Below are 53,915 nucleotides of genomic sequence, written 5' to 3'. Positions count from 1 at the left end.
CCCCCATCATCACCCTCGACGCCCGCCGCCGCGACAGCGCCAAAAGCGCCCTCATCACCCTCGTCGAACACGCCCTCCTCGCCCGACTGCGATGATGAACGCAACTGTGGCCCACGGGAGTTGCTCAACTCCCGTGGGCCACAGACGCTTTGGTGGCTCCTACTCCGCGGGCTCCAGGCCCGCGCGGATCAGGCCGTAGGTGTACGCGTCCTCGAGTGCCAGCCAGGAGGCGGCGATCACGTTCTCCGCCACCCCCACGGTGGACCAGGTGGAGGTGCCGTCGGTGGACTCGATCAGCACCCGGGTCTTCGAGCCGGTGCCGTGCTGGCCCTCCAGGATGCGGACCTTGTAGTCCACCAGCTCGAAGCCGGCCAGCGGCGGGTAGATGCCCTCCAGGGCCGTGCGCAGGGCCTGGTCCAGCGCGTTGACCGGGCCGTTGCCCTCGCCGGTGGCGATCCGGCGCTCGCCCTTGGCCCAGAGCTTCACCGTCGCCTCGTTGCCCGAAACCCCGTGCGGGCCCTGCTCGCTGATGGTCCGCCAGGACTCGAGGGTGTAGAAGCGCTCCCGGCTGCCGCGCACCTCGTCGCGCAGCAGCAGCTCGAAGGAGGCGTCGGCGGACTCGTAGGTGTAGCCGAGGTTCTCCTGCTCCTTGACCCTGGCGACCACCCGCCCGGCGAGGTCCCGGTCGGTGGAGAGGTCGTAGCCCAGCTCCTTGCCCTTGAGCTCGACGGAGGCGCGGCCGGCCATGTCCGAGACCAGCATCCGCATGGTGTTGCCGACCAGTTCGGGGTCCGTGTGCTGGTACAGGTCCGGGTCGACCTTGATCGCGGAGGCGTGCAGGCCCGCCTTGTGGGCGAAGGCCGAGAAGCCGACGTACGGCTGGTGGGTGGAGGGGGTGAGGTTGACCAGCTCGGCGATGGCGTGCGAGATCCGGGTCATCTCGGGCAGCCGGCCCTCAGGCAGCACCCGGCGGTCGTACTTGAGCTCCAGCGCGCCGACCACCGGGAACAGGTTGGCGTTGCCGACCCGCTCGCCGTAGCCGTTCGCCGTGCACTGCACGTGGGTCGCGCCGGCGTCCACCGCGGCCAGGGTGTTGGCCACGGCGCAGCCGGTGTCGTCCTGGGCGTGGATGCCGAGCCGGGCGCCGGTGGCCGCCAGCACCTCGGCGACGATCTCCCGCACCCCGGCCGGGAGCATCCCGCCGTTGGTGTCGCAGAGCACCACGACGTCCGCGCCCGCCTGGTGGGCGGTGCGGACCACGGCGAGGGCGTACTCGCGGTTGGCCTTGAAGCCGTCGAAGAAGTGCTCGCAGTCGATGAACACCCGCCGGTCCCGGGAGCGCAGGAACTCGACGCTGTCGCGGATCATCTCCAGGTTCTCGTCCAGCGTGGTGCGCAGCGCCAGTTCGACGTGGCGGTCGTGCGCCTTGGCGACCAGGGTGACCACGGGCGCGCCGGAGGCGACCAGCGCGGCGAGCTGCGGGTCCTCGGCCGCCTTGCCGCCGGCGCGGCGGGTGGCGCCGAAGGCGACCAGCTCGGCGTTCCTCAGCTCCAGTTCGGCGGCGGCCCGGGCGAAGAACTCGGTGTCGCGGGGGTTGGCTCCGGGCCAGCCGCCCTCGATGAAGCCGACCCCGAACTCGTCCAGGTGCCGGGCGATGGCCAGCTTGTCCGCCACCGTCAGGTTGATGCCCTCGCGCTGGGCGCCGTCGCGCAGCGTGGTGTCGAACAGGTGGAAACTGTCGTCGGTGCGGCTGGCCTCGGTCATGACCCCTGGTTCTCCGTTTCGGGGAGGTTCGTACTGCTCTACGGGACTTCGTCCCGGCTCCACTGTCCAGCATCCCGCGCGCGGCCCCGGTGTCCCCGAGCCCTTCGTGGGGGCTCTCGGCCGGTCCGGAGAAACAAAAAAACCCCTCGCGGGTGCGAGAGGTCTGCGCGCGGGTCTGGACGCTGGTGGTCGCTCCGCATCGGGTCCTGCGGAGCGGTCACTGCGGACCGGCGCGCCTGCTGCTAATAATCAGCGAAAGCGAGGACACGCTGGCAGTCTGGCACACCGCCCGGGATCCGGCCCGCGCGTCTCGCGATGCGAAACGCTGCAGGCCGGAGCCGGTTTGGGCATTCCTCGGATCAGACGATCTTGTGCAGCCAGCCGTGGGTGTCGGCCTTCTGGCCGCCCTGGATCGCCAGCAGCGCCTCGCGCAGCTGCATGGTGATCGGGCCGGGCTCGCCGGTGCCCACCGTCCAGTCGGCGGCGGCGGACTTCACCGAGCCGACCGGGGTGATGACGGCGGCGGTGCCGCAGGCGAAGACCTCGGTGAGGGTGCCGTCGGCGTCGGCCTGCTGCCACTCGTCGGTGGAGATCTTCCGCTCCTCGACGGCGTAGCCGAGGTCCGAGGCCAGGCGCAGCAGCGAGTCACGGGTGATGCCGGGCAGCAGCGCGCCGGACAGCTCCGGGGTGACGATCTTCGCGTCCTTGCCCTCGCCGAAGACGAAGTACAGGTTCATCCCGCCCATCTCCTCGACCCACTTGTGCTCGGCGGAGTCGAGCCAGACCACCTGGTCGCAGCCCTTCTCGGCGGCCTGGGCCTGGGCGATCAGCGAGGCGGCGTAGTTGCCCGCGCACTTCGCGGCGCCGGTGCCGCCGGGCGCGGCCCGGACGTACTCCTTGGACAGCCACACCGAGACCGGCTTGACGCCGCCCTGGAAGTAGGCGCCGGCCGGGGAGGCGATGATCATGAACAGGTAGGAGTTGGACGGGCGCACACCCAGGCCCACCTCTGTGGCGAACATGAACGGGCGCAGGTACAGGCTCTGCTCCGGCTCGTTCGGCACCCACGCCTGGTCCTGCTGGACGAGCAGCTCCACGGCCTCGACGAAGGTCTCCACGGGCAGCTCCGGCATCGCCAGGCGGCGGGCCGAGTTCTGGAGACGGGCGGCGTTGGCCTCCGGGCGGAAGGTGGCGATGGAGCCGTCGGCCTGGCGGTACGCCTTGAGGCCCTCGAAGATCGCCTGGCCGTAGTGGAGGGTCATGTTCGCCGGGTCCATCTCGACCGGCGCGTACGGGACGAGCTGGGCGTCGTGCCAGCCGCGGCCCTCGGTCCAGCGGATGGTGACCATGTGGTCGGTGAAGACCCGGCCGAAACCAGGGTTGATCATCCGGGCCTCGCGCTCCACGGCGGGAAGCGGGTGGGCGGAGGGCTTGAGATCGAACGCGATGGGCGCCGGGGTGGGCGTGCTCATGACTGCTTCCTTCACCGTGGGGTTGGTTCGGGCCGCCACCACCGCCGGAACGTTACGGCGAGAGAAAGCCGGAACGAACGCACAGCGGCACGGCCCACTGTCGATACTCGCATCCAGAGGGCCGTGCCGAACAGTTGCCCGCTCCTTGGAGCGCTGCAAGCTGCGGTTATACGGTCCGGCCCGGGGGCCGGAACCTTTGTCCTTGGTTCCGGCCCGCTAGCCGGATACTCGGCCGGCGAGCGCGTCGCCGACCTCGGAGGTGCTACGGGTGCCCGACCGCTCGGCGAGGTCCGCCGCGACGGCCGCCTCCACCTTCGCGGCCTCGGCGGTGAGGCCGAGGTGCTCCAGCAGCATGGCGACGGACAGCACGGTGGCGGTCGGGTCGGCCTTGCCCTGGCCGGCGATGTCCGGGGCCGAGCCGTGCACCGGCTCGAACATGGACGGGAACTCGCCGCTCGGGTTGATGTTGCCGCTCGCGGCCAGGCCGATCCCACCGGTCACGGCGGCGGCCAGGTCGGTCAGGATGTCGCCGAACAGGTTGTCGGTGACGATGACGTCGAAGCGCTCGGGCTGGGTGACGAAGAAGATCGTCGCCGCGTCGACGTGCAGGTAGTCGGTGGTGACCTCGGGGAACTCCCGGCCGACCTCGGCGAAGATCCGCGACCACAGGTGTCCGGCGTGCACCAGCACGTTGTTCTTGTGCACCAGGGTCAGCTTCTTGCGCGGCCGCGCCTGCGCCCGCCGGTACGCGTCGCGCACCACGCGCTCGATGCCGAACGCCGTGTTCAGGCTGACCTCGGTCGCCACCTCCTGCGGCGTCCCGGTGCGCAGCGTGCCGCCGTTGCCGACGTACGGGCCCTCGGTGCCCTCGCGGACGACGACGAAGTCGATCTCCGGCTGCCCGGCCAGCGGGGACTTCACCCCGGGGAACAGCCGCCCCGGCCGCAGGTTGATGTGGTGGTCGAACGCGAACCGCAGCTTCAGCAGCAGCCCCCGCTCCAGCACCCCCGACGGCACGCTCGGGTCACCGATGGCACCCAGCAGGATCGCGTCGTGGGTCTTCAGCTCCGCCAGCACGTCGTCCGGCAGGGTCTCCCCACTGCGGTGGTAGCGCCGGGCCCCGAGGTCGTACTCGGTGGTCTCCAGCTTCACATCGGCGGGAAGCACGGCACCCAGGACCTTGAGCCCCTCGGCCACCACTTCCTGGCCGATACCGTCACCCGGGACAACTGCGAGACGAATCGTGCGAGACATGTCCCGGACCCTACTCCGGTGTCCCAGGTGATGACATCAGTCGTCCACCATCCGGACGGTCAGGTCAAGTCAATCTCCACCGGGAAGGGCCGGTCGACCTTCAACTCCTTGTGGTAGATGCCGGTCAGGCCGTAGGACCGGGTGGCCGGGTCCAGCTCGTAGGTGTAGACGACAGGACGGCCCTCCTCATCGCTCTCCACTCGCCAGAAGTGCTTGATCCCGGCCGCCGCGTACTTGCGCGGCTTGGTGTCACGGTCCCGCTCCTGCGATTCATCGGACACCACCTCGACCGCCAACAGCACGTCCTCCGCCTCGCAGAAGGTCTGTCGAGGCCCGGTGTCGCCGCGTTCGTCGACGACAAGGAGATCGGGCTCGGGCCTGTTTCGGCGATCCAGCTTGACGTTCATCTCACGCCACAGCTCCCAGCCCGGCGGCACGGCGCCTTCCAGAGCCCGTTCCAACCTGCGCAGTGTCCGCATGTGGAACTTCGTCTGTGCGCTCATGAAGATCAGGCTCCCGTCAAGCAGCTCCGTGTGCGGCGGGAGATCCGGCAGCCGATCCAGGTCTTCGGCGACGTATCCACCGACCGGCGGACGAAGCCAGTCGGGGTACTGCTCGATGCTCATGGTTCCTCCCATACGGGCATCCTGGCGGCCTTCTCAGGCTACTCGGCAAAACCCCCGAGGGCGTCACCCCTTCGAGGGAGCGTGCGTGACCGCTGGGGCGCCGGGGGCGCGTTTAGGGTGGCGGGATGGTGCGCAACGGGGTCGGGTGGCGGCGGGAGGTGCTGGTCTGCGGGGGTGCGGGTGGGTTGGCGGTCGGGGGGTACGCGGGGGCGGCGGGGTTGCGGGGGAGGTGGCCGGCGGGGGCCGGGGAGGTCGCCGTGCCGTACCACGCGCACCTGTGGGACCTGGTGCACGGGCAGTCCTCCGGGGACCTGCTGTTCAACTGGAACAGCGGCTACGGCGTGCCGTTCCTGGCGGACTTCTTCGCCTATCTGATGAACCCGTTCTCGTGGCTGACGACCTTGCTCCCCCGGGACCAGGGGCACCTCGCCGTCTTCCTCGTCGCCCTGGCCACCATCGGCCTCGGCACCGCCCTGATGGCCCACCTCCTGGGCCGGGTGCACCCCGGCCCGGCCCGGCTGCGCGTCGCCGCCGCCCTCGGGTACGGGCTCTGCGCCTGGGTGCTGGACATCGGCGGCGCCGCCCCGATGTGGCTCTGGGGCCTGGTCTCGCTGCCGCTGCTCGGCCTCGCCGGGGACTGGTGCCTGCGCGAGCGCCACTGGGTGGCCGGCGCGCTGTGCGTGGCGCTCGCCTGGGCGGGCAACCTGTACACCGCCGCGCTGGTCACCCTCGTCGCCGGACTCCTGTTCGCCGTACGGCTGTTCGCGACCCCGCTGCCCTTCCGGCACCGCGTCCGGGCGACCGGCAGGGCCGTCACCATGACCGCCACCGGGGTGCTCCTCGCCGCGCCCGTCCTGTTCGTCGCCGTCCGGGCCGCACGCGGCGCCCAGCCCGAGTCCCCGGTGCAGCCGCTCGGCCCCTCCGGCTTCGGCGGGCACCTGGCCCGGCTGCTGCCCGCCGCCAACGACGGGCGGCCGCTGCCGGACGTCGCGATCGGGGTGCTGGGCCTGCTGCTGGTCTGCGGGCTGCCCTTCAACCGCCGGGTGCGGGTGCGCGAGCGCGCCGTCTGGTGCACGGCACTGGTGCTGGTGGTGCTCACCTTCGTCTGGACGCCGACCTACCTGGTCTGGCACGGCCTGGCGATCCCGGCCGGCGGCCCGTACCGGGTCGCGTTCGCGCTCAGCGGGCTGCTGGTGCTGGCCGGCTGGATCTCGCTCTCCCACCGGCCGGACGCGTTCACCCTGCTGGGCGGCGCCGCGCTCGTCGCGGTGATCGCCGGCCTGGCGGCCTCGCGGCACGCGGTGGGCGCCGCGACCTGGACGCTGCTGGGTGTCGGCTGCGCCGTCCTGCTGACCGCGCTGTGGACCCTGGACCGCCGCCACGCCGACCGGCGGGCCGAGGCCCTCGCGACCTTGGTCATCGGCGGCGCGGTGCTCGGCAACGCCGTCTGGTCCGGGTACTCCGCCCTCGGCGCGGCCCCCGACCCCGGCCCCTCCCCCGCCGCCGTGCGGGCCGGACACGCGGCCGTCCGGGGCGCCGACGACTGGCCGCAGGGGCGCAGCGACCCCGGTCCGCACGCCTTCGGCACCAACGACCCGCTGCTCCTGGGCGGCCAGGGCGGCGGCTACTTCAGCGGCTACCTGCCGACCGTCGCCGCCCACCTCCTGCACGACCTCGGCGCCGGCTGGACGGCCGGCGGGCGGCAGACCGGCAGCGTCACCGACCCCGTCGGGCAGGCCCTGTTCGGTGTCCGCGCCCACCTGGACGACGGGCCGCCGCCACAGGGCTTCACCCCGGCGCGGGCGCCAGCCCCGCCCCTGGTCACCGTGCTGGCGCCGGGCACCCGGCCGGACGGCACCTCGGTGTGGTCCCGGCAGGAGTCGCTGCTGGGCGCCCAGGTGTACGACGCCCCGCTGCCCGTCCCCGCCGGCGGCCCCGCGCCCACCCTGCACGGCACCAGCGGCTGGTCGGTGCCGGGCGGGGGCGTGGCCACCGGCGGAGCCACCGGCGGGGCCGCCGGCGGGGGCACGGTGTTCACGGTCGCCTGCACGCCCGGCTCGACGGCGTACTTCCACGGCGTCTGGTTCCGGGGCGAGGTCAGCGGCCTCGGCACCACCTACCGCAGCGAGGGCGAGCAGCCCACCACGGCGGAGCCGATCCGCCGGCTGGGGCCCGTACCGGCGGACGGGACGGTACGGGTGACGCTGCGCCCGGACGGCGGGGTCAGCCAGGTGCCCGCGCGCCCGGTCGGCTGCCTGCGGGCGGGGGCGCTGGAGGCGGCGGTGGCCCGGCAGGCGGCCACCGGCGCCACGCGCGTGGAGGCGGGCGGGCACACGATCGGCGCCACGCTCCCGGCGGGCTCGACGGGCACGGCGCTGCTGTCCGTCCCGGCCACGGAAGGCTGGTCCTGCGCGGCCGGCGACGGCCCGTACGCGGCGCCGACCCCGGTGCTCGGCATGATCGGCGTCCCCCTCGGCCGGGGCGCCGACCACGTCCGCTGCACGTTCCGCCCGCCCGGCCTCACCGAGGGCCTCACGGTGTCCTCCGCCGCCGCGGCCGTCCTGGCCCTCGTCGCCGCCTTCTCCCGCTTCTCCCGGCGCCCCACCCGCACCTCGCGCCGGGAGCGCCGGGAGCGCCGAGAGCGCAGCGACCACGGCGAACGCGGCCCGGCGTCGGAGGAACCGGAGGAGTCGGAGGAGGGGTAGGGCCCGGGAGAGGCCGAAGCGGTCGGCCCGTCAGGGCAGGGTGACCACCTCCGCCCGGCGGGCGGCCGGGTTGAGGTGGTGGAGCAGCAGCAGCTTCGAGGTGTCCCCCGGCGCCCGGTGGACCTCGAGGACGTCGCCGGGGGCCTCCGGGACGGCCACCGCGGTGGGGCCGCCGAGGCCGGACTGCACGGTGACGGCCGGGTGCAGGACGTCCAGCGGCAGGACCGGCCGGACGCCGCGCAGGCCGATGGAGGAGTAGGACTGCGCCGGGTCCGGCTTGCCGGGGGCCGCGGTGCCGGTCCAGACGCCGTAGCGGACGGTGCTGTGCCCGGGGCCGACGCCCGGCAGGGCGCTCAGCCGGACGGGCAGGACGAGCACGTCGCCGTCCAGCAGCCCGGTGTCCACGTCCCCCCAGCGCGTGTTGAGCGGCTGCACGTCCAGCTCCGCGCCCGTACGGGCGTCGAGCGCGCGGGAGACGAGCACGTCGCTGCCCCGCAGCCGGTCGGCCTTGAGGATCACGTCCGTGACGCCGTCCCCGTCGGTGTCCAGCGAGACCCTGGCGCCGTACAGCCCGACCGGGGTCGGGGCGGCGGCCCAGAGCCGGACGCCGACGGACAGCTGGTCGGCGGAGGCCGCGGCGCCGACGGCCCGCAGGTTGGCGGCCCGGTCGCCGGGGTGCTCGACGCAGATGTCCTTCGGCTGGTCGGGGGTGTCGGTCGCGTCCTCGGGGCGGATGCCCGCGCCGGGGCCGACGGCGGCGCCGCTGTCGGGCGGGCAGTCGGGCCAGCGGGCGCCCTCGCCGCCGAGGGCGAAGGCGCTCAGCAGGCCGGGCCGGTTTCCGGGGGCGGAGCTGCCGCCGAGGGTGAGGAGGGTGCCGTCCCGGGTGGTGCGGGCGGCGGGGCCCGCGCCGAGGTCGGTCACCGGGCGGGGCGCGGCGAAGACGGGCACCCGCAGCTGGGGCAGGGCGGAGTCGTCCGGGCTGAACAGCACCCGCCCGGAGAGTTCGCCCCGGTAGCTGCGGGCCCGGCCGCCCTGCTCGGTGTCGATGGTGGGGTCGGGCGCGCGCCCCAACTCCCCCGGCACGGACAGCGTGACGCGCACCCGGGCCGTCCCGCCCGCCGGTACGTCGACCCGCTCGGGCGTCACCTGGTAGGAGGCGCCGGGCAGTTCGGTGGCGGCCGCGTACCCGGTGCGGTAACCCACGGCCGCTCCGCCGAAGTTGCGCAGCTCGACCTCCCGCCCGAGCTCGGTCGGCCCGCCGACCTCGACGGGCCCGAAGGAGACCCCGACCGCGCCCTCGGCGGCCCCCTCCCCCGCCGCGTAGGCGACCACGGGCGTCCGGACGGCCCGGTCGACCCGGGCCCGCCCGGCGCCGGTGCGCTCCGGCCCGTAGACCGGCCCGGTGCGGCCGTCGCCGACGTAGGTGTCGGTGGCGGTGTTCATCAGCGCGGCCTTGAGCTGCTCCACCGGCCAGTCCGGGTGCGCGGCGCGGACGAGGGCGGCGAGCCCGGTGACGTGCGGGGCGGCCATGGAGGTACCGGCCTCGCGCTGGCCGCCGCTGCCGCTGCCGACCAGGGCGGACCAGATGGTCTCGCCGGGCGCGGCGAGGTCGGGCTTGACGATCCCGGGCAGGCCCACGCCGCGCGAGGTGAAGTCGGTGAGGGTGTCGACCCGGCCGGGCTGGAGCTGGGAGACGGAGCCGTGCAGCGTGTTGCCGGGGGCGGCGAGCCGGACCTCGACGGGCCCGGCGGCGGCCGCCTCGCGCAGCCGGTCGCCGTCGGCGCGGCCGAGCAGGGCGACGGGGATGCGGTCGTTGCCGGAGATCTCGGCGAGGTGGTCGCTGTCGGCGGCGTAGAGGGCTCCGACGGCGCCCGCGTCGGCGGCGTGGTCGGCGCGCGGGCCCGAGTTGCAGGGCCGCTCGGACTCGCGGGTGCGCCAGGCGAGCACCGCGATCCTCCCGGTGAGCCGCGCCCGGTCGGCCTCGCTGAACGCGGTGCAGCCGTCCGACTGGTCGGCGGGCAGGGCGAGTCGGCCGCTCACCTCGGCGGTGGCCCAGCCCTGGTAGCGCTGGCTCCAGTGGCCGGGGACGACGCCGGCGAGGGCGTCGGGGGCGAGCACGGTGATGCCGTCCACGTCGGCGTGCCCGTGGACGGAGGCGGCGACGGTGACGGCCCGGGCGGCGGTGCCGGGGCTGCCGCCGATGCCGTACACGTCGCCGTCGTTGCCGGCGGCCGCGACGACGACGGTGCCGAGCGCGGAGAGCTTGTCGACGGCGAGGGCGTCGGCATCGTCGGGGCTGCCGAACCGGCTGCCGAGGGAGAGGTTGACGACGTCGAGCCGGTCGGAGAGGTCCCCCTTGCCGCCGGGGTCGGCGGCGAGGTCGAGGGCCTGGGCGAGGCGGTCGGTGGAGCCGTCGCAGCCGAAGACCCGGATCGCGTACAGCCGGGCGCCGGGCGCGGCGCCGGGGCCGACCTTGAAGCCGGACGGGTCGAGCCCGCTCCGGTAGGGGCCGGTGTACGGGTGCCCGTCCGCGGTGACGCCGTACCCGGCGGCGGTGCCGGCGACGTGGGTGCCGTGGCCGTTCTGCGCGCAGTCGAGCGGGTTGTCGCTGGGGTGCGGGACGGGCTGGTGGTGCGGGGAGGCCGGGTCGGGGTCGTAGTCGTCGCCGACGAGGTCCTTGCCGCCGGTCACCTTGGCGTTGGGGAAGAGCGAGGCGGGCGCGGGCTTTCCGCGCTCGACGGAGCGGAACGCCTCCTCGGTGCCGGGGCCGCCGAAGTCGGCGTGGGTGTAGTCGATGCCGCTGTCGATGATGCCGATCCGCACGCCCTGGCCGGTGTTCCCCTCGGCGCCCTCCCAGACCTGCGGGGCGCCGGTGAGCGGCACGGAGTACGCGTTGTCGCGCTGCTTGCGGACGATCGGGTGGACGGCCCGGACGCCGGGCAGCGCCCGCAGCGCGTCGAGCCGGTCGGCGGGGGCGTCGACGGCGAGGGCGGTGAGCAGGGTGCGGGTGCGGTAGAGCTCACGGGCGGTGGGCGCGGCGCGGTGGACGGCGGCGGAGAGCCGGTCGAGCGCCTCGCCGGCCCGGGCCCGCTGGGCGGCCCCGGCGTCGGCGGCCTCCCGGCGGACGGCCTCCGGGGAGCGCCGGGCCCCGCGGGCACCGTCCGCGGCGCGGCGCCAGGCGGGCCCCGCCGCCTCGGTGCCGAGTTCGAGCAGGACGCTGGAGGAGGCTCCTCGCCCGCCCGGCGGCCCGGCGGCGGACGGTCCGCCGGAGGCCGGGCCGGCGGCGAGCGCGGTGGCCCCGGCGAGCAGGGCGAGGGTGAGGCCGATCCTGGCCAGCGGGCGGCGGAGCGGACGGCCGAGGGGTGGCAGGCGCACTGTGGGTTCTCTCCCCCGGCCGGGGGACTGATCCGCACACCGTGGTCGCTGACGCCCGCCCTCGCGGACGTCGATCACCCTTCCGGGGGCCCCAAATTAGGATGATCGCGCCGGGGCGGGCGCCCAACATCCCTCGAATGGACCGCGGTTGCACTCGACGGAGTGACACGCCGTCAGCCCGGAAGGCCCAATAGGCCGATGAACGGCCCGACCCGGCCCGAAACCCGCAGACCCGGCCCGAGACCCGCAGACCCGGCCGATCAGGCGCCGTGGCCGGTCTCGCCGCCGTTGTCCCGGCGGTCCAGCGAGCGCTGGAGCGCGGCGGCGGCGAAGGGGTTGCGCTCGGCGGCCCGGCGGCGGCGCGGGGCACGGACGGGGGTGGCGGCGGGGGTCGAGGTGACACGGCGTTCGGCGGTGGTGGGCATACCTGGCTCCTTGGAGGCGGCGCGCCCCGAGGGCGCGGCGGAAGAGACTGGAGGGGTACGCGCGAGGGCAGGGGTCGCCTGCCCGTGAAGGCGCACGCGCACACGGGCCGCACGCCCTGGCTACAGGGGCGGCACACCGTATGGCTCTTCCACGGTACGACCACGGCTCTGCCGTGTCTGCACGGATACTTGGATTTCCTAGTATCTGAGACGGGACTCACCCGTCCGCACGCAACAGGGCCCGGACCCCCGTGCGAGCGGGAGTCCGGGCCCTGTGGGCCTTGCCGTGATCAGCCCAGGTCGACCGAGCGCGCGAAGCGGGCGCCGATCTCGGCGGTGATCGCCGAGAGCACGTCCTGCGGGATCTCGGTGTCCACGGTGATGGAGGCCAGCGCGCTGCCGCCGTCACGGGCGACCTGCATGCCGGCGATGTTGACGCCCGCGTCGCCGAGGTGGCGGCCGAGCACGCCGACCACACCGGGGCGGTCCTCGTACTTGAAGAAGGCCATGTGGTCGGTCAGCGCCACGTCCACGTCGAAGGAGTCCACGCCGACGATCTTCTGGGTCTGCTTCGGGCCGGCCAGCGTGCCGGAGATCGCGATCTCCTCACCGTTCGCGAGCGTGCCGCGCACGGTGATGACGTTGCGGTGCTCGGGGCTCTCGCTGGAGGTGGTCAGCCGCACCTCGACGCCGCGCTCCTGCGCGAACAGCGGGGCGTTGACGTAGGAGACCGTCTCGGCCACGACGTCCTCGAACACGCCCTTGAGCGCGGACAGTTCGAGCACCTTCACGTCGTGCTGGGTGATCTCGCCGCGCACCTCGACGTCGAGGCGGACGGCCACCTCGCCGGCCAGCGCGGTGAAGATCCGGCCGAGCTTCTCGGCCAGCGGCAGGCCCGGGCGCACGTCCTCGGCGATCACGCCGCCCTGGACGTTGACGGCGTCCGGCACCAGCTCGCCGGCGAGCGCCAGGCGCACCGACTTGGCGACGGCGATGCCGGCCTTCTCCTGCGCCTCGTCGGTGGAGGCGCCCAGGTGCGGGGTGGCGACCACGTTGTCGAAGCCGAACAGCGGGGAGTCGGTGCACGGCTCCTTGGCGTAGACGTCCAGGCCCGCACCGGCCACGCGGCCCTCGCGCAGGGCCGAGGCGAGCGCCTCCTCGTCCACGATCCCGCCGCGCGCGGCGTTGACGATGCGCACGGTCGGCTTGACCTTGTGCAGCGCCTCGTCGCCGATCAGGCCGATGGTCTCGGGGGTCTTGGGGAGGTGGACGGTGATGAAGTCCGAGACCTCCAGCAGCTCCTCCAGCGAGACGAGCTTGACGCCCATCTGCGCGGCGCGGGCGGCCTGGATGTAGGGGTCGTACGCGACGATCTTCATGCCGAACGCGGACATGCGCTGGGCGACCAGCACGCCGATGCGGCCGAGGCCGACGACGCCGAGGGTCTTCTCGCTCAGCTCGACGCCGGTGTACTTGTTGCGCTTCCACTCGCCCTGCTTGAGCGCCGCGTTGGCCGGGGCGATGTTGCGGGCGACGGAGATCAGCAGGCCGCAGGCGAGTTCGGCGGCGGTGACGATGTTGGAGGTCGGCGCGTTGACGACCATCACGCCGGCCTTGGTGGCGGCGGCCACGTCCACGTTGTCCAGACCGACGCCGGCCCGGGCGACGACCTTGAGCTTGCGGGCGGCGGCCAGCGCCTCGGCGTCCACCTTGGTGGCGGAGCGGATCAGGATCGCGTCCACGTCGGCGATCGCGCCGAGGAGCTCGGTGCGGTCGGCGCCGTTGCAGTGGCGGATCTCGAAGTCGGGGCCGAGCGCGTCCACCGTGGCGGGCGACAGCTCTTCGGCGATCAGTACAACGCCGGTCTTCACAGTTGAAGCAGTGCTCACGACAGTGGGGTCCTTAACTGTCCGGTTCCCCCGGGCACGTAGGTGGCGTGGAGGGCGGGGGAAGGTGGCATGCCGCGTAGGTAGACGCACGACGCTGTGGGCCTGACGCGCACTCGGAGTGTATCGACGGGCTGGATACCCGGCTGCTCCCGTCCGGCGAAATCACCCGGACGGGAGCAGCCTACTTGTACAAGGGCGTTACGGAATCTACGTCCTCGCGGATCTTGAGATTCAGGCCTTCTCGTTGACCCAGCTCATCAGCGAGCGCAGCTTCTTGCCGGTGGTCTCCAGCAGGTGGTCCTCGTCGGCCTTCTTGTACTCGTTGTACTTGGGCAGACCGGCCTTGTACTCCGCGATCCAGGTGTTGGCGAAGGTGCCGTCCTGGATCTCGGCGAGGACCTTCTTCATCTCGGCCTTGGTGTCGGCCGTGATGATGCGCGGGCCGGTGACGTAGTCGCCCCACTCGGCGGTCTCGGAGACCGACCAGCGCATCTTCTCCAGGCCGCCCTCGTACATCAGGTCGACGATGAGCTTCAGCTCGTGCAGGCACTCGAAGTAGGCGATCTCCGGCTGGTAGCCGGCCTCGACCAGGGTCTCGAAACCGGCCTTCACCAGGGCGGCGGTGCCACCGCAGAGGACGGCCTGCTCGCCGAACAGGTCGGTCTCGGTCTCCTCGGTGAAGGTGGTCTTGATGACGCCGGCCTTGGTGGCGCCCAGGCCCTTGGCGTAGGACAGCGCCAGGGCGAAGGCGTTGCCGGTCGCGTCCTGCTCGACGGCGACGATCGCGGGGACGCCGCGACCCTCCTCGTACTGGCGGCGGACCAGGTGGCCCGGGCCCTTCGGGGCGACCATGCAGACGTCGACGTCCGCCGGGGGCTTGATGAAGCCGAAGCGGATGTTCAGGCCGTGGCCGAAGAACAGGGCGTCGCCGGCCTTCAGGTGCGGGGCGATGTCCGCCTCGTACACGTCGGACTGGATCGGGTCCGGGACGAGGATCATGATGACGTCGGCCTCGGCCGCGGCCTCGGCGGGGGTGACGACGCGCAGGCCCGCCTCCTCGGCCTTGGCGCGGGACTTGGACTCCGGCTTCAGGCCGACGCGGACGTCCGCACCCGAGTCGCGCAGGGACAGCGCGTGGGCGTGGCCCTGGCTGCCGTAGCCGATGACCGCGACCTTGCGGCCCTGGATGATGGACAGGTCGGCGTCGTCTTCGTAGAACAGCTCGGCCACGGGGGCACATCTCCTTGCGTGATGGTTGCCGGGGGTTCCACCGTAGGTGGCCCAGGGCGGGGTTTGGGTCGTTGCTTCGAAGGGTGAGACAGCGCGCGCCGTGCGGGGCTAGGCGCTGCGGTCGAGGGCGCGCAGCGAGCGGTCCGTGATGGAGCGCGCGCCGCGGCCGATGGCGACCAGGCCGGACTGGACCAACTCCTTGATGCCGTAAGGCTCCAGCATCCGGAGCATGGCCTCCAGCTTGTCCGAACTGCCGGTGGCCTCGATGGTCACCGCTTCGGGCGACACGTCGACGGTCTTGGCACGGAACAGCTGGACGATCTCGACGATCTGCGACCGCGTCTCGTTGTCGGCGCGGACCTTCACCAGGACCAGTTCCCGCTGGATCGCAGCGGACTGGTCGAGTTCGACGATCTTTATCACGTTCACGAGCTTGTTGAGCTGCTTGGTGACCTGTTCCAGCGGGAGGTCCTCGACGTTGACCACGATCGTCATCCGGGACACGTCCGGGTGCTCGGTCGGGCCGACGGCGAGGGAGTCGATGTTGAAGCCCCGTCGGGAGAACAGGGCGGCGATGCGGGCGAGCACGCCGGGCTTGTTCTCGACCAGGACGGAGAGGGTGTGCTTGGACATGTGGCGTTCCTCAGTCGTACTGGGCAGGGGTTTCAGTCGAGATCGTCGCCGAAGTCGGGCCGGACGCCCTTGGCGAACTGGATCTCGTCGTTGGAGGTGCCGGCCGCGACCATCGGCCAGACCATGGCGTCCTGGTGGACGATGAAATCGATGACCACCGGGCGGTCGTCGATCGCCATCGCCTGCTCGATCACCGCGTCCAGGTCCTCCGGGCGCTCGCAGCGCAGGCCGACGCAGCCCATCGCCTCGGAGAGCTTGACGAAGTCGGGGATGCGGGTGCCCTGGGCCGGCGGCTCGATGCCGTCGTGGTCGGGGCCGGCGTGCAGCACGGTGTTGGAGTAGCGCTGGTTGTAGAACAGCGTCTGCCACTGCCGGACCATGCCCAGCGAGCCGTTGTTGATGACGGCGACCTTGATCGGGATGCCGTTCAGCGCGCAGGTGACCAGCTCCTGGTTGGTCATCTGGAAGCAGCCGTCGCCGTCGATGGCCCAGACGGCCGTCTCGGGGCGGCCCGCCTTGGCGCCCATCGCGGCCGGGACGGCGTAGCCCATGGTGCCGGCGCCGCCGGAGTTGAGCCAGGTGCCGGGCTTCTCGAACCGGATGAACTGCGAGCTCCACATCTGGTGCTGGCCGACGCCCGCCGCGTAGATCGCGTCCGGGCCGACCTTCTGGCCGATGCGCTCGATGACCTGCTGCGGGGAGAGCTGACCGCCCGGGGCCGGCTCGTAGCCGAGCGGGTAGGTGCGCTTCCACTCGTCGAGCTTCTCCCACCAGTCCGCGTAGTCGCCCTTGTGGCCGGCGTCGAACTCGGCCTGGACGGCGACGATCAGGTCGGCCAGCACCTCGCGGGCGTCGCCGACGATCGGCACGTCCGCCGGGCGGTTCTTGCCGATCTCGGCCGGGTCGATGTCGGCGTGGACGACCTTGGCGTGCGGGGCGAAGCCGTCCAGCTTGCCGGTGACGCGGTCGTCGAAGCGGGCGCCGAGGGTGAACAGCAGGTCGGACTTCTGCAGCGCGGTGACGGCCGGGACGGAGCCGTGCATGCCGGGCATGCCCAGGTGCTGCGGGTGGCTGTCCGGGAAGGCGCCCAGCGCCATCAGGGTGGTGACGACCGGGGCGCCGGTGAGCTCGGCGAGGATGCGCAGCTCGGCCGTCGCCCGCGCCTTGACGACGCCGCCGCCGACGTACAGCACCGGGCGCTTGGCGGCGACCAGCAGCTTGGCGGCCTCGCGGATCTGCTTGGCGTGCGGCTTGGTGACCGGTCGGTAACCGGGCAGCGCGGGCTCGACCGGCCAGCGGAAGGTGGTGGTGGCCTGCAGGGCGTCCTTGGCGATGTCGACGAGGACGGGGCCGGGGCGGCCGGTGGCGGCGATGTGGAACGCCTCGGCGATGACCCGGGGGATCTCGGACGGGTCGGTGACCAGGTAGTTGTGCTTGGTGATCGGCATCGTGATGCCGCAGATGTCCGCCTCCTGGAAGGCGTCGGTGCCGATGGCCTTGGAGGCGACCTGGCCGGTGATCGCGACGATCGGCACGGAGTCCATGTAGGCGTCGGCGATCGGGGTGACCAGGTTGGTGGCGCCGGGGCCCGAGGTGGCCATGCAGACGCCGACGCGGCCGGTGGCCTGCGCGTAGCCGGTGGCGGCGTGGCCGGCGCCCTGCTCGTGGCGGACCAGGATGTGGCGGACCTTGACCGAGTCCATGAGCGGGTCGTACGCGGGAAGGATGGCCCCGCCCGGAATGCCGAAGACGGTGTCCGCGCCGACGGCCTCCAGCGAGCGGATGAGCGACTGGGCGCCGGTCATGGTCTCGACGACGTGCTGGGGAGCGGGAGCGTGGGCGGCCGTGTTGTCCCCGCGGCGGGGGGATGCGGCGTGCTCGGTCATCTGCCTGTCTCTTCTCGGGTTTCGCCGGCCCGGATTCGGGCCCCGGTGGTGCGAGGGTGGGGTCCCGGTCGGGCCGATCGCCGGCTCTACCTCGATCCTCCCTCCCTCCGCTACCGAATCTCTCGAATCGGGACGGATCGGGCGGTCGAGGCTGGGGTATTGCGGGGTTCGAACAGCGTCGGTGCAACAAAAAACCCCTCGTGCCAAGGGCATGCGAGGGGTGGCGCGTCGGTCTGTCACAAGCAGGGCGTGGAAGCCCGCTCAGCCGACGCGCCCGCCAAGTACGAGAATTCGGGTGCGCATGGCAACGACCTTCCTCCGCTGCGGGGTCGCGTGTCAAGCAGGTGGGATGACCGTCTCGCCATGCGGACCCGCTCCCGGACCGGTCGCGGCACGGTGTTCGGGCAGGTCGGAGGGCCCGTGGTGATGTGCGACACGTCCGGGCCCGGGCTCCCCGCGGCCACTCGTCCGGGTGTCCGGGGCCACTCCCGGGGCCACTCCCGGGGCCACTCCCGGGGCCGCCGTCGGGGCCGTCGGGCGGCGCGGGGCGACCGGCCCCGGCGGGTTCGGCAGCGACCCGGGGATGTGACCCGGGACGGGCCCGGGAAGGGGGTAGCCGCGGCGGGCCAGGGCGCGGCGCAGCCGGGGCTCGTCCAGAGGCGGGGCGAAGGCCGAGCCCTGGGCCCGTCGGCAGCCCAGCTCCTGGAGGGCGGCCACCTGGCGGGGCAGGTCCACGCCCTCGGCGGCGGTGGACATCCCGAGGTCGCGGCCGAGCCTGAGGGCGTGCCCGGCGAGGGTGCGGCCGACGGCGGACTCGCCGAGGTCCTGGACGAGGGTGCGGTCCAGCTTGAGCCCGTCGAAGGGGAGCCGGGCCAGGGCCCCGAGCGAGCCGCTGCCGGCGCCGTAGCCGGCCAGCCAGGTGGAGACGCCCAGGCGGCGCAGGGCGGCGAGGCGGCGGCCGAGTTCGTCGGCGAGCGCGTCGGGGCCCATCCTGGCCACCTCGATGACGAGGTCCCCGGCGGGCAGCCTGCTGTCGCGCAGGGCGGCGGCGACGGTCTCGTACAGGCCGGGGGTGCAGAGCCGCTCGGCGGACAGGCGCACGGCCACCGGGACGGGCGGGGGCGGGAGCGTGCCCCGGCCCCTGCCGGGCAGGTCGCGGCGGTCGGCGGCGGCCGCGACGGCCTCGTGGACGAGCCAGCGGGCGAAGCGGGCGGCGGCGTCGCCGTGCTCGGCGGAGCGCAGGAACTCGGCGGGCGTGAGCAGCAGTCCGCCCGCCGAGCGCCAGCGGGCCTGGGCCTCGACGCCGACGACGGAGCCGCTGACCAGGTCCACGACGGGCTGGTGGAGCAGGGTGAACCCGCCCTCGCGGACGGCCAGGCGCAGCCGGTCCTCCAGTTCGCTGCGGCGTTCCAGGTCGGCGCGCATGGCGGGGCTGTAGAGCACGACGCGGCCCTTGCCCTCGGACTTGGCGCGGTACATCGCGAGGTCGGCGTTGCGCATCAGCTCGTCGGCGGCGGCGCGGGGGTCGGCGGCGGGGCCGCGTTCGGGGGTGCCGAAGGCGATGCCGATGCTGGCGGCGACGCTGAGTTCGGTGCCGCCGATCCAGTACGGCTCGGAGAGGGCGACGCGCAGCCGGTCGGCGAGCTCCTGGACCTGGAGGCGGCCGAGCGGGCCGCAGACCAGGGCGGCGAACTCGTCGCCGCCGAAGCGGGCGACGGTGTCCCCGCAGCGCACGGCGCCCTGGAGGCGGCGGGCGGCCTGGACGAGCAGTTCGTCGCCGACCTGGTGGCCGGCGGTGTCGTTGACGGCCTTGAAGCCGTCGAGGTCGAGGAAGAGCACCGCGACGCCGGCGCCGGGCCGGCCGTGGTCGGGGGCGGCGGGCGCGGGGCCCTGCTGGCCGCGGGCGCCGAGGGCGGCGCGCAGGCGCTGGGTGAACAGCGCCCGGTTGGGCAGGTCGGTGAGCGGGTCGTGGAAGGCGTTGTGCTGCAACTGGGCCTGGAGCATGACGCGTTCGGTGACGTCCCGACTGTTGAGGATGAGGCCGTCGCGGTGCCGGCTGACGGTGGACTCCACGTGCAGCCACTCGCCGTCGCCGGAGCTGATCCGGCACTCGACGCGGGCGGAGGGCTCGGCGGTGCCGGGGCTGCGGTGGGCGGTCAGCCGCACCCGGGCGAGGTAGCGGCGGACCTCGGAGAGCACCCGGTCCACGTCCTCGTGGTGGACGAGGTCCAGCAGGTTGCCGCCGACGAGTTCCTCCGGGTCCCGCCCGTAGACGCCGAGCGCGGCCGGGGAGACGTACGAGAGGACGCCGTTGGCCCCGGCGATCATGATGACGTCGCTGGAGCCCTGGACCAGGGAGCGGAAGTGCGACTCCTTGTGGGCGAGTTCCTGCGCCAGCGAGAGGTTGTCGAGCAGCATGACGCCCTGGCGCAGGATCAGCGCCAGGCCGACGGTGCACGCGGCGGCGGCCACCACCCGGTCCAGCTCCCGGCCGCCGAGGGCGTTGTAGAGGATGCCGGCCGTGCAGACGGCGGCGGCCGCGTACGGGGTGAGCGCGCTGAAGGTGGTGGCGACCCGGCGGCGCGGCAGGCCCCCGGCCGAGGGGTGCTCGCGCAGCGGGCGGCGCCAGCGGGAGGACCAGGGCGCCCAGGCGAGCAGCAGGCTGCCGGAGAACCAGCCGGCGTCCAGGAGTTCGCCGGAGTGGTAGCTGTTGCGCAGCTCGGGCGAGGTGAACAGGGCGTCGCAGAGCACGGTGACGGCGAGCGCGACCATCGCGGTGTGCACGGCGGCCCGGTTGCCGTCCCGGCCGCCGAAGCGCAGGCCCACGACCAGGCTGACCAGCAGGATGTCCAGCACCGGGTAGGCCAGGCTGAGGGCGATGCGCAGCGGGGAGCCGTCCTCGCCGGCCGCGATCCGGCCCAGCGCCAGGCTCCAGCTGAGGGTGAACAGGGAGCCGGCGATCAGCCAGCCGTCGAGCAGCAGGCAGAGCCAGCCGGCCGCCGAGCGGGGGTGCTGGGCGAGGACGAGGACGCCGGTGATGGCGAGCGGGGCGAACAGCAGGAAGGCGTACTCGGCGAGGGAGTCCTGCGGGAGCGGGCGGCGGACGACGAGTTCGTACCAGCCCCAGGTGCCGTTGCCGAAGGCGACCATCAGCGAGGAGAGGCCGAACAGCAGCCAGGCGGGGCGGGCATGCCCGCCGACGGTGCAGCCGTACACCAGACAGGAGAGCGCGGCGGCGAGGGCGGCGGCGGCCAGGCCGAAGTCGCCCATGAAGATGGAGAGTTGGCGTGATCCCCAGCCGGCGGAGGCACCGACGGCATAGGCGAGGCAGAGCCCGCCGAGGGCGAGCCCGGGCAGAGCGCGGCCGGCCCGGAGCCGGCCCGGCGACCCGGGGCACCCGGCCTGACCGGGCCCGGGCAGGCCGGGTGCGGACGCGTCGACGGGCGCGGACTCATCGATCGTCGGTGGGCCCGGGCGTCCGGCTCCGGGCAGCACCGTATCGGTGGAGCTCACTGGACCTCTCCCCCTCCGGCCCGGGACGTGGCACCCCGGCCCGGTCGGGACCCTACACCAATTCCGTCACTCAATGACACGCACATTCAACTTAGAGTAATGGCGTGTGCGTTGGGTGAGTCCGCCGATTCCAACGGATCGGCCCGGTTGGCGGAGGCGCACGGGGAGGGGCTCACGCGGCGCGCACGGGTGCACGCCCCGGCGCTCGAACGCCGGGGCCCGCCCCGTCCCCGCAGGTCGCGGGCCCTGCGGGGGGTGCGCTCAGCCTCCGGCGAGGGACAGGTCGTCCGGGAACAACCGCAGCCGGTGCGCCAGTGCGGCGGCCTCTCCCCGGCCCGCGACCCCCAGCTTTCCGAGGATGTTGGACACGTGCACGCTTGCGGTCTTCGGAGAGATGTACAGTTCCTCGGCGATCTGACGGTTCGTCCAGCCCCGCGCGAGAAGTCGAAGCACGTCCCGCTCACGGGGGGTGAGCCCGAAGGAGTCCCCGGCGGCCGGCTCCGGACGGGCCGCCGGCACCGACGGCCCGGCGGGCGCCAGGTCCAGCCCGGCCCGCTCGGCCAGCCCGGCGATCTGCGCCGCCAGCGGACGGTCACCCCGCACCGACGCCAGTTCGCCCGCCTCGCGCAGCAGTTCGGCCGCGCCCTCGCGCCGCCCGGCCAGCAGCTCCGCCTCACCGGCCCGCAGCAGGGCCAGCGCCAGCGGGTACGGCAGCCCGGTCGGCCGCAGCAGCGCGACGGCCTCCGCCCACTGCTCGGGGCTGTCCGCCCCCTCGACCCGGGCCAGCTCGACCTCCAGCAGCCGGGCCCAGCCGTGGTGCAGCGGCGCCCGGCGGCGCAGCCTTCCCGCGGCGGCGGCGATCGCGGCCACCGCAGCGGCCCGGCCTTCGTCGGCCGCGGGCAGGCCCCGGCTGTCGGCCTCCACCGCGGCGCCCTCGACCAGCAGCGGGTACACGTCCGTCTCGAAGCCGAGCAGCCCCTCCCCCGCCAGTGAGCCGAGCAGTTCGGCCCGGGCCTCCAGCGGCCGGCCGGCCTGCGCGGCCAGCGCCACCGCTAGCCGGGTGATCGACACCGCCCGGTGCCCGTCGTCGGCGCCCACGGCCGCCCGGGCCCGCGCGAGGGCCTCGGCCGCGCCGGTGAGGTCGCCGGCGAGGCGGGCGAGGTCCCCGCGCATCCGCTCCAGCTCGGCGTTGCCGCCGGCCAGGCCCGAGCTCTCGGCCGAGGCCAGCACCTCTGCGGCCTCCTCCAGCCGGCCGAGGTCGATCAGCGCCTCGATGAGGTTGCTGGCCAGGACGGAGCCGATGTTGCGCAGCAGCCCGTTGCCGTCCGCGAACTCCAGGCCCTCCCTGGCCAGTTCGACGGCCTCCTCGGGCCGGCCCAGCTCGCGCCGCATGTTGGCGAGGTTGTTGAGGCCGCGCAGCAGCAGGTCCGGCACACCGAGGCGGCGGGCCCGCTCGACCGCCCCGGTCAGCTCGGCCTCCCCGCCCTCGATGTCGCCGAGGATGTCGTAGCGCAGGTGGCCCAGCGTCATCCGGGTGTGGACCTCCACCTGGTGCGCGCCGACCTCCTCGGCGATCCGGATCGCCCGCTCGGCCAGTTCGATGTCCTCGGGCCCCGGGCCCCGGTACAGCGCCCGGCCGGCGCTGAGCGAGAACACCTCGGCCTGCACGGCGGACGGCTTCCTGCCCTCCACCAGCCGCAGCGCGTGCGCGATCTCCTCGTCCGCGCCGGGGCGCAGCAGGGTGTCCAGCAGCCGGGCCCGGTTCATCCGGAACCACGCCGCGCGCATCGGGTGCACGGCTTCGTCGACCAGCTTCAGGGCCCGTTTGGCCAGGCTCAGGCCGCGCTCGCGGTCGCCGCAGCGCCGGGCCGCGACCACCGCCTCCGCCAGCACGTCGACCAGCTGGATGCTCTCGCAGTCGTCCGCGTCCTGGTCGCAGGAGCCGGGCGGATAGGTCTCCGCCCAGTCGTACGGCCGCAGGGTGTTCGCCAGCACCTCCTCCGAGACGGAGTCCCACAGCTCCAGCGCCCGCTCCAGCATGCCGAGCTGCTCGGCGAAGGCGTTGCGGCGGCGGGCCGCCCGCGCGGCGTCCAGGGCCGTCGGCAGGGCACGGGCCGGATCGTGCGCGTGGTACCAGTAGTTGGCCAGCCGGGCCGCCAGTGCGTCGGCGCGCACCAGCTGCGGCTGCGCCTCCACGGCGAGCGCGAACTTGCGGTTGATCCGGTGCCGTTCGCCCGGCAGCAGGTCGTCCGAGACGGCCTCGCGGACCAGGGCGTGCCGGAACCGGTAGCCCTCGCCGTCCGCGTCCAGGCGCAGGATGTTGGCGCCGACGGCCGCCCGCAGGGACTCGATCAGCGTGTCCTCGTCGTCGGCCAGGACGGAGGCCAGCAGGGCGTGTTCGACCTTCGAGCCGCCCTCGGCGGCGATCCGCACCACCCGCTGGGCGTCCTCGCCGAGGCTCTCGACCCGCACCAGCAGCATGTCGCGCAGCGAGTCGGGCAGCCCGGCGCCGCAGCCGTCGTGGAAGGCCGTGGCCAGCTCCTCGACGAAGAAGGGGTTGCCCTCGGAGCGCCGGTGGACGCGGTCCACCAGCTGCTGATCGGGGGTGCCGGTGCCGAGGATGCCCGCCAGCTGGGCGGCCACCTCGCGGCGGCGGAACCGGTCCAGCTCCATCCGCTGGACGGTGCGCACCCGCTCCAGCTCCGCCAGGAAGGGCCGCAGGGGGTGACGGCGGTGCAGGTCGTCGGTGCGGTAGGTGCCGATCAGGAGCACCCGGGAGCTGTGCAGGGTGCGCACCAGGAAGGCGAACAGCTCCCGGGTGGAACGGTCGGACCAGTGGAGGTCCTCGACGGCGAGGACGAGGGTACGGTCCGCGCCGAGCCGTTCGAACAACCTCGCGGTGTGCTCGAACAGCCGGGCCCGGCCGTACTCGTCGTTCGGCTCGCCGTCCGCCTCGCCGAACTCCGGCAGCAGCCGGGCGAGATGGCCCTCGCTGCCCGCCGCCGCGCTCTCCAGCTCGGCGCCCAGCGCGCGGTACAGCCGGCGCAGCGCGGAAGCCAGCGGCGCGAACGGCAGCCCCTCGGCGCCGACCTCCAGGCAGCCGCCGAGCGTGGTGACCGCCCCGCCGTCCGCGGCCCTGCGCAGGAACTCCTCCAGCAGCCTGGTCTTGCCCACGCCGGCCTCGCCGCCGATCAGGACGGCCTGCGGGCTGCCGGAGCCCGCCCGGCGCAGCGCACCGGTCAGGTCGGTGATCTCGCTGCCACGGCCTACGAAGACGGGACTCACCGATATCTGCTGCATGGAGGCGAGCATGCCATAGCCGGAGCCACTGGTGAGAGGGGTTATCTCCTGCCGCGAACGCCCGGAGGGGGAGGCGCCTTTCGGCTGCGCCTCCCCCTCCGGAACCTCGGCGGCACCTTCACGGTGCCTTGCCGTCAGCACGCGGTCTGCTTGACCGGGCGCCGCGCGAAGCGGGAGGCCACCGGACGGCGCCGAAGGCGGCCGGCCTGCTTGGCCTCGCGGACCAGGCGGTCGTGCTCGGCGCGGTCGGCGAGCTCGTGGGCCTGCTGCTGGATGAGCTGGTACTCGATCACTTCTGTTCCCCTTGTGGGTTTCACTGCGTTTCCCTGACATGTAAGAGCTTCCTCTCCCAGATGGGGGTGCCACATCGGGAGCGTGACCCATGTTTCGAAGGCCGGATGCCTTAGACGGGCACCCCGGGTACGGCAAAGGCCCGGTCCCACCCCCTTACGGAGGTGAAACCGGGCCTTAGACCTTGCTAAGAGGGCCTTAGGCGCCTTAGGTGCCTTAGAAAGACGGCCTGAGAGTCAGGCAGCGCCGAGCTTCTCCAGGCTGTGCTTACTGTCCTTCCGCGGCGAGCCGCTCCAGGATCAGGTCCTTGACGCGCGCCGCGTCCGCCTGGCCCCGGGTCGCCTTCATGACCGCGCCGACCAGCGCGCCCACCGCGGCGACCTTGCCGTCGCGGATCTTGGCGGCGATCGCCTCGTTCTCGGCGATGGCCTGGTCGACGGCCGCTCCCAGCGCGGAGTCGTCCGAGACGACGGCCAGGCCGCGCTTCTCGACGACCTCGTCCGGCTCGCCCTCGCCGGCCAGCACGGCCTCGATGACCTGACGGGCCAGCTTGTCGTTCAGCTTGCCCTCGGCGACCAGCGCGGCGACCCGGGCGACCTGTGCCGGGGTGATCGGCTGCTCGCTCAGCTCGGTGCCGGTCTCGTTGGCTCGGCGGGCCAGCTCGCCCATCCACCACTTGCGGGCCTGGTCGGCGGGGGCGCCGGCCGCGATGGTCTCCTGGATCGGCTCCACCGCACCGGCGTTGAGCACCGCCTGCATGTCCTTGTCGGACAGCGCCCACTCGGCCTGCAGCCGGGCGCGGCGCACCCGCGGCAGCTCGGGCAGCTCGGCGCGCAGCTCCTCCACCCAGGCGCGGGCCGGGGCCACGGGCACCAGGTCCGGCTCGGGGAAGTAGCGGTAGTCCTCGGCGTTGTCCTTGATGCGGCCCGAGGTCGTGGAGCCGTCCTCCTCGTGGAAGTGACGGGTCTCCTGGATGATGGTGCCGCCGTCGGTCAGGACGGTGGCGTGGCGCTGGATCTCGAAGCGGGCGGCCCGCTCCACGCTGCGCAGGGAGTTGACGTTCTTGGTCTCCGAGCGGGTGCCGAAGGTCTCGGTGCCGTTCGGGCGCAGCGACAGGTTGACGTCGCAGCGCATCTGGCCCTTGTCCATGCGGGCCTCGGAGACGCCCAGGGACTTGATGACCTCGCGCAGCTCGGCCACGTACGCCTTGGCGACCTCGGGGGCGCGCTCGCCCGCGCCGACGATCGGCTTGGTGACGATCTCGATCAGCGGGATGCCGGCCCGGTTGTAGTCGAGCAGCGAGTGGGTGGCGCCGTGGATGCGACCGGTGGCGCCACCGACGTGGCTGGACTTGCCGGTGTCCTCCTCCATGTGGGCGCGCTCGATCTCCACGCGGAAGGTCGAGCCGTCCTCCAGCTGCACGTCGAGGTAGCCGTTGAAGGCGATCGGCTCGTCGTACTGCGAGGTCTGGAAGTTCTTGGGCATGTCCGGGTAGAAGTAGTTCTTCCGCGCGAACCGGCACCACTCGGCGATCTCGCAGTTCAGCGCCAGGCCGATCTTGACGGCCGACTCCACGCCCACCGCGTTGACCACCGGCAGCGAGCCCGGCAGACCCAGACAGGTCGGGCAGGTCTGGCTGTTCGGCTCGGCGCCCAGCTCGGTCGAGCAACCGCAGAACATCTTGGTCTTGGTACCGAGCTCGACGTGGACCTCAAGGCCCATCACCGGGTCGTACGACGCGAGAGCGTCCTCGTAGGAGACCAGGTTCATGACGCTCACAGCGTCCCTTCTCAACTAAAGACTTGGGAGGTACGGGCCCGGCCGCCACGCGATGGGCGGCCGGGCTCAGGGCGTGTCTTGCGGGTCCTTGCCGGGGCCGCGCCGCCGGGGCACGCACCTCGCCGCGTTGTCGTCGGTCGCCAATGCTCCGCAGTGGCTCCCTCCTCCGCCTTGCGATGCACGCACCCCAACGCCGCGGCCTGATCCGACAAAACCCACAAGACACGCCCGGGCGCTCAGCTTCCGCTCAGCCCAGCAGCACGTCGTCGTCACCCAGCCGGCGCAGCTCGCGCACCAGCAGGGCGGTGCCGGTGATCAGCGCGGCGGCGCCGACCAGGGCGTTGACCAGCTTGAGGGCGTCGCTCTCCTCGCGGGCCTTGCGGACGTCCTTGACCACCGAGATCGCGCCGAACGCGCTGGTGCCGATGGACAGCCAGAGCCCGGGCTTGGAGTGCTTCCAACCCTTGGCCTTCTCGATCCTGCTCACAGTGCCGGTGCCTCCTCCAGCAGGGTGTGCCCCCACTTGTCGTTGAGTGCGGCCTCGACGGCGCCGCCCACGCGGTACAGGCGGTCGTCCGCCATCGCGGGCGCGATGATCTGCAGGCCGACCGGGAGATTGTCCTCCGGGGCGAGGCCGACCGGCAGCGACATGGCCGCGTTGCCCGCCAGGTTGGACGGGATCGTGCACAGGTCGGCCAGGTACATCGCCATCGGGTCGTCGGCGCGCTCGCCGATCGGGAAGGCGGTGGTCGGCGTGGTCGGGGAGACCAGCACGTCCACGCCGGCGAAGGCGGTGTCGAAGTCGCGCGAGATCAGCGTGCGGACCTTCTGGGCCGAGCCGTAGTAGGCGTCGTAGTAGCCCGAGGAGAGCGCGTAGGTGCCCAGGATGATGCGGCGCTTGACCTCGTCGCCGAAGCCGGCCTCGCGGGTCAGCGCGGTGACCTCCTCGGCCGAACGCGTGCCGTCGTCGCCGACCCGCAGGCCGTAGCGCATGGCGTCGAAGCGGGCCAGGTTGGAGGAGCACTCGCTCGGCGCGATCAGGTAGTACGCCGGCAGCGCCAGGGTGAACGACGGGCAGGACACCTCGACGACCTCGGCGCCCAGCTCGCGCAGCAGCTCCACCGACTCGTTGAAGCGCTGCATGACGCCGGCCTGGTAGCCCTCGCCCGCGAACTCCTTGACGACGCCGATCCGCATGCCGCGGATGTCGCGCATCTTCGCGGCCTCGACCACGGCCGGGACGGGCGCGTCGATCGAGGTGGAGTCCAGCGGGTCGTGGCCGGCGATGGCCTCGTGCAGCAGCGCCGCGTCCAGCACCGTACGGGCGCACGGGCCGCCCTGGTCCAGGCTGGAGGAGAACGCGACCAGGCCGTAGCGGGAGACCGAGCCGTAGGTCGGCTTCACGCCGACGGTGCCGGTGACGGCGCCGGGCTGGCGGATCGAGCCGCCGGTGTCGGTGCCGATGGCCAGCGGGGCCTCGAAGGCGGCCAGCGCGGCGGCCGAACCGCCGCCGGATCCGCCGGGGATGCGGGTGAGGTCCCACGGGTTGCCGGTCGGGCCGTAGGCGGAGTTCTCGGTGGAGGAGCCCATCGCGAACTCGTCCATGTTGGTCTTGCCGAGGATGACGACGCCGGCGTCCTTCAGCCGCGAGGTCAGGGTGGCGTCGTACGGCGGCACCCAGCCCTCGAGGATCTTGGAGCCGCAGGTGGTCGGGATGCCCTTGGTCGTGAAGACGTCCTTGAGCGCCAGCGGGACACCGGCCAGCGGGCCCAGCTCCTCGCCCTTGGCGCGCTTGTCGTCCACGGCCCTGGCGGCGGCCAGGGCGCCCTCGGTGTCGACGTGCAGGAAGGCGTTGACCTTCTTGTCGACGGCGTCGATGCGGTCCAGGTGCGCCTGCGCGACCTCGACGGCCGACACCTCGCCCTTGGCGATGGCGCTCGCGGTCTCGGCCGCGGTCCACTTGATCATCGGAGTGGGAATGAGCTCGGTCATCTCGGTCAGTCCTCCCCGAGGATCTGCGGCACACGGAAACGCTGCTCCTCGGCGGCGGGGGCGCCGGACAGCGCCTGCTCCGGGGTGAGCGACGGCCGCACCTCGTCCGCACGCATGACGTTCGTCAGCGGGAGCGGGTGGGAGGTCGGCGGTACGTCCTGTCCGGCGACCTCGGAAACGCGGGCGACCGCGCCGATGATCACGTCGAGCTGCTCGGCGAAGTGGTCCAGCTCTTCGGGCTTCAGCTCAAGACGCGACAGCCGGGCGAGGTGGGCGACCTCCTCGCGCGTGATGCCAGGCATGCAGCGATCCTCAGGGTGAGTTCTGGTGAGGCCCGGCGGCGCCTGCCGGCGTGCCGGGCCCGGGCAGGAGCGGCCGGGTTCGGCGCTCCGTCCTCGTGGTCTTTGGACCCCATCCTATGGGGCCCGGCCCGGCCACCGGCCAACGAGTTGATCCGGGGCCGCGTCACTGGGGCCTGGTGTGCGCCCAACTCTGCGCGCCCGGAGGCACGGACGGGAGCGCCTTCACGTGCTGGACGAGCTGCGGGTGCTGGACGTGCTGCGCGTGCGCGGCCTGGACGGGCATCGGCTTGACGGGCCCCGGCTGCACGGGCAGGGGCTGGGCCGCGGGGGCGCTCTGGGGCAGCACGGCGGGCTGCGGGACGGGCTTGGGGACGGCCTTCGCGGCGGGCGGCATCACCGGCATCACCGGCATCACGGGCTTCGCGGCGGGCTGTGCGACGGGCTGTGCGATCGGCTTGGCCGCGGGCGGGAGCGTCGCCGGCAGCGCCGGCTGCGGCACGGACGGCGCGACGGCCTGCGGAACGACGGCCTGCGGGACAGCGGCCTGCGGGACGGCGGGCCGGGGCAGGACGGGCCCGGTGATCGGCTGCGCCCACCGGGCCGCGCCCAGCCGCTCGACGGACGGCGGGGTGGCGGTGCGGTGCACCAGCAGCCAGGCGGTGGCCTGTTCGGCCGGCAGTGCGGCCGACACCAGCCAGCCCTGCACCGCGTCCACGCCCAGGCCGTGCAGCCGCTCCCAGGTCTCGTCGTCCTCCACCCCCTCGGCGACGACGGTCAGGCCCAGCGAGTGGGCGAGCTCCACCGAGCAGCGCACGACGGCGGCGTCGTGGTCGTCGGCGACCATCCGGGAGACGAAGGAGCGGTCGATCTTCAACTCCCCCACCGGCAGGCTGCGCAGGCGCACCAGCGAGGAGTGCCCGGTGCCGAAGTCGTCCAGGGACATCCCGACGCCGTAGCCGCGCAGTTCGGCGAGGGTGTCGGCGGCCCGGCGGGAGTCGTCCAGGAGCAGCCGCTCGGTGATCTCCAGCTGGAGCGCGTGGGCCGGCACCCGGTGGCGCAGCAGGTGCCCGGCGACGCGCTGGGCGAAGCCCGGGCTGAGCACGTCGCGCGGGGAGACGTTCACCGCGACCTGCACCTGGAGGCCCTGGTCGCGCCAGGCGGCGAGCTGGCCGACCGCCGCCTCCAGCACGTAGTCGGTGAGCCGGGGCATCAGGCCGCTGGACTCGGCGAGCCCGACGAACTCGTCCGGCGAGACCTTCCCCTGCCCGGGCCGCTCCCAGCGCAGCAGCGCCTCCAGGCCGACCACCCGGCCGTCGAAGGCGACCTTGGGCTGGTAGTGCAGCTGCACCTCGCCCGCCTCCAGCGCCCGGCGCAGGTCCCCCAACAGCCCTATGCGGTACGGGGTGTCGACGTCCTGCGCCTCGTCGTACTGGGCGACGCCGCTGCAGCCGCGCTGGGCGTGGCCCATGGCGACGTCGGCGCGGCGCAGCAGGGCTTCGGCGTCCTGGGCGTGCTGCGGGTAGACGCAGACGCCGGCGGTGGCCTCCAGGACGAGCAGCAGCCCGTCCAGGCGGATCGGGGCGGCGAGTTCGGCGATCAGGGCCTTGGCGACGCGTTCCAGGCTGTCGGGGCAGTTGATGCCGGGCAGCAGGACGGCGAACTCGTCGCCGCCCATCCGGGCCACCATGGGCCGCCCGCGCCGGTAGTGCCGGGGCAGGCCCGCGAAGACGTCGTCGATGGACTCCCGGGTGGCGCTGCCGGCGAGGCCTCCGGAGCGCAGGGCGCGGTGGAGACGGCGGGAGATGTGAACGAGAAGCCGGTCGCCGGCCGTATGTCCGAGTGTGTCGTTGAGCGATCGGAACCGGTCGAGGTCGAGCAGTATCAGACCGACGCTGGCGCCTTCATCGCGCTCGGCGATCGCCTCCTGGGCGGCCAGGAGTAACGCCTGACGGTTGGGCAGGTCGGTGAGCGGGTCGGTCAGTTGGTCGCGGGCGCGGTCACGGGCGATCCGCCAGGCCGCGACCAGCACGGCCAGGGGCACCGCGAACAGCGGCAGCAACTCGGGTTCGTAGCGGTAGACCAGGACGGCCAGCGGGATGAGCGGCGCGGCTCCGGCCAGCACCACGCCGAGCAGCAGGACCGCACCCGCCACCCCCTGCGGCGGGCGTGTGGGCGCGCCGCCGGTCGTACGATCCATAAGCCCTGTCCTCCGTCGGGCCCGCCCCGTCAGGCCGCCTTCAGGTGAGGCACCGTGCCGGTACCGACAGCTGCCGGGCATGGAGCGACCCCGAGGGCCACCGGCTCAGCCGGTGCCCCCACCCCTGCTGACACTCTGTTGCGCTCCAGGGTATGCCGGGGTCAACTCGCTGGGCAGACTTTCGGACAACCGGAAAAGCGCTGACACACCGGGTGCCGCTCGGTGACACAATGCCCGCTCTCACGGAGCGGCACCCGGTGACGTTGCATCAGGACGATAACAACCCGGATCCGGCCACGCGGGCCCCGGGTCCGCCGGGTCAGCCCTCGGCGGGGGCCTCCTCCGGGGCGACGGGAGCCTCCGGCTCCGGAAGTCCCAGGTGGGCGCGGGCGGCGGCGGGGCCGTCCGCGAGGAGCACGGCGAATCCGGCGTCGTCCAGGATCGGCAGGCCGAGCTGGGAAGCCTTGTCGAACTTGGACCCGGGGTTGTCACCGGCGACCACGAAGTCGGTCTTCTTCGACACCGATCCGGTCACCTTCGCGCCACGAGAGGTCAGCGCCTCCTTGGCGCCGTCCCGGGTGTGGCCGGCGAGCGTACCCGTCACCACGACGGTGAGGCCCTCCAGCGGGCGCTCCGCCTCCTCCTCGTCGGCGAACTCCTCGGTGAAGCGGACACCGGCGGCGCGCCACTTCTCCAGGATCTCCCGGTGCCACTCCTCCTGGTACCACTCCTTGATCGAGCGGGCGATCGTCGGGCCGACGCCCTCGGCGGCGGCCAGCTCCTCCTCGGTCGCGGCGAAGATCGCGTCCAGGTCGCGGAACTCCCGGGCCAGCACCTGCGCGGCCACCGGGCCGACGTGCCGGATGGAGAGGCCGTTGAGGAAGCGCCACAGCGGGCGGTCCTTCGCCTTCTCCAGGTTCTCCAGCAGCAGCTGGGTGTTCTTCTTCGGCTCGCCCTTGAGGTTCGCGAAGAAGGTGACCCGCTTCTCCTCGCCCGTCTCGTCGTCCAGCTTGGGCATGCCCGACTTCTGGTCGCGCACCAGCACCGTGATCGGCAGCAGCTCCTCGACCGTCAGGCCGAAGATGTCGGCCTCGGTGCGCACCGGCGGCACGGCCGGCGCCAGCGGCTGGGTCAGCGCGGTGGCCGCGACGTAGCCGAGCCCCTCCACGTCCAGGCAGGAGCGCCCGCCGAGGAAGGCGATCCGCTCCCGGATCTGGGCCGGGCACAGCTGCGCGTTCGGGCAGCGCAGGTCGATGTCCCCCTCGGCCATCGGGCGCAGCTCGGTGCCGCACTCCGGGCAGTGCGAGGGCATCACGAACGCCTGCTCGGTGCCGTCCCGCAGGTCGTAGACCGGGCCGAGGATCTCCGGGATCACGTCGCCGGCCTTGCGCAGCACGATCGTGTCGCCGAGCAGCACGTCCTTGGCCTTGACGATCTCCTGGTTGTGCAGCGTCGCGTACTGCACCATCGAGCCGGCCACCTTCACCGGCTCGGCCAGCACCGCGTACGGGGTGGCCCGGCCGGTGCGGCCGATGCCGACCTTGATCTCGGCCAGCTTGCCGGTGACCTCCTCCGGCGGGTACTTCCAGGCGATGGCCCAGCGCGGGGACTTGGAGGTGGCGCCGAGCCGGCCCTGCAGGGCGATCTCGTCCACCTTCACCACGACGCCGTCGATCTCGTGCTCGACCGAGTGCCGCTGCTCGCCGAAGTGCGCGATGAAGGCCCGGACCTCGGCGAGCGTCCCCACCACCTTGTTGTGCCGGGCGGTGGGCAGGCCCCAGTCGTGCAGCAGCCGGTAGGCGTGCGACTGGTCGTCGATGTCGAAGCCGACCCGGGCGCCGATGCCGTGCACCACCATGTGCAGCGGGCGGGAGGCGGTCACGTGCGGGTCCTTCTGGCGCAGCGAACCGGCGGCGGCGTTGCGGGGGTTCATGAACAGCCGGATCATCGCCCGGGGCCGCTTGCCCTCCTTGGCGCGCTCCTCGTTCTCCTGCCGGCGGCGCTCGTTCTCCTCCGCGAAGGAGGCGTTGAGCGCGTCGAACTCCTCCGTCGGGAAGTAGACCTCGCCGCGGATCTCCACCAGCTCGGGGATGTTCTCGCCCTTGAGCTGGTGCGGGATCTCCTTGATGGTGCGGACGTTGGCGGTGATGTCCTCGCCGACGCGGCCGTCGCCGCGCGTCGCCGCCTGCACCAACTGGCCGTTCTCGTAGGTGAGGTTGACGGCCAGGCCGTCCACCTTCAGCTCGCACAGGTAGTGGTAGTCGATGCCCTGGAGCTCGGTGGCGACCCGGTCCGCCCAGGCGCCGAGCTCCTCGTCGTCCATCGCGTTGTCCAGGCTGAGCAGCCGCTCCCGGTGCTCCACCTCCGCGAACAGCGCGGTGGGGGCGCCGCCGACCTTCTGGCTCGGCGAGTCCGGCGTCACCAGGGCCGGGTGCTCGGCCTCGACGCCCTCCAGCTCGCGCATCAGCGCGTCGAACTCGGCGTCGCTGACCGTCGGTGCGTCCTGCTCGTAGTACCGGGCGCGGTGGTCGGTGATCTCCGCCGCCAGCTCGGCGTGCCGCCTGCGCACCTCCGCCGGGACGTCCTCCCAGCCCTCGACAGCCGTCACCGAAGCCTCCTACAGTCTCATTCCGGGTTGTCCACCAGGCTCTGCGCCGCCCGCGCCGCGAGCGACAGCGCCTTGCGGGCGTAGGCCGGGGAGGCCCCGGCCAACCCGCAGGTCGGCGTCACCAGCACGCGACGGCCCAGCAGCTCCGGAGCGAACCCGAGCCTGCGCCACAAGGTCCTGACACCCTGGACACTACCGGCAGGGTCTGACATCCCACTTGATTGAGAAGCGGCCTGCTCCGTGGCCGGGACGACGCCCGCCAGGATCGCCGTACCGGCCTCCACGGCCTCGCCCAGATCGTCGTCGGAACGGTCCGTGAGCAGGGAGAAGTCCAGCGAGACGCCGGCCACCCCGGCCCGGCGCAGCAGCGGGATCGGCACCTCGGGCGCGCAGCAGTGCACCACCACGGGCACGTCCAGGGCGCGGATCGTCTCCCGCAGCGCCTCCTCGGCCACCTGCCGGTCGACGGAGCGCAGCCGCTGGAAGCCGCTGGCGGTCTTCACCCCGCCCGTGAGGACGGCCGGCAGGGACGGCTCGTCCAGCTGCAGCACCACCTGGGCGCCCGGGACGCGCCTGCGGACCTCGGCCAGGTGGCGGCGCAGACCCTCGGTGAGCGAGCCGGCGACGTCCCGGCAGGCGCCGGGGTCGGCGAGCGCCTTCTCCCCGTGCTTGAGTTCGATGCTCGCCGCCAGCGTCCACGGGCCCACCGCCTGCACCTTGAGCGCGCCCTCGTAGCCCTGGGTGAACTCCTCCAGGGCGTCCAGGTCCTCGCCGAGCCAGGAGTGCGCCCGCCGGGTGTCCCGGCCGGGGCGGTCGGCGAAGCGCCAGCCGCTGGGCTCGGTCTGCGCGAACAGCTCCACCAGCAGACCGGCGCTGCGGCCGATCATGTCCGCGCCCGGGCCGCGGGCGGGCAGCTCGGGCAGGAACGGCAGGTGCTCCAACGCCCCGGTGGCGGTCTTGGCCGCCTCCCGGGCGTCGGTGCCGGGCAGCGAGCCGACGCCCGTCGCGGCGCCGGTCAGGTCGGGGAAGGGGTGTTCGGTGCTCACCCCACCGAGCCTAGTGCGCCGTGATCACTTCTCCGGACGCGATCACTTCTCCGGCCGTGATCACTGCCCCGGACGCGATCACTGCCCCGGACGGACCGTGATGTCGGTGATCTCCGCGTCGCGCGAGGCGTCCAGCGCGGCGAGGACGGCCTTCGCCACCGACTCCGGGGCGATGAAGCGCGAGGCGTCGTACTCCTTGCCCTCCTGCTGGTGGACCTTGACCTGCATCGCGGTGGCGGTGCGCCCCGGGTACACGGTGGTGACGCGGACGCCGCCCGCGTGCTCCTCCTGCCGCAGCGAGTCCGCGAGCGCGCGCAGCCCGTGCTTGCTCGCCGCGTACGCCGACCACTCGGCGTGGGCGTTCAGCCCGGCGCCGGAGTTGACGAACACCACGTGCCCCTTGGCCAGGCGCAGCGAGGGCAGCATCAGCCGGGTCAGCTCGGCGGGCGCGACGAGGTTGACGTTCAGCGTCTCCTGCCAGGCCTTGACCGGCAGTTCGCCGACCTGGCCCAGTTCGACGACGCCCGCCACGTGCAGCAGGGAGTCCAGCCGGACGGGCAGCTGCTGCTGCCCGAAGGCCCAGGAGAGCTTCGCCGGGTCCCCCAGGTCGCCGACCAGGGTCTTCGCGCCGGAGAACCGCTCGCGCAGCTGGGCGGCCCGCCGGGCGTCGCGGGCGAGGAGCCAGAGCTCCTCCCCGCGCTCCTGGAGTCGCTCGGTCAGGACGGCGCCGATGCCGGAGCCGGCGCCGGTGATCAGATGTGCAGCCATGGTCCCGATCCTCTCAGGGCTTGAGCTGGGCGAACACCTCGGCGGGCGTGTCCGCGAAGGCGATCAGCTCGGCGAGCGGCCTGGGCAGGAAGCCCTCCGCGTCCATCCGCTCGAGCTGGGTGCGCAGGCCGCCGTAGAACCCCTCGGTGTCGAGCACCACGACCGGCTTGTCGAACATGCCGTGCTTCTTCAGCTCCAGCACCTCGGTGACCTCGTCCAGCGTCCCCAGCCCGCCGACCAGCACCACGATCGCGTCGGCCCGGTTCGCCAGCTCCGCCTTGCGCTCCGCGAGGTCGGCCGTCCACACCAGCTCGTCCGCCCCCGCGTACGCCTTGTGCCGCAGCATCTCCACCATCACCCCGACGAGCCCGCCCCCGGCGGCCTTCACCCCGTCCGCCAGCACCCCCATCAGCCCGGCGTTCGACCCGCCCCACACCAGCGTGTGCCCGCCCTCCCCCAACAGCCGTGCGAACTCCGCGGCGGGAGCGGTGTAACGGTCGTCGAGCGAGTACGCGGAGCAGAAGACACAGATATTCATAGTGCGAACCGGTCTATCACGCCCGCCCTCCGCCGGTCAGTCCGCGTAGGGCACCAGTGCCGACAGGCCCAGGCTGAAGCCGAAGGGCGCCGGAATGGCGATCGCGTCACCGAACCCCCGGTCACTGCGGGTGTGGTACCGGTCCTGGTCCGGCTCGGAGAACAGCGTCACCGTCTGCTGACGCGGATCGACGATGAGGTACAGCGGGATGCGCATCACGGCGTAGTCGCGCAGTTTGTCCATCCAGTCGTTGCCCGGATTGGACGGCGAGACGATCTCCACGGCGATCAGCGCCTCCTCCGCGGGGGCCTTGTTGCCCGGCCGGGAGAGCACCTCCAGCGGGAGGTACGTCAGGTCCGGCTCGCGCCCCTTGGAGACGTCCGGGCTGACGATCTCGCTCCGCTCGCTGGGGAGGTAGCCGTCCGGCGCGTGCTGCTCGAACTGCCGGCGCACCTGGGCCACGTTGAGCTGGTGGATGTTGGACGGCGACGCCTGCATGATCAGCGTGTCGCCGGACCACTCGATCCGGACACCCTCCGGGGCGATCCGCTCCAGCTCCTCGACGAAGTCGCGGTGCTGCTCGTAGAAACTCATGGCACCCACTATGACCGCCCGTGCGACATCCCGGGGCCCCGCGTAGTCGTGTAGGGCATGCACAGGGAACGCGGAACGAGCGGACGGGCGGGGAACGGGTGAAGGCGGCACAGGAGGACGAGTACGTGGCGTTCGTGGCCGGGAGGGCGAAGGCGCTCCACCGGTCGGCGTACGTGCTCGCGGCGGGGGACGCGCACCTGGCGGAGGACCTCGTCCAGGAGGCGCTCGGCAAGGTGTATGTGCACTGGCGGAAGGTGGCCCGGGCGGACAACCCGGCGGCGTACGCCCAGACGGTGCTGGTCCGCACCTTCCTCAGCCTGCGGCGGCGGATGAGCACCTCCGAGCGCCCCACCGGCAGCGGGAGTCTGCCCGAGGACGCGGCCTCCGGGCCGGACACCGCGCTGCGGCTGACCCTGCTGGACGTGCTGGCCCAACTGCCGCCCCGGGACCGGGCGGTGCTGCTGCTGCGCTACTGGGAGGACCGCAGCATCGAGGAGACCGCCGGGATGCTCAGGATGACGAGCAGCGCGGTCCGCTCCCGGGGCACCCGGGCGCTCGCCAAGGCGCGGGTGCTGCTCGGCGACAGCCTCTCCGACCTGATCTCCCTGTGACCACCATCCGCGACGGAAGAGACGACACCGAGATGCCCTTCGAAGCAGACCTCGCCCACGCCCTGGACCGTACGGCCGACTCCCTCGACCCCGACCTCGCCGCACTGACGCGCGGGGCCGTCACCCGCGGCCGCAGCCTCCGGCGCCGCCGCAGGGCGGGCCTCCTCGCCGGGGCCGGCGCCTGCTGCGCCGTGATCGCGACGGCCGGCCTCGTGCTCCCCGGTGCCCTCTCCCGGAGCCACGACCGGGAGCCGACCCCGATGGCCGCGCCGCGGACCGCGATCAGCGACGCGCAGATGATCCGGGCCCTGGAGGGGACGTTCCCCGACGGCCGGTTCAGCCAGGTGAAGGGGCAGGGCGAGAACCCGAACCACCCGGGCGACGGCGCCGTCGCCAACGCCGGCCTGATCCTCGACGACGGGCACGGCCCCGCCTCGGTCGGCGTCTCGGGCGTGCGCCTCAGGCTGCCCCTCCAGGACGGCGACGGACTGAGCTGCGACGACGCGCCCAAGCGCGCCCCCGGTGACACCTGCCGGATGAGCGAACTGCCGAGCAGCGCCGAACTCCCCGGCGGGGCCCTGGTGATGCAGGAGCAGAACGCCGCCAAGGGCCAGGCCCAGACCGGCGTCCGCCGCTGGACGACCACGGTGACACTGAAGTCGACCGGCGCGCAGCTCCAGATGGTGCAGTGGAACAGCACCGGCGGCGACGGACCGGCCCCGACCCGCACCGCTCCCCCGCTCACCGATCAGGAGGCGGTCACCGCCCTGACCGGCCCCTCCTGGGCGCCGATCCTCAGCGCCCTCGGCTGACGGCGGCTCAGCTCCCCAGGAAGCGCAGGACCGCCAGGACGCGGCGGTTGGTGCCGCCGTCGCGCGGCAGGCGCAGCTTGTCGAAGACGGCGTTGGCGTGCTTCTCCACCGCGCTCCTGGAGACGACGAGCCGCTCGGCGATGGCCGCGTTGGTGTGACCCTGGGCCATCAGGGAGAGGACGTCGCGCTCGCGGCCGGTGAGCCGGTCGAGGTCGTCGGTGTGCCGGGTGCGGGCGAGGAGGCGGCGGACGACCTCCGGGTCGAAGGCCGTGCCGCCGGAGTGCACGCGGTCCAGGGCGGCCAGGAACTCCTCCACCCTCCCGACGCGGTCCTTCAGCAGGTAGCCCACGCCCTCGGTGCCGGAGGCCAGCAGTTCGACGGCGTAGCGCTGTTCGACGTACTGGGACAGCACCAGGACACCCACCCCGGGGTGCTCGGCGCGCAGGTGCAGGGCGGCGCGCAGTCCCTCGTCGGTGTGGGTGGGCGGCATGCGGACGTCCACGACCACCACCTCCGGCGGGGCCGCGGCGACGGCGGTCAGCAGGGCGTCGGCGTCGCCGACGGCGGCGGTCACCTCGTGGCCCTCGTCGGCCAGCAGGCGGACGAGGCCCTCGCGCAGCAGCGCGGAGTCCTCGGCGATCATCAGGCGCACGGCAGTTCCGCGATCACTTCGGTCGGTCCCCCCGGTGGGCTGTCGATGCTCAGGCGTCCGTCCAGCGCGGCGATCCGGCGGGCCAGGCCGGACAGGCCCGCTCCGGCGGGGTCGGCGCCGCCGCGCCCGTCGTCCCGCACCGACACCCTGACCAGGCCCGCGTCCTGGCTGATCGTCACGTCGATGCGGCCGGCTCCGGCGTGCTTGGCCGCGTTGGTGACGGCCTCGCGGACGGTGAAGTAGGCGGCCGTCTCGACGGCGGGGGCCGGCCGCCGGGTCAGGCCGCCGGTGAGGTGGACGGGGACGGGCGAACGCTCGGCGTCGACGGCCAGGGCCTCGTACAGCCCGAGCTCGTCGAGGGAGGCCGGGTACACCCGCCAGGCGACCTGGCGCAGTTCCTCCAGCGCGTGCTCGGCCTCGGTCTGCGCCTGCCGGTAGAGCTCGTCGGAGCCCTTGCGGCGGGCCCGTCCGAGCAGCATCGACACCACGACCAGCCGCTGCTGGAGGCCGTCGTGCAGGTCGCGTTCGATGCGGCGCCGTTCGGCGTCGACGGCCTCGACGATCCCGGAGCGGCTGGCGGCGAGTTCGTCGATCCGGCGGCGCATCCGGGCCAGTTCGTCGGGCTCCAGGAAGCGGCGCACGAGGGTGCGTTCGAGTTCCGCGACGGCGGCCAGCCCGGCGAGGTCGAGGAAGAGCAGCAGCAGGCCGACGGAGAGGAGGTACCCGGCGACCGGCCAGGTCGGGGCCATGCCGTCGACCTCGCGGCCGGTGAGCCAGCGCCGCAGCCCGGCGGTGGCCGTCCAGCCGCCCACCGCCAGCAGGAACAGGGCCCCGCCCCCGAGCAGGCCGACGGGGACGCGGCACCACAGGTAGGCGGAGGCCCGCCTCGGCTCGATCGGCTCGGGGGTCGCCTGCCCGCCGCCGAGGAGCGCGGCGACGCGCCGCCGCTCCAGGGCCGCCAGCCGGACCACCGGACCCGGGGTCCGCACCACCGCGGCCGCCGCCAGCACGGCGAGGGCGGCGAGCGCCGAGACCGCGCCCAGCGCGATGCCCGCCGCCCCGCGCACGGCCCTCACCCACGGTGCCGGGCGCTCGGGCGGCGGCGCATCCGCACCAGGAACCAGCGGGCGACGACCAGCAGCGCGACCGCCACCACGCCCTTCGACACCCATCCCCCGTACTCCTCCACCAGCTGCCAGTTGTCCCCGAGCCAGTATCCCAACAGCACGAAGGCGGTGTTCCAGACCAGACTGCCGACGGCGGTCATCAGGGTGAAGGCGGTCAGCGGCATCCGCTGGATCCCGGCCGGTACCGAGATGAGGCTGCGCACCACCGGCACCATGCGGGCGATCAGGACGGCGGTGCGGCCGTGCCGCTCGAACCAGGCTTCGGCCCGGTCCAGCTCGTGCGGGCTGACGAAGGGGATGCGGGCGGCGAGCGCGCGGGTGCGGTCGCGGCCCAGGAGGGCGCCGGCGGCGTAGACGATCCAGGAGCCGACGATCGAGCCGATCGTGGTCCACAGGATGACGGCCGGCAGGCTCAACCGGCCCTGTCCGGCGGCGAATCCGGCGATGGGGAGGATGACCTCGCTGGGGATGAACGGCAGGACGGTGTCGACGAGGTTGGTCAGGCCGGCGCCGGGGGCGCCGAGGCCGCCCATCACGTCGGCGGCCCAGCCGGCGATGCCGCCGGCGGGCTCGGCGTGCTCGGTGGAGGTCGCGAGGAGGGCTGAAGCGTGCGGCGTTGCGATCATGCCCTCCACGCTAGAAACGCGCCGGGGCCGCCACCATGAGGTCGACCGCCCGCTTCCCCTGCGGAAAACCGCAGGGGAGCCGGGCCCGGGCTCAGCCCGTCAGGGCCGGGCGCTCCGTCGTGGCGATGGTGGCCGAGCCGACCACGCGGGTGCCGTCGTAGAGCACCACGGCCTGGCCGGGGGCGATGCCCCGGGCCGGGGTGTCCAGCCGCACGTGGAGCTCGCCGTCGACCACGGAGGCGGCCACGGGGACCTCCTCGCCGTGGGCACGCAGCTGGGCGGTGTAGCGGCCGTCGGCGAGGGCCTCGGTGCCGCACCAGCGGGGGCGGATGGCGGTCAGCCCGACCACGTCCAGGCCCTCGACCGGTCCGACGGTCACGGTGTTGTTCACCGGCGAGATGTCGAGGACGTACCGCGGCTTGCCGTCCGCCGCCGGGCGGCCGATGCGCAGGCCCTTGCGCTGGCCGATGGTGAAGCCGTACGCGCCGTCGTGCTCGCCGAGCTTGGTGCCGTCCGCGTCGATGATGTCGCCGGTGGCGGTGCCGAGGTGGCGGGCGAGGAAGCCCTGGGTGTCGCCGTCCGCGATGAAGCAGATGTCGTGGCTGTCGGGCTTCTTGGCCACGGCCAGCCCGCGCTGCGCCGCCTCCTCGCGGATGGCCTCCTTGGTGGTGTCGCCGAGCGGGAAGAGGGAGTGGGCCAGCTGGTCGGCGTCGAGCACGCCGAGGACGTACGACTGGTCCTTGGCGGAGTCGACGGCCCGGTGCAGCTCGCGCGAGCCGTCCGGCAGGTCGACGATGCGGGCGTAGTGGCCGGTGCAGACGGCGTCGAAGCCGAGGGCGATCGCCTTGTCGAGCAGCGCCGCGAACTTGATCTTCTCGTTGCAGCGCAGGCAGGGGTTGGGCGTGCGGCCGGCCGCGTACTCGGCCACGAAGTCGTCGATGACGTCCTCGCGGAAGCGCTCGGCGAGGTCCCAGACGTAGAACGGGATGCCGATCACGTCGGCCGCCCGCCAGGCGTCCCGCGAGTCCTCGATGGTGCAGCAGCCGCGGGCGCCCGTGCGGAAGGACTGCGGGTTGGCGGACAGCGCCAGGTGGACGCCCGTCACCTCGTGCCCCGCTTCGACGGCGCGCGCGGCGGCGACGGCGGAGTCGACTCCGCCGGACATCGCCGCGAGCACGCGCAGACGGCCGGTGGAAGGGGTGGTCGGGGCGCCCGGGAAGTCAGTCATGATGCCAACAAGGGTACGGGGTGGCCGTCCTGTTCCCGACAGCCCCGACGATCACCGCCGTACGGACGCCAGCCCCGCGTTGCGCGCCCGCCGCACCGCCGGCCCGATCGCCCCCACCAGCGCCGTCACGTCCTCCCGCACCGAGGTGTGCCCGAGCGAGAACCGCAGCGAGGCCCGCGCCAGCAGCGGGTCCACGCCCATGGCGAGCAGCACGTGGCTGGGCTGCGGCACCCCGGCCGAGCAGGCGGAGCCGGTGGAGCACTCGATGCCGGCCGCGTCGAGCAGCATCAGCAGGGCGTCGCCCTCGCAGCCGGGGAAGGAGAAGTGGGCGTTGGCGGGAAGCCGACCCTCGGGGGCGCGGTCCCCGTTGAGCACCGCGTCCGGGACGGCGGCCAGCACGCCCGCGACCAGTTCGTCGCGCAGCGCCCCGAGCGTCACGGCGTGCTCCGCCCGGTGCTCGACGGCCCAGGCGGTGGCGGCCGCGAACCCGGCGGCGGCGGGGGCGTCGAGGGTGCCGGAGCGCACGTCGCGCTCCTGCCCGCCGCCGTGCAGCAGCGGGACGGGCGAGGCGCCGCGCGACAGCAGCAGGGCGCCGATGCCGAACGGGCCGCCGATCTTGTGGCCGGTGACGGTGAGCGCGGTGAGCCCGGAGTCGGCGAAGGAGATCGGCACCTGGCCGAGCGCCTGCACCGCGTCCGCGTGCACCGGGATGCCGAACTCGGCGGCCACGGCGGTGAGTTCATGTACGGGCTGGACGGTGCCGACCTCGTTGTTGGCCCACATCACGGTGATCAGGGCGACGGAGGACGGGTCCCGTTCGACCGCCGCGCGCAGCGCCTCGGGGTGCACCCGGCCGAGCGCGTCCACCGGCAGGTACTCGACCTCGGCGCCCTCGTGCTCGGAGAGCCAGTGCACCGCGTCCAGCACCGCGTGGTGCTCGACCGGGCTGCACAGCACCCGGGTGCGGGCCGGGTCGGCGTCGCGGCGGGCCCAGTACAGGCCCTTGACGGCCAGGTTGTCGGACTCGGTGCCGCCGCCGGTGAGGACGATCTCGCTCGGGCGCGCGCCCAGCGAGTCGGCCAGGGATTCGCGGGCCTCCTCCACCACCCGGCGGGCGCGGCGGCCCGCCGCGTGCAGGGACGAGGGGTTGCCGACCACCCCCAGGTGCGCCGACATCGCGGCGATCGCCTCGGGCAGCATCGGCGATGTCGCCGCATGGTCCAGGTATGGCATAACCCCCCGATTGTAGTGGGCCGCCCGGGGCGCCGTTCCCGGCCCGCACCGATCCGGCCAACCCGCACCGCCCGGCCCGCGCCGCCCGACGGACACCGGCGTCCGGTCCCGGTTTGTACCGGTGCGCCACCCAGCGGTTAGCCTGACGAGCACTTCTCTCCACACCTCCCGGGGGCCGCCATGTCGCAGTCGGTCGACCGCGCGCTGACGCTCCTCGCCGCGCTCGGCGACGGCCCGCTCTCCCTCGACCAGGCGTCCGCCCGCCTCGGCGTGCACAAGTCGACGGCGCTGCGCCTGCTGCGCGACCTGGAGGAGCACGGCTTCGCCCGCCGGGAGCCCGACCTGCGCTACCGCCTCGGCGGCCGGCTGCTGTCGCTGGCCCACCGGGCGCTGGAGGAGATCGACGTCCGCGAGGTGGCCGCGCCGCACCTCGCGGCGCTGAGCTCGCGCTGCGGCTACACCGTCCAGCTGGCCGTGCTGCACGACGGCGAGGTCCTGTACGTGGACGAGGTGGCCGGGCGCTGGGCCGAGCGGCCGCCGCGGATCGGGCGCCGGGCGCCGGCGACGGGGACGGCGGTGGGCCGGGTGCTGCTGGCCGGGCTGGCGCAGGACGGCGCCCGGGAGGAGGAGCTGCCGCCCGACCTGGCGGCGGTGCGCCGGCGCGGTTGGGCGGCGGAGTCGGCCGAGCACCGGGAGCCGGTGACCTGCGTGGCCGCGCCGGTGGCGGGCAGCGACGGCCGTACGGTGGCGGCCTGCGCGCTGAGCGCCCCGGCCAGCCGGGTGCCCCCGGCGGAGCTGGCCCGGATGGTGCCGGAGCTGCTCTGCACGGCGGAGGCGATCTCGCTGGCGTACGGCGGCTCGCCTACTCCTCGCTGGTGCGAGAACCGTTGCGGCGCCAAGCCCGCGGCGCGCGCCAGCCGTACTTCAGGGCGAGCATCCGCAGCCCGAAGGCGGTGAGCGCGGCGGCGGTGCCGGTGAGGCCGGTGAGCCGGTCCACGCCGATCAGGACGGCGACCAGGGCGGCCCCGACCAGCGCCGGGACGGCGTAGATCTCCCGGTCCCAGCGCAGCAGCGAGGGGATCTCCCCGGCCAGCACGTCGCGGATCACCCCGCCGCCGGCGGCGGTGACCATCCCGAGCGCGACGGCCGAGACCGCGCCCAGCCCGTAGTCGTGCGCCTTGGCGGTGCCGGTGACGCAGAACAGCCCGAGCCCGAGCGCGTCCAGCGTCTGCACCGCCCGGTTGATCCGCTCCACCTCGGGGTGCAGGAAGAACACCACCAGCGCGGCGGCCAGCGGCGTGACGAAGTACCCGAGGTTGGAGAAGGCCGCGACGGGCGTGGCCCCGATCACCAGGTCCCGCATCACCCCGCCGCCCAGAGCGGTGACCTCGGCCAGCACGGCGATGCCGAAGATGTCCATGTTCTTGCGGACGGCGAGCAGGCCCCCGGACAGGGCGAAGACGAAGATGCCGACGAGGTCCAGCGACTGCTGCACGTCGGAGGGGAAGATCTGGGAGGTCACGGAGACAACTATGACCCGTCCGGAACCCTCCCCTCCGCGTGTGGCCTCAGGCCGCAGGCTCCTCGGGGCCGCGCTGACCGTTCCCCTCGGTGTTCTCGGGGAAGTGGCAGGCCACCTGGTGCCCCGTGGCCAGGGTCGCCAGCGGCGGCTCCTGGGCCGCGCAGACGTCCTGGGCCTTCCAGCAGCGGGTGCGGAAGCGGCAGCCGCTGGGCGGGTTGATCGGCGAGGGGACGTCGCCCTTGAGCAGGATGCGCTCGCGGCCCGAGCGCTGGCGCCGGCGCGGGTCGGGGACGGGCACCGCGGACATCAGGGCCGTGGTGTACGGGTGGCGCGGGCTGCGGTAGAGCGAGTCGCGGTCGGCGATCTCGACGATCTTGCCCAGGTACATCACCGCCACCCGGTCGGAGACGTGCCGGACCACCGAGAGGTCGTGCGCGATGATCAGGTAGGTCAGGCCGAGCTCCTTCTGGAGGTCGTCCAGCAGGTTGACGACCTGGGCCTGGATGGAGACGTCGAGCGCGGAGACCGGCTCGTCGGCGACGATCATCTTGGGCCGCAGGGCGAGCGCCCGGGCGATGCCGATGCGCTGGCGCTGGCCGCCGGAGAACTCGTGCGGGTAGCGGTTGTAGTGCTCGGGGCTGAGCCCGCACAGCTCCAGCAGGTCCTGGACGGCCTTCTTGATCCCGCCCTCGGGGGCCGCCTTCTGCAGCTTGAAGGGCGCGCCGACGATGGTGCCGACGGTGTGCCGGGGGTTCAGCGAGGAGTACGGGTCCTGGAAGATCATCTGCATGTCGCGCCGCAGCGGCCGCATCGCCCCGGCGCCCAGGTGGGTGATGTCGGTGCCCTCGAACTCGATGGTCCCGCCGGTGGGTTCGTCGAGCCGGGTGACGAGCCGGCCCATGGTCGACTTGCCGCAGCCGGACTCGCCGACGACGCCGAGCGTCTCGCCCGCGTTGACGGTGAAGTCGATGCCGTCGACGGCCCGCACGGCGCCGGTCTGGCGCTGCAGCAGCCCGCCGCGGATCGGGAAGTGCCGGGTCAGGCCGGTCACCTTCAGCAGCGGCTCGCGGTCCGCGGCCGGAGCGGTCGCGGTGGTCCCGGCCGCCTGAGTGTCCGTCATCGGTTCTCTCCAGGATGGTGGTACGGGGCCGGGCTCACAGCCGGGGCGCGATCTCTTCGGTGAAGATGCGGTGCCGGTCGGCCGCGGGCAGGTGGCAGGCCGCGAGGTGCCCGGGGGTGGCCTCGGCCAGCACCGGCACCTCGCTCGCCGAGCGCCCGCCGGTCTGCGCCGCGTACGGGCAGCGCGGGTGGAAGGCGCAGCCGGACGGCACGTTGATCAGGCTGGGCGGGGTGCCCCTGACCGGCACCAGCCTCTCCTGCAGTTCGCGGTCGAGGCGGGGCATCGAGCCCAACAGGCCCCAGGTGTAGGGGTGTTCGGGGGCGTCGAAGAGGGTCTCGGCGGGGCCGCGCTCGACGCACTTGCCGCCGTACATGACGAGGATGTCGTCGGCGAGCTCGGCGACCACCCCGAGGTCGTGGGTGATGATGATGACGGCGGAGCCGAACTCGTCCTGGAGGTCGCGGATGAGGTCCAGGATCTGCGCCTGGACGGTGACGTCGAGGGCGGTGGTGGGCTCGTCGGCGATCAGCAGGGACGGGTCGTTGACGAGCGCCATGGCGATCATCGCGCGCTGGCGCATGCCGCCCGAGAACTGGTGCGGGTAGTCGTCCGCGCGGCGGTCGGGCTGCGGGATGCCGACGCGGGCGAGCATCTCGACCGCCCGGGTCCGGGCCTGCTTCTTGGTCGCCTCGGGGTGGTGCACCCGGTACGCCTCGACGATCTGGGCGCCGACCGTGTAGTACGGGTGCATCGCGGTCAGCGGGTCCTGGAAGATCATCGCCAGCTCGCGGCCGCGCAGTTGGCGCACCCGGTCCGGTCCGGCGGCGATCAGGTCCTCGCCGGCGAGGCGGATCTCGCCGCTGATCCGGGCCCGCTTGGAGCGGTGCAGGCCCATGATGCCCAGCGAGGTGACGGACTTGCCGGAGCCGGACTCGCCGACGATGCCGAGGGTGCGTCCCTTGTGCAGGTCGAAGCTGACGCCGTCCACCGAGCGGACGAGGCCGTCGTCGGTGTCGAAGTGGATGCGCAGGTCGCGCACCGACAGGAACGGGTCCCCGGCGGGCACGCGCGGCGCGGCGTCGGCGGCGACGGTGTCCGCGGGCTGCGCCGGCTGGTCGGGAGGCGTCGCGGTCTTGTCGAGGTCGGTCACGAGATCCTCACCCGGGGGTCGACGAGGGCGTACAGGAGGTCGACCACGAGGTTGCAGACGACGATGAAGAAGGCGGCGAGCAGCGTGACGCCGAGGATCTTCGGCAGGTCGTTGTCGGCGATCGCCTGGACGGCGAACTGGCCGACGCCCTGGAGCGAGAAGACCTGCTCGGTGATCAGCGCACCACCGAGCAGCAGACCGAGGTCCATGCCGAAGATGGTGATGATGGGCGTGAGCGCGGAGCGCAGCCCGTGCCGGACGACGACCTTGCGCTCGGCCAGGCCCTTGGCCCGGGCGGTGCGGATGTAGTCCTCGCTCATGGTCTCCAGCATCCCGGCCCGGGTGAGGCGGGCGTAGAGCGCGGAGTAGAGGAAGGCCAGCGAGATCCAGGGGAGGATCAGGTTGCGGGCCCAGCTGAGCGGGTCCTCGGTGAAGTCGACGTACTGCAGGTTGTCGAGGATGGGCCACTCGTAGCTGAACAGGGTCAGCAGCAGGGCGCCGGTGAAGAACACGGGCAGCGAGACGCCGGCGAGGGCGACGCCCATGGCGATGCGGTCGAAGATCGAGCGCGGCTTGAGGGCGGAGACGACACCGGCGGCGACGCCGGAGACGAGCCAGATGACGGCCGCGCCGATGGCCAGCGAGATGGTGACCGGGATGCGGCTGGTCATCTCGGGCCAGACCTCGAGGTGGTTCTTGAAGCTGTAGCCGAAGCACGGCACGTTGCAGGTGGCCGGTTCCGGGCCGAACTGGTACTCGGCGCCGGTGAACAGCGCCTTCAGGAAGTTCCAGTACTGGGTGTACAGCGGCTGGTCGAGGCCGAGGTTCTGCTTGACCGCCGCGATCGTCTCGGGTGACGGGTTCTTCCCGATGTACTGGGCGGCCAGCTGGTCGACGGTCTCGCCGGCGAGCCGCGGCAGCAGGAAGAAGATCGCGAAGGTGACCGCGCTGACCACCAGGAGCAGCACCAGGGCCGCGAAGATCCTGCGGATGATGTAGGCAAACACAGTAGGGCGGCTCCGGCGCCCGCCGCCGTCCGGGATCCTCCGGACCGGCGGCGGGCGCCGCTGCCTTCACCTGCCTTCAGGGATGCGGAGCCGTGCTCGTGCTCTCGCTCGGGCTCTTACTTGGTGGTGCCGATGTTCAGGTAGTCGTACTCACCTGAGAAGGCGGGGGTGGAGGCGAGGTTGGTGGCGCTGTCCGGGCGGTACAGGAAGACCTTGAAGTAGGTCAGCGGCACGATCGTGGCCGAGTCCATGACCTTCTTGTCGATCTGGGCGTAGATCTTCTCCCGGGCGGCGCGGTCCGGGTTGACGGCCGCGTCGTCGAGCAGCTTGTTGACGTCGGGGTCGTTCAGCTGCTGGAGGTTGCTGTTGCCGGACGCCTTGATCGCGCGGCCGTCGACGATCTGCTGGAGGAAGCCGTAGCCGGTCGGCCAGTCGGCGCCCCACTGCATCATCATCAGGCCGATGTTGTGGTCCTGGGTGAACTGCGGGGCACCCGCGTTGTCCGTCAGGTACTTGCCCTGCGGGTACTGCTGGATCTCGACGTTGATGTTGAACTTCTTCAGCGCCGCCTGGATGGAGGTGGCCGCCTGGACCTCGGCGGTGCGCTCGGTGCGGGCGCTCAGCACGGTGCTGAAGCCGCCCTCCTTGCCGCACGCCTTGAGGGCGTCCTTGGCCTTGGCCTCGTCACCCTTGTTGTCCTTCGTCTCGAAGGCGTTGAAGTCCTGGTGACCCGGGATGTCCGGCGGGAGGACGGTGTTGGCGATCTGGCCGCGGATCGGGCCGCCGAAGGCGGTCTGGACCGAGACCTTGTCGATCGCGTACTGGACGGCCTTGCGGCAGTCCGCGTTGTCGAAGGGCGCGACCTTGCTGTTGATCGCCACGTAGGTCAGGCGGCCGCCGTAGGCGTTGTCGGTCTTCGCCTTGAGCTTCGGGTCGCGCAGGATCTGCGCCTGGGTCTGCGGGTCGACGCCGCCGCCGACCAGGTCGACCTGGGCGTTGCCGGCCATCAGGTCCTTGTCGATGGTGGCCTGGTCGATGTTCATCTTGAGCACGAGCTTGTCCGCGAGCTGCTTGCGGATCGGGTCGCTGCCCGCGCTCCAGTTCTCGTTCGGCACCAGGACGGCCTGCTTGCCGTCCTCGTACGTCTGGAACTTGTAGCTGCCCGAGGAGATCACGTGCTTGACGTAGTCGGAGCCCGTGTCCTTGGCCTGCGGGACGGGGGCGGTCTGCGGGGCGCTGACCAGGTAGTCGAAGTCCGCGAACGCGTGCTTCAGGTGGAAGACCACCGTCGTGTCGTCGGGGGTCTCGATCGACTTGAGACCGCCCTCCTTGTCCTTGTACGGACCGGCGTACGGCGTGTCGTTGTCGACCAGCAGCTCCTTGAAGTACGTCGGGCCGTTGGAGTTCACGTCCGGCGCGAAGTTGGAGCGCTCGACGGCGTACTTGACGTCCTTCGAGGTGATCGGGGTGCCGTCCTCGTACTTCAGGCCGGCGCGCAGCTTGTACGTCCAGGTCAGGCCGTCCGGGCTCGGCTGCCCGAGGGACTCGGCCAGGTCGGGGACGAGCTTGTTGCCCGCCTCGCCCGCGGCCGGGTTGAAGGTGGTGAGCGGACGCGCGTACAGCCGCGAGAAGTTGTAGATGTAGGCGTAGTACGTGTTGCCCGGGTCGAGCGAGTCCGGGGTGCCCTTCATCTCGAAGGTGACCGTCCCGCCCTTCTTGTCCGAGACGTTGACGATGTTCTTGGTGGCGGCGTTCTCGCCGGCGCTCGAGTCGTTGGAGCCGGCCGAGGCGGACGAGGAGCCGCCCTTGGAGCTCGAGCCGCAGCCGGTGACGACCAGGACCGCGGCGGCGGCCGCGGCGGTCAGCGCGACGGTACGTGTCCTACGCATGGGTGAGATCAACCCCTTGAGGATGTGGAGGAAGGAGGATTCTGACGGGACGTCAGTTGCTCTTGGGATCGAGGGCGTCGCGGAGCCCGTCGCCGAGAAGGTTGAACGCGAGCACGGTGATGAAGATCGCCATACCGGGCACCACCATGTACTGGGGGTCCACCTGGTAGAACTGGATGGCGTCGCGGAGCATCCCGCCCCAGGAGGCCTGCGGCGGCTGGATGCCGACGCCGAGGTAGCTGAGGCCGGCCTCGAAGAGGATGTTGGTCGGGATCAGCAGGGTCGAGTAGACCAGGATCGGACCGACCAGGTTCGGCAGCAGCTCCTTGAACAGGATGAACGGGCCGCGGGCGCCGAGGCTGCGGGCCGCGTGGACGAACTCCCGCTCGCGCAGCGAGAGCGTCTGGCCGCGCACGATCCGGCCCATGTAGGGCCAGTTGAAGAAGCCGATCACGAAGATCAGCACCGCCATGTGCATCGGCAGGCCGTGCAGGCCGAAGGCTCCGCCCTGCAGCGAGGCCGAGATGGCGATCGCGAACAGCAGCAGCGGGAACGCCAGGAAGATGTCCATCAGCCGGCTGATCAGGGTGTCGACCCAGCCGCCGTAGTAGCCCGCCACGACGCCGAGGACGGTGCCGATGGTGTTGGAGAGCACGGTCGCGCCGAAGGCGACCAGCAGCGAGACCCAGGAGCCCTCGATGACGCGGGAGAGCAGGTCGCGGCCCTGGACGGTGTCGACGCCGAGCGGGTGGTCCGCGCTCATGCCGCCCCAGTCACCGAACGGGATGCCACCGAGGTCGGCGTCCAGGAGGTCCTGGTGGAGGGCGTCGGGGTCGAGCCCGAACAGCCCCTCGATCGGCTTGGCCAGCAGGGCGAGGGTGATCAGCAGGATCACCACGATGCCACCGGCGACGGCGGCCTTGTCCCGCTTGAAGCGGGTCCAGGCGATGCGGCCGAGGGAGCGGCCCTCGATCTTCTTGGCCGGGTCCGCGGAGGCCTGGGCCTCCGGTTCGTTCCCGGCGGTTGCTACGGGTGCGGTCATGGTCAGTTGGTCCCCTCGCCGACGGTGGCCGGCCCACGGGCGCCGGTCGCCGGGGGTCGGCGGTACGGCTGGCAGCGGACGTGCGGAGGTGCGTATGAGAACGAGTGCGCGCGGCCCTGGGCCGTGCGCGGGGTACTGCCACCACGCGGGATGGGCATCGCGTGGATCGAGCGGTCGGCGTGCGCGTTCACCTTCGTGGGGTTACCAGTTCGCGCTGTGCTTTGCGTTGTGCGCAGAACTCTCTGTCATCCGAACTGGCTTGCGCCAGCCCTGCCAGGCGAGAGATGCCCAACTGTGATCTGTGCGCATGCACCTCCCGGGCTCGCGGCATATCCCTCTTCACACGGCTGTAACAGCCATGTCAAGATGCCCCGGAAGCCCGTCCGGAAACTCGCCCGGAAAACGCCGAAGCCGACCTGACGGTGGATCAGGTCGGCTTCTTCGCCGTCGTTCCGGCGATCAGCGCGCCGGGTAACCCGGCCAGGCCCCGGAGGGCGGCTGCCCGTGCCAGCCACCGGTCGGCGGCTGGGGCTGCGGGTAGGAACCGTACGGGCCCGCGGGCCGCTGCGGGTACACCGGCGGCCGTCCGGCCTCCCGGTCGTAGAACGGCCGGGCGTTGGCACGCATCCACAGCGCCACCGGGTCGTACTCGTCCGCCATCGCCACCGTGGACACCGCCAGCCCCTCCGGGGCCACCGCGATCGCCCGCTGCATCAGCGCGCGCACCGCCTCCACCGCCGGCGGCGAGCTCTCGTACAGCTCCAGCCCGATCGCCAGGTACGGCTCCCCCACCGAGGGCTGCACCCAGGCCCGGCGCAGCGCCCGTACGGCGCGCACCTCGATGGCCTGGCGCTCCAGCAGCGCGAAGAACTGCTGGGCGTTGACCTGCGGCTCGCCCAGCTTCAGCGGCCCGGCCGGCAGCCGGTCCAGCCCGGCGGCGATCCGCCGCAGGTCCGCCCAGGGCACGCCGACACCGCCGCCGGGGGCGTGCGGGTTCAGCCACAGGCCCCAGCGCGTCCGGTACAGCGAGGCGGCGATCTCCCGCCCGGAGATCACCTCGTGGGCCCGCGTCCAGCCCGAGGCCGTCAGCTGCTCGGGGGAGGTGACGGCCGGCGCGTAGCCGTGGCCGCTGATCTCCATGTTCCCGTACTGGGCGTCGGGGCTGCCCGGCGTGCCGTGCCACAGCAGCATCCAGACCTGGCCCGCGGCCAGGGCGTGCAGCAGCTGCTCGTACGCCTCGTAACGCTCCGGTGCGACCTCGCGCAGGGCGCGCTCCAACGCGCCCGGGTCCGCCCCGGCGCGCCCGGCCGATGGCTGGCCCCAGGGCCCCGGTCCACCGCCCGCTCCCGCTCCCGCACTCATGCGCCCACCTCGCCGCGCCTCTTTCGCTCATCCCGCCGGCCGTCAGCCGTCTGCACGCACCCTATGGCGCGGCAGAGGGCCACCGCCACGGCGACGTGCCTTCGACAGAACACTGCCCGGGAACCCGGCTCACACCCGGCTCACACCGTCCTCGCGCCCGGTCACGCCCGCGCGTAGAACGGCATCACCCGGGTGAGCAGCCACTCGACCACCGGGTCGTCGGCGAGGTCGAGCAGCACGAGGTGGACGCCACCGGGCAGCGGCGCGGTTCCCAGCGCCCGGCCGAGCGCCTCGTTCACCGCCGCCGGGTCCGCGGGGGCCGCCTGGTCCAGCTGGACGCCCACGAACATCACGGTCGCCTCGCCCTCGATGCTCGCCAGCGCCCGGCGCGCGGTCAACACCCCGGGCAGGGCCGCCAGTTCGGCCCGGCAGGCGGCGAGGAAGTACTCCGGGTCCTCCCCCGGCACGGGCTCGCGCAGCGCGACCCGCCCGCCGGTGGGCGCCTCCGGGTGCTCCCACCTGTCCTCCCGGGGCCCGCGGCGCAGCTCGGCCACCCCCTGCGGGGGCACCGGGATGCCCACCGCAGCCTCCGGATTGACGGCGATCCCCACGCCCAGCGGCAGCCCCCGGGCGAACTCCCAGACCGGCGCGACCGCGAAGGCCATCCCCGGCGCCTGCTGCAGGAACACCTCCTGCGAGGAGAAGACGGGCACGTACGGGTCCCCGCCCAGCTCGATCGTCGGCAGGTCCAGCCCCTGCCCCCGCGGGTCTCCCCCGGCGGGCAGCGGGATCCACACCTGGCTGCGGCCCAGCACCTCGAACACCCGGGGCGTCGCCCCCGGATCGCCCAGCGCGGCGGTCAGCACCTGCTCCAGCTCGTTGGCCGGCCACGCGCCCCCGGTCGGCGCCGCCTCCGGGCCGCCCCACCCCTGCTGCTGCTCCACGGGTATCCCATCCGCCGCCGTACCGCCGGCCGCCCTGTGCCGCACCGACGCGCAGCAGTTTAGGGCCAGTTCGGGGACGGGCCCTGAGGCCCTTGTTCGGGAGGCCAGGCCGGTGTGACGAGGTCCCCTCTCCCTTGAATGCCACGGACGTGCCATGATGTCCGCGTCCGACGGCATGCGCCGCGGGCCCCACAACTCCACACCGGCCGCTCGAACCCGTGCGGGAGAGCCCGGAGTGCCGCCCTCGACGCGGTACGGCCGGCGCCGAAGGAGCAAGTCCTCCCCGGAATCTCTCAGGCCCCCCTACCGCACGGGTTAGGCACATCTGGAAAGCGGCGTACGGCCCCGGTCGTGCGCCCACCCACGGTGCAAGCCGCCATGCCGTGCCCGAAGCTGGTTTCGGGCAGGTGTGCGGTGAAGCTCTCAGGTCCGACGACAGATGGGGAGACCCACGCCGCCGCATGCCCGCGCGCAGGGTCGGTCCCGAGCGGGCCCCGGTCCGGCGCGCGCACCCTGAGTGCCCCTGCCCCGACCGAGGAGTTCCTGGCCATGTCGTCCCTCCGCCTGACCGCGCTCGACGCGCTGCACCGCAGCCTCGGCGCCACCATGACCGACTTCGCCGGCTGGGACATGCCGCTGCGCTACGGCAGCGAGCGCGAGGAGCACCTCGCCGTCCGCACCAAGGCCGGTCTGTTCGACCTCTCGCACATGGGCGAGATCACCGTCACCGGCCCGCAGGCCGGCGAGATGCTCGACCACGCCCTGGTCGGCTTCGTCTCCGCCCTCGGCGTGCTGCGCGCCCGCTACACCATGATCTGCGCCGAGAACGGCGGCATCCTGGACGACCTGATCGTCTACCGCCTGCGCGAGGACGCCTTCCTGGTCGTCGCCAACGCCTCCAACGCCCAGCTGGTCCTCGACGAGCTGATCGCCCGCGCCAAGGGGTTCGACGCCGTCGTCACCGACGACCGCGACACCTACGCCCTGATCGCCGTCCAAGGCCCGGAGGCCACCGCGATCCTGGCCGACACCACGGACGCCGACCTGCCCGGCCTCAAGTACTACGCGATCCTCCCGGCCCAGGTCGCCGGCCGCGAGGTGCTCCTGGCCCGCACCGGCTACACCGGCGAGGACGGCTTCGAGATCTTCTGTGCCCCGGCCGACGCCGAGGCGATCTGGCAGGCGCTGACCGGCGCCGGGGAGGGCCGCGGGCTCGTCCCGTGCGGCCTGTCCTGCCGCGACACGCTGCGCCTGGAGGCCGGCATGCCGCTGTACGGGCACGAGCTCTCCACCGACCTCACCCCGTTCGACGCGGGCCTGGGCCGGGTCGTCCGCTTCGACAAGACCACCAACGACGGCGCCTTCGTCGGCCGCGCCGCCCTGGAGCGGGCCGCCGCCGCGGC

At 73.1% G+C, this 53,915-nt stretch carries 40 protein-coding genes, 2 pseudogenes and 1 riboswitch (1 of these 43 only partly in view); of the genes and pseudogenes, 6 read left to right on the top strand and 36 right to left on the bottom strand.

What is annotated here, in order from left to right; translation table 11 throughout:
* A pseudogene (locus ACIBCA_RS33940) lies at positions 1–95 on the top strand (ATP-binding protein); the annotation flags it as partial.
* Between the two features lie 64 nt (positions 96–159).
* On the opposite strand, the gene cimA reads toward ACIBCA_RS33940, so the two are convergent.
* The 4 genes from cimA to ACIBCA_RS33920 all read right to left on the bottom strand — a co-directional run bounded on the left by cimA (position 160) and on the right by ACIBCA_RS33920 (position 5,116).
* Complete coding sequence (gene cimA / locus ACIBCA_RS33935) at positions 160–1,764, bottom strand: citramalate synthase (RefSeq protein WP_396286938.1); 1,605 nt, start codon at positions 1,762–1,764, stop codon at positions 160–162.
* Between the two features lie 359 nt (positions 1,765–2,123).
* The gene (locus tag ACIBCA_RS33930) at positions 2,124–3,236 is read right to left on the bottom strand and encodes a branched-chain amino acid aminotransferase (RefSeq protein ID WP_396286937.1); all 1,113 of its coding nucleotides are present in this window, start codon (positions 3,234–3,236) and stop codon (positions 2,124–2,126) included.
* A 216-nt stretch (positions 3,237–3,452) separates the two neighbouring features.
* Positions 3,453–4,490 (bottom strand): 3-isopropylmalate dehydrogenase, encoded by a 1,038-nt coding sequence (locus ACIBCA_RS33925; protein WP_396286936.1) that lies wholly within the window; start codon positions 4,488–4,490, stop codon positions 3,453–3,455.
* A 59-nt stretch (positions 4,491–4,549) separates the two neighbouring features.
* Positions 4,550–5,116, bottom strand: a complete 567-nt coding sequence (locus tag ACIBCA_RS33920) for a Uma2 family endonuclease (protein WP_396286935.1) — start codon at positions 5,114–5,116, stop codon at positions 4,550–4,552.
* A gap of 257 nt (positions 5,117–5,373) precedes the next feature.
* Between ACIBCA_RS33920 and ACIBCA_RS33915 the strand changes: the two genes are divergently transcribed.
* Positions 5,374–7,821 carry a YfhO family protein gene (locus ACIBCA_RS33915; RefSeq protein WP_396286934.1) on the top strand — a complete coding sequence of 816 codons (2,448 nt, stop codon included), beginning with the start codon at positions 5,374–5,376 and terminating at the stop codon, positions 7,819–7,821.
* 30 nt (positions 7,822–7,851) lie between these two features.
* Here the strand turns inward: ACIBCA_RS33915 and ACIBCA_RS33910 are convergent, their stop codons facing one another.
* From ACIBCA_RS33910 to ACIBCA_RS33820, 19 genes and pseudogenes are all read right to left on the bottom strand, one after another.
* Complete coding sequence (locus tag ACIBCA_RS33910; RefSeq protein ID WP_396286933.1) at positions 7,852–11,196, bottom strand: S8 family serine peptidase; 3,345 nt, start codon at positions 11,194–11,196, stop codon at positions 7,852–7,854.
* Positions 11,197–11,456: 260 nt separating this feature from the next.
* Positions 11,457–11,621 (bottom strand): hypothetical protein, encoded by a 165-nt coding sequence (locus ACIBCA_RS33905; RefSeq protein ID WP_396286932.1) that lies wholly within the window; start codon positions 11,619–11,621, stop codon positions 11,457–11,459.
* Positions 11,622–11,911: 290 nt separating this feature from the next.
* The gene (serA, locus tag ACIBCA_RS33900) at positions 11,912–13,492 is read right to left on the bottom strand and encodes a phosphoglycerate dehydrogenase (protein ID WP_396286944.1); all 1,581 of its coding nucleotides are present in this window, start codon (positions 13,490–13,492) and stop codon (positions 11,912–11,914) included.
* Positions 13,493–13,741: 249 nt separating this feature from the next.
* Positions 13,742–14,740: a ketol-acid reductoisomerase gene (gene ilvC / locus ACIBCA_RS33895; protein ID WP_396286931.1), complete on the bottom strand. Its 999-nt coding sequence runs from the start codon at positions 14,738–14,740 to the stop codon at positions 13,742–13,744.
* A 108-nt stretch (positions 14,741–14,848) separates the two neighbouring features.
* Positions 14,849–15,373, bottom strand: a complete 525-nt coding sequence (gene ilvN, locus ACIBCA_RS33890) for an acetolactate synthase small subunit (protein ID WP_030286969.1) — start codon at positions 15,371–15,373, stop codon at positions 14,849–14,851.
* A gap of 32 nt (positions 15,374–15,405) precedes the next feature.
* Positions 15,406–17,259 (bottom strand): acetolactate synthase large subunit, encoded by a 1,854-nt coding sequence (locus ACIBCA_RS33885; protein ID WP_396286930.1) that lies wholly within the window; start codon positions 17,257–17,259, stop codon positions 15,406–15,408.
* Between the two features lie 336 nt (positions 17,260–17,595).
* Complete coding sequence (locus ACIBCA_RS33880) at positions 17,596–20,616, bottom strand: EAL domain-containing protein (RefSeq protein WP_396286943.1); 3,021 nt, start codon at positions 20,614–20,616, stop codon at positions 17,596–17,598.
* Between the two features lie 417 nt (positions 20,617–21,033).
* Positions 21,034–24,072 (bottom strand): AAA family ATPase, encoded by a 3,039-nt coding sequence (locus tag ACIBCA_RS33875; RefSeq protein WP_396286929.1) that lies wholly within the window; start codon positions 24,070–24,072, stop codon positions 21,034–21,036.
* 134 nt (positions 24,073–24,206) lie between these two features.
* Positions 24,207–24,365: a hypothetical protein gene (locus tag ACIBCA_RS33870; protein ID WP_396286928.1), complete on the bottom strand. Its 159-nt coding sequence runs from the start codon at positions 24,363–24,365 to the stop codon at positions 24,207–24,209.
* Positions 24,366–24,630: 265 nt separating this feature from the next.
* Complete coding sequence (gene gatB / locus ACIBCA_RS33865) at positions 24,631–26,142, bottom strand: Asp-tRNA(Asn)/Glu-tRNA(Gln) amidotransferase subunit GatB (RefSeq protein WP_396286927.1); 1,512 nt, start codon at positions 26,140–26,142, stop codon at positions 24,631–24,633.
* Positions 26,143–26,389: 247 nt separating this feature from the next.
* Positions 26,390–26,629, bottom strand: a complete 240-nt coding sequence (locus ACIBCA_RS33860; protein WP_396286926.1) for a hypothetical protein — start codon at positions 26,627–26,629, stop codon at positions 26,390–26,392.
* A complete protein-coding gene (gene gatA / locus ACIBCA_RS33855; protein WP_396286942.1) occupies positions 26,626–28,110 on the bottom strand; it encodes an Asp-tRNA(Asn)/Glu-tRNA(Gln) amidotransferase subunit GatA in 1,485 nt (494 codons plus the stop codon). Before gatA ends, ACIBCA_RS33860 begins: the two co-directional genes overlap by 4 nt.
* A 29-nt stretch (positions 28,111–28,139) precedes the next feature.
* Complete coding sequence (gatC, locus tag ACIBCA_RS33850; protein WP_030057414.1) at positions 28,140–28,436, bottom strand: Asp-tRNA(Asn)/Glu-tRNA(Gln) amidotransferase subunit GatC; 297 nt, start codon at positions 28,434–28,436, stop codon at positions 28,140–28,142.
* 583 nt (positions 28,437–29,019) lie between these two features.
* Positions 29,020–30,570, bottom strand: a pseudogene (locus ACIBCA_RS33845) (putative bifunctional diguanylate cyclase/phosphodiesterase); the annotation flags it as partial.
* A gap of 382 nt (positions 30,571–30,952) precedes the next feature.
* A complete protein-coding gene (gene ligA, locus ACIBCA_RS33840) occupies positions 30,953–33,241 on the bottom strand; it encodes an NAD-dependent DNA ligase LigA (RefSeq protein ID WP_396286925.1) in 2,289 nt (762 codons plus the stop codon).
* 17 nt (positions 33,242–33,258) lie between these two features.
* Positions 33,259–34,287, bottom strand: coding sequence for a methionine synthase (locus ACIBCA_RS33835; protein ID WP_396286924.1), 1,029 nt, complete (start codon positions 34,285–34,287; stop codon positions 33,259–33,261).
* Between the two features lie 78 nt (positions 34,288–34,365).
* Positions 34,366–35,055 (bottom strand): SDR family oxidoreductase, encoded by a 690-nt coding sequence (locus ACIBCA_RS33830; RefSeq protein WP_396286923.1) that lies wholly within the window; start codon positions 35,053–35,055, stop codon positions 34,366–34,368.
* A 13-nt stretch (positions 35,056–35,068) separates the two neighbouring features.
* Positions 35,069–35,593: a TIGR00730 family Rossman fold protein gene (locus ACIBCA_RS33825; RefSeq protein ID WP_396286922.1), complete on the bottom strand. Its 525-nt coding sequence runs from the start codon at positions 35,591–35,593 to the stop codon at positions 35,069–35,071.
* Positions 35,594–35,629: 36 nt separating this feature from the next.
* On the bottom strand, positions 35,630–36,187 hold the full coding sequence (locus ACIBCA_RS33820; protein ID WP_396286921.1) for a Uma2 family endonuclease: 558 nt from the start codon (positions 36,185–36,187) through the stop codon (positions 35,630–35,632).
* Positions 36,188–36,285: 98 nt separating this feature from the next.
* Between ACIBCA_RS33820 and ACIBCA_RS33815 the strand changes: the two genes are divergently transcribed.
* Both ACIBCA_RS33815 and ACIBCA_RS33810 read left to right on the top strand, forming a co-directional pair.
* Positions 36,286–36,798 carry a SigE family RNA polymerase sigma factor gene (locus tag ACIBCA_RS33815; RefSeq protein WP_396286920.1) on the top strand — a complete coding sequence of 171 codons (513 nt, stop codon included), beginning with the start codon at positions 36,286–36,288 and terminating at the stop codon, positions 36,796–36,798.
* A gap of 32 nt (positions 36,799–36,830) precedes the next feature.
* Positions 36,831–37,610 (top strand): hypothetical protein, encoded by a 780-nt coding sequence (locus ACIBCA_RS33810; protein ID WP_396286919.1) that lies wholly within the window; start codon positions 36,831–36,833, stop codon positions 37,608–37,610.
* 7 nt (positions 37,611–37,617) lie between these two features.
* Here the strand turns inward: ACIBCA_RS33810 and ACIBCA_RS33805 are convergent, their stop codons facing one another.
* From ACIBCA_RS33805 to ACIBCA_RS33785, 5 genes are all read right to left on the bottom strand, one after another.
* A complete protein-coding gene (locus ACIBCA_RS33805; protein ID WP_396286941.1) occupies positions 37,618–38,253 on the bottom strand; it encodes a response regulator in 636 nt (211 codons plus the stop codon).
* The gene (locus ACIBCA_RS33800) at positions 38,253–39,329 is read right to left on the bottom strand and encodes a sensor histidine kinase (protein WP_396286918.1); all 1,077 of its coding nucleotides are present in this window, start codon (positions 39,327–39,329) and stop codon (positions 38,253–38,255) included. The genes ACIBCA_RS33805 and ACIBCA_RS33800 overlap by 1 nt, the downstream gene beginning before the upstream one ends.
* A gap of 5 nt (positions 39,330–39,334) precedes the next feature.
* Positions 39,335–40,015: a DedA family protein gene (locus ACIBCA_RS33795; RefSeq protein ID WP_396286917.1), complete on the bottom strand. Its 681-nt coding sequence runs from the start codon at positions 40,013–40,015 to the stop codon at positions 39,335–39,337.
* Between the two features lie 91 nt (positions 40,016–40,106).
* Positions 40,107–41,243: a tRNA 2-thiouridine(34) synthase MnmA gene (gene mnmA / locus ACIBCA_RS33790; protein ID WP_396286916.1), complete on the bottom strand. Its 1,137-nt coding sequence runs from the start codon at positions 41,241–41,243 to the stop codon at positions 40,107–40,109.
* A 51-nt stretch (positions 41,244–41,294) separates the two neighbouring features.
* Positions 41,295–42,476 (bottom strand): cysteine desulfurase family protein, encoded by a 1,182-nt coding sequence (locus ACIBCA_RS33785; protein WP_396286915.1) that lies wholly within the window; start codon positions 42,474–42,476, stop codon positions 41,295–41,297.
* 180 nt (positions 42,477–42,656) lie between these two features.
* On the opposite strand from ACIBCA_RS33785, the gene ACIBCA_RS33780 reads away from it, so the two are divergent.
* The gene (locus ACIBCA_RS33780; protein ID WP_396286914.1) at positions 42,657–43,433 is read left to right on the top strand and encodes an IclR family transcriptional regulator; all 777 of its coding nucleotides are present in this window, start codon (positions 42,657–42,659) and stop codon (positions 43,431–43,433) included.
* On the opposite strand, the gene ACIBCA_RS33775 is transcribed toward ACIBCA_RS33780, so the two are convergent.
* From ACIBCA_RS33775 to ACIBCA_RS33740, 8 genes are all read right to left on the bottom strand, one after another.
* On the bottom strand, positions 43,339–43,998 hold the full coding sequence (locus tag ACIBCA_RS33775; RefSeq protein WP_396286913.1) for a trimeric intracellular cation channel family protein: 660 nt from the start codon (positions 43,996–43,998) through the stop codon (positions 43,339–43,341). The genes ACIBCA_RS33780 and ACIBCA_RS33775 overlap by 95 nt on opposite strands.
* 46 nt (positions 43,999–44,044) lie before the next feature.
* On the bottom strand, positions 44,045–45,118 hold the full coding sequence (locus tag ACIBCA_RS33770) for an ABC transporter ATP-binding protein (protein WP_396286912.1): 1,074 nt from the start codon (positions 45,116–45,118) through the stop codon (positions 44,045–44,047).
* A 34-nt stretch (positions 45,119–45,152) separates the two neighbouring features.
* Positions 45,153–46,268 carry an ABC transporter ATP-binding protein gene (locus ACIBCA_RS33765; protein ID WP_396286911.1) on the bottom strand — a complete coding sequence of 372 codons (1,116 nt, stop codon included), beginning with the start codon at positions 46,266–46,268 and terminating at the stop codon, positions 45,153–45,155.
* Entirely contained in the window at positions 46,265–47,275 is a 1,011-nt protein-coding gene (locus ACIBCA_RS33760) for an ABC transporter permease (RefSeq protein WP_396286910.1), read from the bottom strand. The genes ACIBCA_RS33765 and ACIBCA_RS33760 overlap by 4 nt, the downstream gene beginning before the upstream one ends.
* A 116-nt stretch (positions 47,276–47,391) precedes the next feature.
* Positions 47,392–49,164: an ABC transporter substrate-binding protein gene (locus ACIBCA_RS33755; RefSeq protein ID WP_396286909.1), complete on the bottom strand. Its 1,773-nt coding sequence runs from the start codon at positions 49,162–49,164 to the stop codon at positions 47,392–47,394.
* 52 nt (positions 49,165–49,216) lie between these two features.
* Complete coding sequence (locus ACIBCA_RS33750; protein WP_396286908.1) at positions 49,217–50,206, bottom strand: ABC transporter permease; 990 nt, start codon at positions 50,204–50,206, stop codon at positions 49,217–49,219.
* A 459-nt stretch (positions 50,207–50,665) separates the two neighbouring features.
* The gene (locus tag ACIBCA_RS33745) at positions 50,666–51,568 is read right to left on the bottom strand and encodes an enhanced serine sensitivity protein SseB C-terminal domain-containing protein (RefSeq protein ID WP_396286907.1); all 903 of its coding nucleotides are present in this window, start codon (positions 51,566–51,568) and stop codon (positions 50,666–50,668) included.
* Positions 51,569–51,729: 161 nt separating this feature from the next.
* The gene (locus ACIBCA_RS33740) at positions 51,730–52,512 is read right to left on the bottom strand and encodes an enhanced serine sensitivity protein SseB C-terminal domain-containing protein (RefSeq protein WP_396286906.1); all 783 of its coding nucleotides are present in this window, start codon (positions 52,510–52,512) and stop codon (positions 51,730–51,732) included.
* A gap of 211 nt (positions 52,513–52,723) precedes the next feature.
* Positions 52,724–52,831: riboswitch (glycine riboswitch) on the top strand.
* Between the two features lie 230 nt (positions 52,832–53,061).
* Between ACIBCA_RS33740 and gcvT the strand changes: the two genes are divergently transcribed.
* Positions 53,062–53,915 carry the 5' portion of a glycine cleavage system aminomethyltransferase GcvT gene (gene gcvT, locus ACIBCA_RS33735; RefSeq protein WP_396286905.1) on the top strand. It continues 268 nt past the right edge of the window, so the window shows 854 of its 1,122 coding nt (coding positions 1–854); its start codon is at positions 53,062–53,064; its stop codon lies beyond the right edge, outside the window.

The organism is Kitasatospora sp. NPDC051170, from assembly GCF_044455705.1.
Classification (GTDB): Bacteria; Actinomycetota; Actinomycetes; order Streptomycetales; family Streptomycetaceae; genus Kitasatospora.
Note: the sequence above shows the minus strand (reverse complement) of the source record. Positions and strands in the feature narration are given on the sequence as shown.

What these genes read in the sequence shown, in the direction of transcription:
- ACIBCA_RS33755 (WP_396286909.1), bottom strand. Translation starts at nt 49,164, where the DNA reads ATGCGTAGGACACGTACCGTCGCGCTGACCGCCGCGGCCGCCGCCGCG.
- ACIBCA_RS33825 (WP_396286922.1), bottom strand. Translation starts at nt 35,593, where the DNA reads ATGAATATCTGTGTCTTCTGCTCCGCGTACTCGCTCGACGACCGTTAC.
- ACIBCA_RS33905 (WP_396286932.1), bottom strand. Translation starts at nt 11,621, where the DNA reads ATGCCCACCACCGCCGAACGCCGTGTCACCTCGACCCCCGCCGCCACC.
- ACIBCA_RS33805 (WP_396286941.1), bottom strand. Translation starts at nt 38,253, where the DNA reads ATGATCGCCGAGGACTCCGCGCTGCTGCGCGAGGGCCTCGTCCGCCTG.
- ACIBCA_RS33885 (WP_396286930.1), bottom strand. Translation starts at nt 17,259, where the DNA reads ATGACCGAGCACGCCGCATCCCCCCGCCGCGGGGACAACACGGCCGCC.
- ACIBCA_RS33830 (WP_396286923.1), bottom strand. Translation starts at nt 35,055, where the DNA reads ATGGCTGCACATCTGATCACCGGCGCCGGCTCCGGCATCGGCGCCGTC.
- ACIBCA_RS33750 (WP_396286908.1), bottom strand. Translation starts at nt 50,206, where the DNA reads ATGACCGCACCCGTAGCAACCGCCGGGAACGAACCGGAGGCCCAGGCC.
- ACIBCA_RS33930 (WP_396286937.1), bottom strand. Translation starts at nt 3,236, where the DNA reads ATGAGCACGCCCACCCCGGCGCCCATCGCGTTCGATCTCAAGCCCTCC.
- cimA (WP_396286938.1), bottom strand. Translation starts at nt 1,764, where the DNA reads ATGACCGAGGCCAGCCGCACCGACGACAGTTTCCACCTGTTCGACACC.
- ACIBCA_RS33780 (WP_396286914.1), top strand. Translation starts at nt 42,657, where the DNA reads ATGTCGCAGTCGGTCGACCGCGCGCTGACGCTCCTCGCCGCGCTCGGC.
- ACIBCA_RS33925 (WP_396286936.1), bottom strand. Translation starts at nt 4,490, where the DNA reads ATGTCTCGCACGATTCGTCTCGCAGTTGTCCCGGGTGACGGTATCGGC.
- mnmA (WP_396286916.1), bottom strand. Translation starts at nt 41,243, where the DNA reads ATGACTGACTTCCCGGGCGCCCCGACCACCCCTTCCACCGGCCGTCTG.
- ACIBCA_RS33785 (WP_396286915.1), bottom strand. Translation starts at nt 42,476, where the DNA reads ATGCCATACCTGGACCATGCGGCGACATCGCCGATGCTGCCCGAGGCG.
- gatC (WP_030057414.1), bottom strand. Translation starts at nt 28,436, where the DNA reads ATGCCTGGCATCACGCGCGAGGAGGTCGCCCACCTCGCCCGGCTGTCG.
- ACIBCA_RS33770 (WP_396286912.1), bottom strand. Translation starts at nt 45,118, where the DNA reads ATGACGGACACTCAGGCGGCCGGGACCACCGCGACCGCTCCGGCCGCG.
- gatA (WP_396286942.1), bottom strand. Translation starts at nt 28,110, where the DNA reads ATGATCAAGTGGACCGCGGCCGAGACCGCGAGCGCCATCGCCAAGGGC.
- ACIBCA_RS33820 (WP_396286921.1), bottom strand. Translation starts at nt 36,187, where the DNA reads ATGAGTTTCTACGAGCAGCACCGCGACTTCGTCGAGGAGCTGGAGCGG.
- ACIBCA_RS33795 (WP_396286917.1), bottom strand. Translation starts at nt 40,015, where the DNA reads ATGATCGCAACGCCGCACGCTTCAGCCCTCCTCGCGACCTCCACCGAG.
- ilvN (WP_030286969.1), bottom strand. Translation starts at nt 15,373, where the DNA reads ATGTCCAAGCACACCCTCTCCGTCCTGGTCGAGAACAAGCCCGGCGTG.
- ACIBCA_RS33745 (WP_396286907.1), bottom strand. Translation starts at nt 51,568, where the DNA reads ATGAGTGCGGGAGCGGGAGCGGGCGGTGGACCGGGGCCCTGGGGCCAG.
- ACIBCA_RS33875 (WP_396286929.1), bottom strand. Translation starts at nt 24,072, where the DNA reads ATGCAGCAGATATCGGTGAGTCCCGTCTTCGTAGGCCGTGGCAGCGAG.
- ACIBCA_RS33920 (WP_396286935.1), bottom strand. Translation starts at nt 5,116, where the DNA reads ATGAGCATCGAGCAGTACCCCGACTGGCTTCGTCCGCCGGTCGGTGGA.
- ACIBCA_RS33810 (WP_396286919.1), top strand. Translation starts at nt 36,831, where the DNA reads ATGCCCTTCGAAGCAGACCTCGCCCACGCCCTGGACCGTACGGCCGAC.